Source organism: Hydrogenophaga sp. PAMC20947, from assembly GCF_004795855.1.
In the GTDB taxonomy this organism is placed as follows: Bacteria; Pseudomonadota; Gammaproteobacteria; order Burkholderiales; family Burkholderiaceae_C; genus Hydrogenophaga.
Map to the genome: position 1 here is coordinate 2,300,145 of NZ_CP039252.1, position 56,789 is coordinate 2,356,933.

At 61.8% G+C, this 56,789-nt stretch carries 53 protein-coding genes, 3 tRNA genes and 1 pseudogene (2 of these 57 cut by a window edge); 26 read left to right on the forward strand and 31 right to left on the reverse strand.

What is annotated here, in order from left to right:
* Together E5678_RS10285 and E5678_RS10290 are read left to right on the forward strand one after the other, a co-directional pair.
* Positions 1-838, forward strand: partial view of a metal ABC transporter substrate-binding protein gene (locus E5678_RS10285; RefSeq protein WP_136178440.1) — the 3' portion only. The gene continues 140 nt to the left of window position 1, outside the view; 838 of the gene's 978 nt are visible here — the last part of the coding sequence; its start codon lies beyond the left edge, outside the window; it ends in the stop codon at positions 836-838.
* 70 nt (positions 839-908) lie between these two features.
* Positions 909-1,802 (forward strand): EamA family transporter, encoded by an 894-nt coding sequence (locus E5678_RS10290; protein WP_136178441.1) that lies wholly within the window; start codon positions 909-911, stop codon positions 1,800-1,802.
* Positions 1,803-1,808: 6 nt separating this feature from the next.
* Here E5678_RS10290 and E5678_RS10295 read toward each other — a convergent pair whose 3' ends face one another.
* From E5678_RS10295 to E5678_RS10315, 5 genes are all read right to left on the reverse strand, one after another.
* Positions 1,809-2,120 (reverse strand): hypothetical protein, encoded by a 312-nt coding sequence (locus tag E5678_RS10295; protein WP_136178442.1) that lies wholly within the window; start codon positions 2,118-2,120, stop codon positions 1,809-1,811.
* Positions 2,121-2,262: 142 nt separating this feature from the next.
* Positions 2,263-2,694, reverse strand: a complete 432-nt coding sequence (locus E5678_RS10300; RefSeq protein ID WP_168708538.1) for a gamma-glutamylcyclotransferase family protein — start codon at positions 2,692-2,694, stop codon at positions 2,263-2,265.
* A gap of 1 nt (position 2,695) precedes the next feature.
* A complete protein-coding gene (locus tag E5678_RS10305; RefSeq protein WP_136178444.1) occupies positions 2,696-3,127 on the reverse strand; it encodes a GNAT family N-acetyltransferase in 432 nt (143 codons plus the stop codon).
* A 168-nt stretch (positions 3,128-3,295) separates the two neighbouring features.
* On the reverse strand, positions 3,296-3,844 hold the full coding sequence (gene msrA, locus E5678_RS10310) for a peptide-methionine (S)-S-oxide reductase MsrA (protein ID WP_136178445.1): 549 nt from the start codon (positions 3,842-3,844) through the stop codon (positions 3,296-3,298).
* Positions 3,841-4,764, reverse strand: coding sequence for a LysR family transcriptional regulator (locus E5678_RS10315; protein WP_136178446.1), 924 nt, complete (start codon positions 4,762-4,764; stop codon positions 3,841-3,843). Before E5678_RS10315 ends, msrA begins: the two co-directional genes overlap by 4 nt.
* A gap of 183 nt (positions 4,765-4,947) precedes the next feature.
* On the opposite strand from E5678_RS10315, the gene E5678_RS10320 reads away from it, so the two are divergent.
* Positions 4,948-6,138, forward strand: a complete 1,191-nt coding sequence (locus E5678_RS10320; protein WP_136178447.1) for an acyl-CoA dehydrogenase — start codon at positions 4,948-4,950, stop codon at positions 6,136-6,138.
* Between the two features lie 137 nt (positions 6,139-6,275).
* Here E5678_RS10320 and E5678_RS10325 read toward each other — a convergent pair whose 3' ends face one another.
* The 4 genes from E5678_RS10325 to E5678_RS10340 form a co-directional block, all read right to left on the reverse strand.
* Positions 6,276-6,665: a VOC family protein gene (locus E5678_RS10325; protein ID WP_136178448.1), complete on the reverse strand. Its 390-nt coding sequence runs from the start codon at positions 6,663-6,665 to the stop codon at positions 6,276-6,278.
* 320 nt (positions 6,666-6,985) lie between these two features.
* Positions 6,986-8,356, reverse strand: a complete 1,371-nt coding sequence (locus E5678_RS10330; protein WP_247596979.1) for an MFS transporter — start codon at positions 8,354-8,356, stop codon at positions 6,986-6,988.
* Positions 8,357-8,999: 643 nt separating this feature from the next.
* The gene (locus E5678_RS10335; RefSeq protein WP_136178449.1) at positions 9,000-9,353 is read right to left on the reverse strand and encodes a zinc ribbon domain-containing protein YjdM; all 354 of its coding nucleotides are present in this window, start codon (positions 9,351-9,353) and stop codon (positions 9,000-9,002) included.
* A 121-nt stretch (positions 9,354-9,474) separates the two neighbouring features.
* Complete coding sequence (locus E5678_RS10340) at positions 9,475-10,026, reverse strand: YdeI/OmpD-associated family protein (protein ID WP_136178450.1); 552 nt, start codon at positions 10,024-10,026, stop codon at positions 9,475-9,477.
* A 274-nt stretch (positions 10,027-10,300) separates the two neighbouring features.
* Here E5678_RS10340 and E5678_RS10345 point away from each other — a divergent pair, with 274 nt between their 5' ends.
* The 9 genes and pseudogenes from E5678_RS10345 (at position 10,301) to E5678_RS10385 (ending at position 22,648) form a co-directional block, all read left to right on the forward strand.
* Positions 10,301-11,788: a potassium/proton antiporter gene (locus tag E5678_RS10345; protein ID WP_247596980.1), complete on the forward strand. Its 1,488-nt coding sequence runs from the start codon at positions 10,301-10,303 to the stop codon at positions 11,786-11,788.
* A gap of 130 nt (positions 11,789-11,918) precedes the next feature.
* Entirely contained in the window at positions 11,919-12,602 is a 684-nt protein-coding gene (locus tag E5678_RS10350; protein ID WP_136178451.1) for a TetR/AcrR family transcriptional regulator, read from the forward strand.
* An 8-nt stretch (positions 12,603-12,610) separates the two neighbouring features.
* The gene (locus E5678_RS10355) at positions 12,611-13,789 is read left to right on the forward strand and encodes an efflux RND transporter periplasmic adaptor subunit (RefSeq protein ID WP_247596981.1); all 1,179 of its coding nucleotides are present in this window, start codon (positions 12,611-12,613) and stop codon (positions 13,787-13,789) included.
* Between the two features lie 26 nt (positions 13,790-13,815).
* A pseudogene (locus E5678_RS10360) lies at positions 13,816-17,093 on the forward strand (efflux RND transporter permease subunit).
* 42 nt (positions 17,094-17,135) lie between these two features.
* Positions 17,136-17,828 (forward strand): protein-L-isoaspartate O-methyltransferase, encoded by a 693-nt coding sequence (locus E5678_RS10365; RefSeq protein WP_136178453.1) that lies wholly within the window; start codon positions 17,136-17,138, stop codon positions 17,826-17,828.
* A gap of 36 nt (positions 17,829-17,864) precedes the next feature.
* On the forward strand, positions 17,865-18,212 hold the full coding sequence (locus tag E5678_RS10370) for a rhodanese-like domain-containing protein (RefSeq protein ID WP_136178454.1): 348 nt from the start codon (positions 17,865-17,867) through the stop codon (positions 18,210-18,212).
* A gap of 47 nt (positions 18,213-18,259) precedes the next feature.
* Positions 18,260-19,639, forward strand: coding sequence for a TolC family outer membrane protein (locus E5678_RS10375; RefSeq protein ID WP_136178455.1), 1,380 nt, complete (start codon positions 18,260-18,262; stop codon positions 19,637-19,639).
* Between the two features lie 98 nt (positions 19,640-19,737).
* Positions 19,738-20,481: a glycosyltransferase gene (locus E5678_RS10380; protein ID WP_210732023.1), complete on the forward strand. Its 744-nt coding sequence runs from the start codon at positions 19,738-19,740 to the stop codon at positions 20,479-20,481.
* A gap of 154 nt (positions 20,482-20,635) precedes the next feature.
* Entirely contained in the window at positions 20,636-22,648 is a 2,013-nt protein-coding gene (locus E5678_RS10385; RefSeq protein ID WP_136178457.1) for a 3-deoxy-D-manno-octulosonic acid kinase, read from the forward strand.
* Positions 22,649-22,661: 13 nt separating this feature from the next.
* Here the strand turns inward: E5678_RS10385 and E5678_RS10390 are convergent, their stop codons facing one another.
* Genes E5678_RS10390 through E5678_RS10400 form a run of 3 tightly spaced genes read right to left on the reverse strand, consistent with a single transcriptional unit; the run spans position 22,662 to position 26,288 of the window.
* Positions 22,662-23,477: a glycosyltransferase family 2 protein gene (locus tag E5678_RS10390; RefSeq protein ID WP_136178458.1), complete on the reverse strand. Its 816-nt coding sequence runs from the start codon at positions 23,475-23,477 to the stop codon at positions 22,662-22,664.
* On the reverse strand, positions 23,474-24,877 hold the full coding sequence (locus E5678_RS10395) for an O-antigen ligase family protein (RefSeq protein WP_136178459.1): 1,404 nt from the start codon (positions 24,875-24,877) through the stop codon (positions 23,474-23,476). Before E5678_RS10395 ends, E5678_RS10390 begins: the two co-directional genes overlap by 4 nt.
* Before the next feature lie 28 nt (positions 24,878-24,905).
* A complete protein-coding gene (locus tag E5678_RS10400) occupies positions 24,906-26,288 on the reverse strand; it encodes a phosphomannomutase/phosphoglucomutase (RefSeq protein WP_136178460.1) in 1,383 nt (460 codons plus the stop codon).
* Positions 26,289-26,405: 117 nt separating this feature from the next.
* Here E5678_RS10400 and E5678_RS10405 point away from each other — a divergent pair, with 117 nt between their 5' ends.
* The 3 genes from E5678_RS10405 to E5678_RS10415 all read left to right on the forward strand — a co-directional run bounded on the left by E5678_RS10405 (position 26,406) and on the right by E5678_RS10415 (position 29,505).
* Positions 26,406-27,959, forward strand: a complete 1,554-nt coding sequence (locus E5678_RS10405; protein ID WP_136178461.1) for an AlkA N-terminal domain-containing protein — start codon at positions 26,406-26,408, stop codon at positions 27,957-27,959.
* The gene (locus E5678_RS10410) at positions 27,956-28,462 is read left to right on the forward strand and encodes a methylated-DNA--[protein]-cysteine S-methyltransferase (protein WP_136178462.1); all 507 of its coding nucleotides are present in this window, start codon (positions 27,956-27,958) and stop codon (positions 28,460-28,462) included. The genes E5678_RS10405 and E5678_RS10410 overlap by 4 nt, the downstream gene beginning before the upstream one ends.
* A gap of 128 nt (positions 28,463-28,590) precedes the next feature.
* Positions 28,591-29,505: a DMT family transporter gene (locus E5678_RS10415; RefSeq protein WP_136178463.1), complete on the forward strand. Its 915-nt coding sequence runs from the start codon at positions 28,591-28,593 to the stop codon at positions 29,503-29,505.
* A 190-nt stretch (positions 29,506-29,695) separates the two neighbouring features.
* On the opposite strand, the gene E5678_RS10420 is transcribed toward E5678_RS10415, so the two are convergent.
* The 10 genes from E5678_RS10420 to pip form a co-directional block, all read right to left on the reverse strand.
* Positions 29,696-29,772 (reverse strand) — tRNA-Asp (locus E5678_RS10420).
* A gap of 56 nt (positions 29,773-29,828) precedes the next feature.
* Positions 29,829-29,904: transfer RNA gene (locus E5678_RS10425), tRNA-Glu, on the reverse strand.
* A 72-nt stretch (positions 29,905-29,976) separates the two neighbouring features.
* Positions 29,977-30,052 (reverse strand) — tRNA-Ala (locus E5678_RS10430).
* Positions 30,053-30,129: 77 nt separating this feature from the next.
* Positions 30,130-31,539 (reverse strand): glutamate--tRNA ligase, encoded by a 1,410-nt coding sequence (gene gltX, locus E5678_RS10435; RefSeq protein WP_136178464.1) that lies wholly within the window; start codon positions 31,537-31,539, stop codon positions 30,130-30,132.
* Between the two features lie 2 nt (positions 31,540-31,541).
* A complete protein-coding gene (locus tag E5678_RS10440; RefSeq protein ID WP_136178465.1) occupies positions 31,542-32,756 on the reverse strand; it encodes an O-succinylhomoserine sulfhydrylase in 1,215 nt (404 codons plus the stop codon).
* 17 nt (positions 32,757-32,773) lie between these two features.
* Entirely contained in the window at positions 32,774-34,279 is a 1,506-nt protein-coding gene (gene purF / locus E5678_RS10445) for an amidophosphoribosyltransferase (RefSeq protein WP_136178466.1), read from the reverse strand.
* Positions 34,280-34,319: 40 nt separating this feature from the next.
* Positions 34,320-34,814 carry a CvpA family protein gene (locus tag E5678_RS10450; protein ID WP_136178467.1) on the reverse strand — a complete coding sequence of 165 codons (495 nt, stop codon included), beginning with the start codon at positions 34,812-34,814 and terminating at the stop codon, positions 34,320-34,322.
* A gap of 25 nt (positions 34,815-34,839) precedes the next feature.
* On the reverse strand, positions 34,840-35,685 hold the full coding sequence (locus E5678_RS10455) for an SPOR domain-containing protein (protein WP_136178468.1): 846 nt from the start codon (positions 35,683-35,685) through the stop codon (positions 34,840-34,842).
* Positions 35,686-35,762: 77 nt separating this feature from the next.
* The gene (gene folC / locus E5678_RS10460) at positions 35,763-37,115 is read right to left on the reverse strand and encodes a bifunctional tetrahydrofolate synthase/dihydrofolate synthase (RefSeq protein WP_136178469.1); all 1,353 of its coding nucleotides are present in this window, start codon (positions 37,113-37,115) and stop codon (positions 35,763-35,765) included.
* Between the two features lie 108 nt (positions 37,116-37,223).
* On the reverse strand, positions 37,224-38,171 hold the full coding sequence (pip, locus tag E5678_RS10465) for a prolyl aminopeptidase (RefSeq protein WP_136178470.1): 948 nt from the start codon (positions 38,169-38,171) through the stop codon (positions 37,224-37,226).
* A gap of 46 nt (positions 38,172-38,217) precedes the next feature.
* Between pip and E5678_RS10470 the strand changes: the two genes are divergently transcribed.
* The 3 genes from E5678_RS10470 to argG all read left to right on the forward strand — a co-directional run bounded on the left by E5678_RS10470 (position 38,218) and on the right by argG (position 40,325).
* Complete coding sequence (locus E5678_RS10470) at positions 38,218-38,565, forward strand: ArsC family reductase (RefSeq protein WP_136178471.1); 348 nt, start codon at positions 38,218-38,220, stop codon at positions 38,563-38,565.
* A gap of 88 nt (positions 38,566-38,653) precedes the next feature.
* Positions 38,654-38,971 (forward strand): pyrimidine/purine nucleoside phosphorylase, encoded by a 318-nt coding sequence (locus tag E5678_RS10475; protein ID WP_136178472.1) that lies wholly within the window; start codon positions 38,654-38,656, stop codon positions 38,969-38,971.
* A gap of 10 nt (positions 38,972-38,981) precedes the next feature.
* Complete coding sequence (gene argG, locus E5678_RS10480; protein ID WP_136178473.1) at positions 38,982-40,325, forward strand: argininosuccinate synthase; 1,344 nt, start codon at positions 38,982-38,984, stop codon at positions 40,323-40,325.
* A 93-nt stretch (positions 40,326-40,418) separates the two neighbouring features.
* Here the strand turns inward: argG and E5678_RS10485 are convergent, their stop codons facing one another.
* The 3 genes from E5678_RS10485 to murB all read right to left on the reverse strand — a co-directional run bounded on the left by E5678_RS10485 (position 40,419) and on the right by murB (position 42,928).
* On the reverse strand, positions 40,419-40,742 hold the full coding sequence (locus E5678_RS10485; RefSeq protein ID WP_136178474.1) for a DUF4148 domain-containing protein: 324 nt from the start codon (positions 40,740-40,742) through the stop codon (positions 40,419-40,421).
* A 163-nt stretch (positions 40,743-40,905) separates the two neighbouring features.
* Positions 40,906-41,844, reverse strand: a complete 939-nt coding sequence (locus tag E5678_RS10490; RefSeq protein ID WP_136178475.1) for a Gfo/Idh/MocA family oxidoreductase — start codon at positions 41,842-41,844, stop codon at positions 40,906-40,908.
* A gap of 19 nt (positions 41,845-41,863) precedes the next feature.
* Complete coding sequence (murB, locus tag E5678_RS10495) at positions 41,864-42,928, reverse strand: UDP-N-acetylmuramate dehydrogenase (protein WP_136178476.1); 1,065 nt, start codon at positions 42,926-42,928, stop codon at positions 41,864-41,866.
* A 39-nt stretch (positions 42,929-42,967) separates the two neighbouring features.
* Between murB and E5678_RS10500 the strand changes: the two genes are divergently transcribed.
* Both E5678_RS10500 and E5678_RS10505 read left to right on the forward strand, forming a co-directional pair.
* Positions 42,968-43,453, forward strand: a complete 486-nt coding sequence (locus E5678_RS10500) for a YajQ family cyclic di-GMP-binding protein (RefSeq protein ID WP_136178477.1) — start codon at positions 42,968-42,970, stop codon at positions 43,451-43,453.
* A gap of 32 nt (positions 43,454-43,485) precedes the next feature.
* Positions 43,486-44,133 carry a TIGR02281 family clan AA aspartic protease gene (locus E5678_RS10505; RefSeq protein ID WP_136178478.1) on the forward strand — a complete coding sequence of 216 codons (648 nt, stop codon included), beginning with the start codon at positions 43,486-43,488 and terminating at the stop codon, positions 44,131-44,133.
* 43 nt (positions 44,134-44,176) lie between these two features.
* Here E5678_RS10505 and E5678_RS10510 read toward each other — a convergent pair whose 3' ends face one another.
* From E5678_RS10510 to E5678_RS10525, 4 genes are all read right to left on the reverse strand, one after another.
* Positions 44,177-44,533, reverse strand: a complete 357-nt coding sequence (locus E5678_RS10510) for a RidA family protein (protein WP_136178479.1) — start codon at positions 44,531-44,533, stop codon at positions 44,177-44,179.
* A complete protein-coding gene (gene plsY / locus E5678_RS10515) occupies positions 44,530-45,159 on the reverse strand; it encodes a glycerol-3-phosphate 1-O-acyltransferase PlsY (protein ID WP_136178480.1) in 630 nt (209 codons plus the stop codon). The genes E5678_RS10510 and plsY overlap by 4 nt, the downstream gene beginning before the upstream one ends.
* Positions 45,160-45,233: 74 nt before the next feature.
* Positions 45,234-45,725: an aminoacyl-tRNA deacylase gene (locus E5678_RS10520; RefSeq protein ID WP_136178481.1), complete on the reverse strand. Its 492-nt coding sequence runs from the start codon at positions 45,723-45,725 to the stop codon at positions 45,234-45,236.
* Positions 45,726-45,847: 122 nt separating this feature from the next.
* Positions 45,848-46,891, reverse strand: coding sequence for an aldo/keto reductase (locus E5678_RS10525; RefSeq protein ID WP_136178482.1), 1,044 nt, complete (start codon positions 46,889-46,891; stop codon positions 45,848-45,850).
* Positions 46,892-47,330: 439 nt separating this feature from the next.
* Between E5678_RS10525 and E5678_RS10530 the strand changes: the two genes are divergently transcribed.
* Complete coding sequence (locus E5678_RS10530; protein ID WP_168708539.1) at positions 47,331-47,924, forward strand: OmpA family protein; 594 nt, start codon at positions 47,331-47,333, stop codon at positions 47,922-47,924.
* 37 nt (positions 47,925-47,961) lie between these two features.
* On the opposite strand, the gene E5678_RS10535 is transcribed toward E5678_RS10530, so the two are convergent.
* On the reverse strand, positions 47,962-49,647 hold the full coding sequence (locus tag E5678_RS10535) for an AMP-binding protein (RefSeq protein ID WP_247597017.1): 1,686 nt from the start codon (positions 49,645-49,647) through the stop codon (positions 47,962-47,964).
* Between the two features lie 173 nt (positions 49,648-49,820).
* On the opposite strand from E5678_RS10535, the gene E5678_RS10540 reads away from it, so the two are divergent.
* Positions 49,821-50,753, forward strand: a complete 933-nt coding sequence (locus E5678_RS10540; RefSeq protein ID WP_136178485.1) for an alpha/beta hydrolase — start codon at positions 49,821-49,823, stop codon at positions 50,751-50,753.
* Positions 50,754-50,759: 6 nt separating this feature from the next.
* On the opposite strand, the gene E5678_RS10545 is transcribed toward E5678_RS10540, so the two are convergent.
* Positions 50,760-51,560 carry an alpha/beta fold hydrolase gene (locus tag E5678_RS10545; protein ID WP_168708540.1) on the reverse strand — a complete coding sequence of 267 codons (801 nt, stop codon included), beginning with the start codon at positions 51,558-51,560 and terminating at the stop codon, positions 50,760-50,762.
* 157 nt (positions 51,561-51,717) lie between these two features.
* Between E5678_RS10545 and E5678_RS10550 the strand changes: the two genes are divergently transcribed.
* The 4 genes from E5678_RS10550 to E5678_RS10565 form a co-directional block, all read left to right on the forward strand.
* Positions 51,718-52,254, forward strand: coding sequence for a hypothetical protein (locus E5678_RS10550; protein ID WP_136178487.1), 537 nt, complete (start codon positions 51,718-51,720; stop codon positions 52,252-52,254).
* 111 nt (positions 52,255-52,365) lie between these two features.
* A protein-coding gene (gene prfB / locus E5678_RS10555; RefSeq protein WP_136178488.1) for a peptide chain release factor 2 occupies positions 52,366-53,470 on the forward strand; the annotation gives its coding sequence in 2 pieces (ribosomal slippage) (positions 52,366-52,446 and positions 52,448-53,470; 1,104 coding nt in all).
* 71 nt (positions 53,471-53,541) lie between these two features.
* A complete protein-coding gene (pepN, locus tag E5678_RS10560) occupies positions 53,542-56,238 on the forward strand; it encodes an aminopeptidase N (protein WP_210732024.1) in 2,697 nt (898 codons plus the stop codon).
* A gap of 39 nt (positions 56,239-56,277) precedes the next feature.
* Positions 56,278-56,789, forward strand: partial view of a class 1 fructose-bisphosphatase gene (locus E5678_RS10565; protein ID WP_136178489.1) — the 5' portion only. 496 nt of this gene lie beyond the right edge of the window; the window shows 512 of its 1,008 coding nt (coding positions 1-512); its start codon is at positions 56,278-56,280; its stop codon lies off the right edge, out of view.

A 56,789-nucleotide genomic window follows, 5' to 3' on the forward strand; every position in this document is an offset into this window, starting at 1 on the left:
CGGCGACCTGGTCAGACAGGTCGGGGGAGAGCGTGTCGCGGTGGATGTGCTGGTGGGACCTGGCGCCGATGCCCATGTATTCCAGCCCACGCCCACCCAAGCCAAGTTGGTAGGGCAGGCCGACATCCTGTTTTCCAACGGCTTGGGCTTTGAAGGGTGGATGGAGCGCCTGCTCAACACCGCCAGCTACAAGGGCCGCCATGTGATCACCAGCCGGGGTATTGAACCCATCGAGGGAGACGACCATGACGAGCAAGAAGACCACGAGAAGGAGAAAAACGGCCACTCAGACCACGGCCATCACGAAGACGCTGACCCCCACGCCTGGCAAAGTGTGCCCAACGTGATGGTCTACGTGGGCAACATCGCCAAAGGCCTGTGTGAAGCCGACCCCGCCGGCTGCGAGCTGTACCAGCGCAATGCCCTGCGCTACCGGGCCGAACTCCAGGCACTGGACTCCGACATCCGCGCCCAGTGGAAGGCCATTCCCGTGGCGCAACGCAAGGTCATTACCTCGCACGACGCTTTTGGCTACTACGCCCAAGCCTACGGCGTGAAGTTTCTGGCGCCACAAGGCGTGAACACGGACAGCGAAGCGTCGGCCAAAGGTGTGGCCCAACTGGTCCGCCAGATCAAAAAGGAAAAGATCAAGGCCTTGTTTGTGGAAAGCATTTCCGACCCGCGGCTGATCGCACAGATCGGGCGAGAGACCGGTGTCAAACCTGCAGGTGAGCTATTTTCTGACTCGCTGTCTGCACCCGCCGGCGCAGCCCCGGACTACCTGAGCATGATGCGCCACAACACCGTGGCGCTGACAAAGGCCATTCCGGGCTATTGACCGTCCATGGGCGCTGCGGGGTGGCCATGGCTACACTGGCCACCCCACCCCGATCCACGCTGGAGCACGCTTGCCCTTCAACCACCTGCTCCTCGCCCTCGCTGTCGTGTTTGTCTGGGGCACCAATTTTGTGGTCATCCGCTGGGGGCTGGACGGTTTGCCGCCTTTCCTGTTTGCCACGCTGCGCTTCACCTTTTCAGCCCTGCCCTGGCTGCTCTTCATTCCGAGGCCCAAGGCCCCCTGGCACAAGATGGCGGCCTTCGGCATGTTGTTGGGCGTGGGCCAATTCGGCTTGCTCTTTCTGGCCATTCGCAGCGACATTTCACCCGGCCTGGCGTCGCTGGTGGTGCAGTTGCAGGTGTTTTTCACCATCGGCTTGTCGCTGTATTTCATGGGCGAGAAAGTGCGCGGTTACCAGATCACCGGCTTGCTGTTGGCCGTGGCTGGCCTGGGCGTGATCGGCGCGCACCTGAACGCCACCGTCACCCTGCTGGGCGTCGCCCTGGTGCTGATGGCCGGCTTTTTCTGGGCCTGCGCCAACCTGGTGGTGAAGTCCATCGGGCGCGTGAATATGCTGCATTTCGTGGTCTGGAGCAGCATCTTTGCTGTGCCACCGCTGTTTGCGCTGTCGTGGCTCTTTGAAGGTCCCCCAGCAAGCATGTGGCACCTGTTGCAGCAAGCCAGCGCCCTCACCTGGGCCAGCGTCGCCTGGCAGGCCGTGGGCAATTCGCTGTTTGGTTTCGGCGTCTGGAACTGGCTGCTCTCGCGCCACCCTGCCGCCGTCGTCACCCCCATGGCCCTGCTCGTGCCCGTGTTTGGCATGAGCGCTTCGGCTCTGGCTTTGGGCGAACCGATGCAACCATGGAAGCTGGGGGCGGGCGCTTTGGTCTTGGCCGGTCTGGCGGTGATTGTGTTGTGGCCAAGGCTCACCCGACCCCGTCGAGCCATCGTCGACGCACGCTAGAAAAGCCTACGCGTGTGAACGCTTGATCTTCCGGACGGCCGAAATGTCGCCGAGGAAAATGCGCAACGCGTCTTTCTCGGACGGCGAAAGATCGCTGCTGTCGAGCAGGTGGAGCTTGCCGATGATGATCTCCAGCGCTTCGGCCATGTGCCCAATCTGCTTGCCGTAGCTGCCGACCGTTTGCAAGGCTTCCTGCTCGATCGCCGCGTTTGAAGAGGCGCCCATGTTCACGTTGAACAGGTTGAACGACCAGTTGGGCAAGATCGGCTGGTTCAGGTTGGCCGGAGCCATTTGCAATGGCAGGAAGACGGTTTCCATGTTGGTCCTTTCATGGCGCATGAGCGCTTCTTGGCTGGAAAGAGAGGGTGTCGGCCATGGGCGCTGATGGCACCAAATCAACCCAAAATCGGGTGGCTTGAGTTGAAGCATTTTTCATGCCTCCCCCGACGCCTGGGCGCTATTACTGCTCCAGCCTGTAACCCACAGCCAGCTCCGGCGTGTATTCCGCAAAAGGCCCCTCGATGACGAGACACTCAACCATCTGGTGTTCTTCTTTCATGTAAACGTGGGCGCGCAACATGGCGCCGGCTTGATCGACAGGCTCCAACTCCAGCTCAACCCGCACATAGCCCGTGGGCAGGCCCACCTCTTCGAACACGTCCATGGCCTGCAAAGTGGCTGCATCTACCTCAAACACCTGGCCCGACACCTGAATGCCCTGCCCTGGGTTGTTCATGAGCCAGGGCGCTCTGTCTTCGTCGGACAGCTGGACGACGTAAAACGGAAATGGTTGCCGCGTTCGGTAGGTGCCCGCCACGCGGCGGCCAGGGTTGTACGGGAAATTGGGAAAGCCTTCTTTCAGGGTTCCGTAGACGAAAACGAGAGATTGCATGTCAGACATCTTCGACGTAACCGCGTTCGACCGCTTGCCCAGCGCTCTCGAAAATCGCCATCGCGGTCAACATGCGCCTGAACCCGAATTTTCGATAGAACGGCTCTTTGCCCGGCACAGCATAAAGAATGATCTTCTTGTGCCCCTCAGCAGAAGCCACCAACCGGTTGACAATCTCTTTGCCAAGGCCTGTGCCCTGAAACTGAGGCACTACCGCCACGTCGCAGAGGTAAGCGCAATCGACACCGTCGGCAAGAGCCCTTCCCGCACCAGCGATTCGATCGCCCTCCAGAGCGAAACAGCAAAAACGGCTATTGGTGAAAACCGTCTTTAGATCGATGGCGTTCTTGTTCCCGAGCGGCGCAGCTCTGTAGAGCGCCTCGAGCTCGCTCCAGTCAATGTCATCGAGCGTGTTTGACCAGGTTATTTCCAAGCATGCCTCCTCAGACTATCAAAACCAAACCTGAGCCAGGTCTCCGGTTCAATGCGCATTCCGTTCATCACGCCCACGTTAACCGCACAGGCATGAACAATGCACTTTTCGTTGGTTCAAGCAAGTTCAACCGTCCTTTTCAAGAGGCCTGAGAAATCACCAAGCCACTTACTTCGCCAACCGCGCAAACGTCTTGCGAAACTTCGCCACCTTGGGCGCGGCCACGGCCATGCAATAACCCTGGTTCGGGTTGCGCTCAAAGAAGTCCTGGTGGTACTCCTCGGCCGGAAAATAGTGGGCCAGCGGCAGCAACTCGGTCACGATGGGACTGCCAAAGGCGTCGTCTTTGGTGAGCTCGTCGATCAATGCCTGGGCGGTTTGCTGCTGCTCAGGGCTGGTGAAGTAGATGCCGCTGCGGTATTGCGTGCCGGTGTCGTTGCCCTGGCGGTTGAGCGTGGTGGCGTCGTGCACCACGAAGAAGATTTCCAGGATCTCGCGGGTGCTGATCTGGGCTGGGTCGTATTCGAGTTTCACCACCTCGTTGCAACCCGTGCGCCCGGTGCACACCATTTCGTAGCTGGGCGCGGTTTCCTGGCCGTTGCTGTAACCCGATTCGACATCGGTCACGCCTTTGACGTTTTTGTAAACGCTCTCGGTGCACCAGAAGCAGCCGCCGCCCAGAACGAGGGTTTGCGTGTTGTTGGTTGGATTGCTCATGGTTTTTCTCCTTTGGAAGTCAGGGCGCTATGGTGCACCGGTTTGGCCGCCCCTCGCACTGTGGCCAGAAATGCCCCCAGGGCAGACTGGTCGCGCTCGGTGCGCCACAGGCAATGCGTGTCGTAGGGCGAGAGCGGGCGCGCCAGGGGCACGAACGCCACGCCCGGCAAGCCCGCTTGCTGCAAAGCAGCCGGCACCAGGCCCACACCCAGCCCCTGCGCGATCACCGACACCACGCTGAGCCAATGGCGCAGCTCGTAACCCAGCACCGGCTCAAAACCCGCGTCGCCGCACGCCGAAAGAATGCGGTCGTGGTAATCGGGCGAAACAGCGCGCATCACGATGGCAAAGGGATCGCCGCGCAGACTCTCCAGCGTCAGAGACTTGCTTTTCGCCTGGGCATGGTTCACCGGCAAACAGGCCACAAACGGCTGGCTCGACACCAGAATCTGAGAAAAGCCAGCCGGTACCCGCGTGGTGTGCACAAAGCCCAGATCCAGCCGGTCGCGCACCAGATCGGCAAGCTGTTCGGCTGAGCTGAGTTCGCGCAACATCAGCCGCAAGCGGGGGTGGCCGGCTGCAAAGTTCCTCAGCATCTGCGGCAAGCCGCGGTACAGTACCGTGCCCGCAAAGCCGATTTGCAGCTGCCCGGCCAGACCCTGGCCCACATCGCGGGCCTCGCGCGCTGCCTGAGCCGCCTGCTCCAGCAGCGCCACCGCCTTGGGCAAGAAAGCCTCTCCCGCGGCAGTGAGGCTCACGCCTCGGCTGTTGCGTTCAAACAGCCGCGCGCCCACGGAAGCCTCCAGCTGCTGGATGTTGAGCGAAAGCGGCGGCTGCGTCATGGACATGCGCTGGGCAGCGCGGCCGAAGTGCAGCTCTTCGGCCAAGACCGTAAAACAACGCAGATGTCGGAATTCCATGGGGCTATCTAAAAAGCGGTAGAAGCAAAGGCGTTGGGCACGCCTCTGGTCGGTTGGGTACAGCGCCCTGCATCGATACAAATTTTATATTGATGAATCGGCAATCAATATTAGACAGCTATTCATCAAGCGCGGACAATCAACCTCAACCTTTCTTGATCACAACGCTCCGGAGACCTCACCATGGCCAGTTCATCCAAAGCCAGCTTCAGCTGGGAAGACCCTTTTCATCTCGCCTCCCAGCTCACCGACGACGAGCGCCAGGTGCAAGACGCGGCCCGCGCCTACTGCCAGGAAAAACTGCTGCCCCGGGTGACCGAGGCTTTCCGCCACGAGAAGACCGATGTGGCCATCTTTCGTGAGATGGGCGCGCTCGGCTTGCTCGGTCCCACCATTCCCGAGCAATACGGCGGCAGCGGCCTGAACTACGTTTGCTACGGGCTGGTGGCCCGCGAAGTGGAGCGCGTGGATTCGGGTTACCGCTCCATGATGAGCGTGCAAAGCTCGCTGGTCATGGTGCCGATCAACGAATTCGGCACCGAAGCGCAAAAGCAGAAGTACCTGCCCAAGCTCGCCACCGGCGAGTGGATCGGCTGCTTCGGTCTGACCGAGCCCAACCACGGCTCCGACCCCGGCTCCATGGTCACCCGCGCCAAGAAGGTCGATGGCGGCTACTCCTTGAGCGGCTCCAAGATGTGGATCACCAACAGCCCGATTGCGGATGTGTTCGTGGTCTGGGCCAAAGACGAAGGCGGCCAGATCCGCGGCTTCATTCTGGACAAAGGCGCCAAGGGCCTGAGCGCCCCGGCCATCCACAGCAAAGTGGGCCTGCGCGCGTCGATCACCGGCGAAATCGTGATGGACGAAGTGTTCTGCCCTGAAGAAAACGCCTTCCCCGACGTGCGCGGCCTCAAAGGCCCCTTCACCTGCCTCAACAGCGCGCGCTACGGCATCGCCTGGGGTGCGCTCGGCGCCGCCGAAGATTGCTACTTCCGCGCTCGTCAATACGTGATGGACCGCCAGCAGTTCGGCCGCCCCCTGGCCGCCAACCAGCTGATCCAGAAGAAGCTGGCCGACATGCTGACCGAAATCAGCCTCGGCCTGCAAGGCTGCCTGCGCCTGGGTCGCATGAAAGACGAAGGCACCGCCGCCGTCGAGATCACCAGCATCTTGAAGCGCAACAGCTGCGGCAAATCGCTGGACATCGCCCGCATGGCGCGCGACATGATGGGCGGCAACGGGATCAGCGACGAGTTCGGCGTGGCCCGCCATTTGGTGAACCTGGAAGTGGTCAACACCTACGAAGGCACGCACGATGTGCACGCGCTCATTCTCGGGCGCGCGATCACCGGGATTGCGGCGTTTTCGAACTGATCGCGTTTGCGATCACCAGCAAGAAGGGCTGCCATGGGCAGCCCTTCTTGCTTTGATGTTGCGGCGATGGGAGCAAAGGCCCAGGCGGCTCTTGCAACCGACCGACCGGCTGAATACTCGCGCAGGCGCCCAAGCTCTTAAGGTCGGTACAGCGCACACAGCTTGTTGCCGTCAGGATCGCGCACATAAGACAGGTACAGCGCACCCATGGCGCCATCGCGCAGACCAGGAGCGTCCTCAATCGAGGTGCCACCATGCGCCACAGCCACATCGTGAAACGACTTCACCTGCTCGGGCGAAGTGCACTTGAAACCAATGGTGCCGCCGTTGGCAGAGGTTGCCGACTCACCATTGATGGGCTCGCTGATGCAAAACGTTCCGCCATCGTGGCGGTAAAAGAGCCGGGTGTGGCCGCTGTTGGCCACGTTGCGCAGCGGCTCGCCCACACCGAGCACCCCCAGTGCCGCGTCATAGAACCGCTTCGAGCGCTCGATATCGTTGGCACCGATCATGATGTGATTGAACATGTTTTGTCTCCTGAGTTATTGGGTTCGTTCTCGCCCCACCGTTTAACGCCTTGCCAGTCGCCAGACTGGAGGGACGAGAGATCGCCGAAGATAACGTATTCCTCAAAGCCTGCGGCATCCGGTGGATATTGCGGAGCGTTCTGGGCGTCAAAGCTCTCCAAGCTCGCGTCGGCAACAGCGCGAAAAATTTGGCGAGGCGGCCACTTTTTCGCCCTCGAATGGGGGCCGAATATCTACCGGTGCATTTAGCCCGTCGAAACGCATAGGGAGGCAAATGGTCAGGACAAGTCAGCAACTGCCCCGATGCCTGACCCCACGCTTCATTTGGCCCACAAGCGACTGGCACTGAAAGCGGCAGCAAGGGCAGCGGTCGCTGCGCCAAGGCTCAGCGCCCAGCCCGCACCGCTGGTGCCGCCCAAGCTCAGACACAAGGCCACCATCGCTGCGCCGCCGGTTTGACCGGTGAGCCTCGACAAAGCCACCATGCCGCTGGCGCCGCCGGCGCGCTCGCCGGGCGCGCTGGACATGATGGCTCTCAAGTTGGGTGATTGAAACAGGCCAAACCCCAGGCCGCACACAGCCATGCGCAGCACAATGCCCGTCACCGACGCATCGGCCGGCATGAGCGCAAGGGAGACCATGCCCAGGCTCAAAATGGCCATGCCCACACCGCCCATGGTGGCTGGCGCGTAGCGGTCAGACCAGCGCCCTGCAAACGGGGCAATGCCCGCCACCACCACAGCCCAAGACGACATCAAAAACCCTGTTTGAATGGGGTCGCGGTGCAACACAGTTTCAAAGTAAAACGGCAGCGACACAAAAGCCAGCCCCTGGGTGGCAAACGAGCAAATCGATGTCAACACCGACAAGCTGAACAGGGGGCGCGCCAACAGATCCACAGGCAACATGGGCGCAGGGTGGCCAGATTGCCGCCGCAGCAGCGCCACTCCACACACCAAGCACACCGAAACGGCAGACAACACAAGGGCCAAAGACGCTCTTTGGCCGGCCAGGGAAATGGCCAATGTGAAGCCCGCAAAGGTAAGTCCGGCCAGCACCGCCATGGCGGGATCAAAGCGGTGGCTGGCGCTGTGCGCAGGGCTGTGCGGAATGGCTCTGCGGCCCAGCACCCAGCCCAGAATGCCCAGCGGCACATTGATGCCAAAAAGCCAGGGCCAAGAGACCACGGACAAAACCAACGACGCCACCGTGGGCCCCAAACTGAACCCGAGCCCCACCACAAAAGCATTCAAACCCACGCCACGACCCAGCTGGCCGGGCGCAAAAATCAACCGGACCAGCGCCAGATTCACGGCCATGATGCCGCCAGCGCCAACGCCTTGAACCACACGCGCCAGCGATAGTGCAGGCAATGAAGTTGACAGCGCGCAACCCAGTGAGCCCACCGTGAACACAACCAGACCCATCAAGAAAACCCGGCGCGGCCCCCAAAAGTCACCCAAGGCGGCAAAGGGCAACAAAACCGCCACCACCGCCAATTGGTAGGCATTGACCACCCAAACCGAGGCGGCAGCGCCAGCGCGCAAGTCGGCGCTGATGGCAGGCAAGGCGGTGTTGGCGATGGCGGTGTCCAGCGCACTCAGGAACACCGCCAAAAAGATGGCCAGCAACGCGGGCACCGCATTGGGGACCGCGTAGGGATGGTGGGGGTTGGGAGCGAGGTTCTTCAAGTGGGCGACTGTACAAGATGGGCCACTTCCACAGCGCAGGGCACCTGCGCATCGTGACACCTGTATGGCTCGCCCGGTGGTGCCCGCCATGGCCTGGCAAAAGGCCGCTCCATGAGTCGTGGAGAGCACGTCAGACATACCGTCATACAACGTCTCCGTTGCAGCGGAGCGTCAGCGACGGGAGCTTTGGGGATCAAGTCTTGCATTGAGGGCCACAGGAGGCGATGTGCAGGGTGTGGGTTCTTCAACTGTGGGCTTATGGGAGAACGCAAAACAAGCCGACTTCAAACTGCTGGACCGACCTCGGCTTCCTGCGCCTGTAGCAGCCCAATCATGTCAAAGCCTTGCGAAGCGATGGATTTCGGCAAGAGGCGAAACAGGCGCGGGCGAGGTCGATCAACATGGACTCATCGTCTTGCCACCCCTTCAGAACAGCACCACCCATCAGCGCCACGGCCATGGTCACCAGCAAGGCGATCCGTCAGCGTGTATTCCGCTTCCAGAGCCTGGGTTCCCCTCAGCCCAAGGGCGTTGAGCAAATGAAAGCCCCTGCGCCTTGCCCTGTGAAGGCTGCGGAACCGCGAGGCGATGGGCCATCGGGCATCGCGAAAAAAAGGTTGAATCAGCATGGCGCTGCAAAAGCTCAAGCCTTCTTCACGAACTCCGACTTCAACTGCATCGCGCCAAAACCAGCAATCTTGCAATCGATGTTGTGATCGCCTTCGACCAGGCGTATGCCTTTGACCTTGGTGCCCACCTTAGCGACCGAAGACGAGCCTTTGATCTTCAAGTCTTTGACCAGCACCACGGCATCGCCATCGGCCAGCAGCGCGCCGTGGGCATCTTTCACGATCAGCGCGGAGCTCTCCGGCGTCGCATCCCCTTCGACCGCGGCGGCGGGCGACCACTCGTGAGCGCATTCGGGACAAACCAGCATGGCGCCGTCTTCGTAGGTCAAGGTCGATTGGCACTGGGGGCAAGGAGGCAAATGGGTCATTGAAAGCTCATAAAACGCAGCAGTGTGCGGGTGATGCAGGAAACGGTTTCGGGAAGCTGTGTGCTACCCGCTCTGTACAAATGATAAGACCCTGTGTGATGCCCTCACTACGGCAGACCGCTCATTCTGCGGCCTTGGGCGCACTGAGCGCCTTGCTGTAGAAACCGGAGGGATCGAAGCAGCACACGCGACGCTTGCCGGAAGCCAGCATGTCACAGGCGCTTCCAACCCGATGCGCGCGGGTCTTGGCTTGTTTGGCGGACGTGATCCAGTGAACCCAGTCCAGGCGCGCGAGGGTCGTGGTGTCATCCCAGACGGCTCTGGCCTTGGGGGCAGCCAGGAGCGCTTCAAGCAGATCAGCGGGCGTCTCTGGTTCTGGTTCTTGCACGACAGGTGAAATCTCAAACGTGACCAGATCGCCCGCCTCAACGCTTGCAGCTTCAAGCAGGGCCTGATTGATGTGCAGCCAATGGCTCAATTGGCCATCGGGCTCCAGGGTTGCGAGGAAACCATGGCCGTTGAGCGTGCCCTCCACCGTCGTCCGCCCCCGCCTCGGAAGGATGGCACTCGCGCTCCTGGGCAAAACGACGAACGCCCATGGCGTGTCACTGCCGGATCGCTCGGGGCGAAGCAGTTGGGCTTTGAACTGCATCTTCGTGTTGATGGGTTTCATTGCGGAACGCTCCCCCAATGGCATCTCGGTAAAGCAGCCGGAAAACTGGGCGAGCGGAACGGGCTTCACAACAGGTAGGCGGATTTTTGCACAGACAAAGGCCTTTTCACTACCCCAGTTGGCACTTGCCCAGGAGCCCGGATGGTCAAGCTTCTGCAAAACCCACGGTTGACCGAACCGGGTGCCGTTCGCCTGTCGCTGGAATCCAGCGCTCGCGAAGGCGCTGCAGGGCCAAACGCCCTTTGCTATTTTTTTCTGATAGCGTCACCCCATCATGATGGCGCTCTCACTCGATTTCCTCACCCTGCCCTTGCTGGCCTCTGCTGCGCTGGTGTTCTTTAGCGTGCTCGCTGGCGTCTTCTCTGCGCGCGCCGGTTTTTCCTTTCTGCTGGTTTTTCTGATTGTTGGAACGCTGGCGGGTGTGGACGGCCCCGGGGGCCTGGTGTTCAACGATTTCAAGCTCAGTTTCTGGGTGGGCAACGTGGCGCTGGCGGTGATCTTGCTGGACGGCGGCTTGCGCACCGAGTTCAAAACCTTTCGAACGGGCCTGAAGCCGGCCCTCTGGCTCGCCACCCTGGGGGTGGTGGTGTGCACCGGCATCACGGCAGTGGCCGCGCACTTTTTGCTGGCGCTGAGCTGGCCGCTGTCGCTGTTGGTGGGAGCCATCGTGGGCTCCACCGATGCCGCCGCCGTGTTTTCCCTGCTGAAAACGTCAGGCGTGCAGCTCAACGAACGGGTGGCCGCCACGCTGGAAATCGAGTCGGGGATGAACGACCCGATGGCAGTGTTTCTCACATTGAGCCTCATCAGCATCGCCCTGGCGGCATCTGCCGCTCCCTTGGCCGGTCCGGATATCGACGGCGCCGCGCTGCTGATCGCCATGCTGCACCAGCTGGGTTGGGGTGCCGCGCTGGGGCTGTCCTGCGGCTTTGGTCTGGCATGGCTGCTGACGCGGCTCGGGCGCGGTCCCGACGGCGGCGGTGGCATCCGGGCTTTGCTGATCGTGTCGGGTGGACTGGCGGTGTACGCGGCCACCACTTGGCTTGGCGGCTCGGGATTTCTGGCGGTGTACGCCATGGGCCTGATAGCAGGCAACCGGGCCCGGCGCCAGGTGCGCCCCGCGCTCTCGGCCATGGATGGCTATGCCTGGCTGTCTCAAGCGAGCATGTTTTTGTTGCTGGGCCTGCTGGTCACGCCCAGCGAGCTGCTGCGCACGCTGTGGCCAGCGCTCGGGGTGTCCATGGTGCTGATGCTGGTGGCTCGGCCCATTTCGGTGTGGTTGTGTCTGGCGCCCATGCGGTTCTCACGCCAGGAAATGGCGTTTGTTTCATGGGTGGGACTGCGCGGCGCGGTGCCCATTGTGTTGGCCGTGTTCCCCGTGATGGCGGGTGTGGCCGGGGCGCACACATTTTTCAACGTGGCTTTCGTGGTTGTGATCACCTCGCTCCTGCTTCAGGGCTCCACCATTGCCTGGAGCGCACGCAAACTGGGTGTGGCCTTGCCCGACCTGGACGATACCGCCGAGGCGCGCGAGGTCTTTGGTGACTTCATGATTGCGGGCGACACGTCGTTGCTCGACTTGTGCAGCTTTTACGGCCTGCCGGTGCCCGCGGAATCGGATCAGAGTGCCGCCACCTGGTTGTGCGAAGAGCTGCAACGCCCGCCCGTGGTGGGCGACAGTGCCTCGCTGGGCGCGGCCGAGCTGAGCGTGCGCGCCATGGACGGGCAGCGCATCACACAGATCGGTATCAAACTGGGCTGAAAACGGCAACTGGTCGGGCACGGCCGCTGCACGGACGTTACCGTCTGGCGGTGCGCCCGCTCTCTGCGCCTGCTGGCGATTGACGTTGGTCCATCCACTGGCTTACATTACTGACCAGTCAGTCACTAACATGCCGCCATCTTCTTCCCCCACCAAGCGCGAACGGCGCAAAGAGGCGCGTCCAGGCGAATTGCTGGACGCGGCCCTGACCATTTTTGTCGAAAAAGGCTTCGCCGCCACCCGCGTCGAGGAAGTCGCGGCGCGCGCGGGTGTTTCCAAGGGCACCCTCTTCCTGTATTTCCCCAGCAAGGAAGAGCTGTTCAAGGCCGTGGTCCGGGAAACCATCTCGGGCCGCTTTGCCGAATGGGAGCAAGAGCTGGATGCGTTCGATGGCGACAGCGAGGCCTTGATCCGCTATTGCCTGCACGCCTGGTGGGAGCGCATTGGCATGACGCAGGCCTCGGGCATCACCAAGCTGGTCATGAGCGAGGCGGGTCTGTTCCCCGAAATCGCCTCGTTTTACCAACAAGAAGTGATAGGCCCAGCGCACGATCTGCTCAAACGGGTGCTCAAACGCGGCATGGACCGGGGCGAACTGCGCCAGCTGGATCTGGAATACGCCGTGTACAGCCTGATGTCACCCATGATTTTCCTGGTGACCTGGAAACACGCGATGGCACCCTGCACACCCCCCTCCCAGAAAATCGACCCCATCGGTTTTATCGACTGCCAGCTCGATCTCCTGCTGCGCGGCATGCTGTACCACCCCGACACGACACACCGCCCGGGCGCCCCTTCTTCCACCTGTTGCTGATGACCCCCATGCCCTCCTCCCGCTCTCCCTGGCTGAAATGGTTGTTGCTGGCCGCCCTGGTGGCCGCACTGGCGTTGGGCGTCGCACGCGCGCTGTACAAGCGAAAAACCCAGCAAGCCGCTGCCCAGACAGCCTCCCTGGCCCTGCAACAGGCAGCGATTTTCCAGCTCTCGGCCAACGATCTGGTCGTGGTGCAAAGCCTGGACATCGCCCAGGTCACGCCCATCTCCGGGTCGCTCAAAGCGGTGCAAACCGCCGTGGTCAAGGCCAAAGTGGCCGGCGAGATTACCGGTCTGAACAAGCGCGAGGGCGAAACGGTCACCGCAGGCGAGGTGCTGGCCCGCATTGACAGCACCGAAGCACAAGCCCGCGTCCGCCAGACCGAGCAGCAGGCCCAGGCTGCTCAGGCCCAGGTGGGCATTGCGCGCCGGGCTCAAGACAACAACCGGTCGCTGGTCAAACAAGGTTTTATCTCGGCCACTGCACTGGACACCTCCAGCGGGAACCTGGCGGTTGCCGAAGCCAACCACCAGGCAGCGCTGGCGGCATGGGAGATCGCGCGCAAATCGCTCGCCGACACCACGCTGAAAGCCCCCTTGTCGGGGCAAGTAGCCACACGGCTTGTGCAAAACGGCGAGCGCGTGGGTGTGGACGCTCGGGTCTACGAACTGGTCGATTTGTCGGCGTTCGAACTGGAGGCTGCCATCACACCCGCGCAGGCCGCAACGGTTCAGCCCGGGCAAAGTGCACAGCTCCAGATCGAAGGACTGCCTGCGCCGGTCGAAGCCCGCGTGAGCCGCATCAACCCGTCGGTACAGGCCGGCAGCCGCAGCGTGCTGGTGTATCTCAAACTACCGGCAGGTGCCGGGATGCGCCAAGGCCTGTTTGCCCAGGGAACCATCGTCACCGGCCAGCTCAAAGGCCCCGCCGTGCCCCTCTCGTCGGTGCGCAACGACAAGCCCCAGCCGTACCTTCAGGTGGTGAAAGACGGAAGGATCGCCCACATTCCAGTCAATCTCGAGCGCCAGGGCACGCTGGACAACGAACCCATGCTGCTCATCAATGCCAGCACAGCAAGCTTGGGCCTGGGCGATCAGGTGCTGCGTGTGCAGGCCGGCCTGATCCCCGCAGGCGAAGCGGTGCAGCTGCCCGGAGCAGCGGCGAGCAGCGCGGCTGCGTCCAACTGAACCCTTGAACAAGCGAACAGCCCGCCATGTGGTTCACCCAAGTCTCGTTGCGCAACCCCGTGTTTGCGACCATGGTGATGCTCGCACTCATGGTGCTGGGCGTATTTTCGTTCCAGCGCCTCAAGGTGGACCAGTTCCCCAACATCGATTTCCCGGTGGTGGTGATCACCACCGAATACCCCGGAGCCTCACCCGATATCGTGGAATCCGAGGTGACGAAAAAGGTTGAAGAAGCGGTCAATGCCATTGCTGGCGTCAACGCGCTGAGCTCGCGCAGCTACGAAGGCCAGTCGGTCGTCATCGTCGAGTTTCAGCTGAACATTGATGGCCGCAAGGGGGCCGAGGATGTGCGGGAGAAAATCGCCATCCTGAAGCCCGCCTTCCGAGATGAAGTGAACGAACCCCGTGTCCTGCGCTTCGATCCCGCCAGCCGCTCGATCTGGTCGGTCGCGGTGATTCCAGATACACCCAGAGACCCCACGCTCTCCCCTTCGTGTGATTCAAGCCCCCCCGACGAAGCCCGCGCTTGCCAGGAGCGGTCCAGCGCGGCGCGCAAAGGCCCCGCGCCATCGGCCGTGGAGCTCACCACCTGGGCCGAGCAAACGCTGAAGAAGCGGCTGGAAAACGTGCGCGGCGTGGGCTCTGTTTCGCTTGTGGGCGGCACCCGACGGGGCATCAACATCGACCTCGATTCGGCAGCGATGGAAGCACTGGGCATCACGGCCGACCAGATCGTTGCGGCTGTGCGCAGCGAAAACCAGGACCTCCCTGTGGGCACGCTCAAGAGCGGCGCACGCGAGCGCGTGGTACAGGTGCTGTCGCGGGTGAAGAACCCGCAAGACTTCGGCCGCATCATCGTGGCCCGCCGTGGCGGCAATGCGGTGCGCCTCGATCAGGTGGCGCGCATCAGCGATGCCACCGAAGAAGTGGAGAGCCTGGCGCTGTACAACGGCGAACGCACGCTGCTGCTGGCGGTGCAAAAGTCGCAAGACGAGAACACCATCGCGGTGACCGACGGCCTGAAGGCCGCGCTCAGCGCCATGAGCGCCGAGCTGCCCCCGGCGTGCGGCTGGAGCAGATCGCAGATGGCTCGCGGCCCATTCGCGTGTCGGTCGACAACGTGCGCCAAACCCTGATCGAAGGCGCCCTGCTCACCGTGCTGATCGTGTTTTTGTTCCTCAATTCTTGGCGATCCACGGTGATCACCGGGCTCACCCTGCCCATTGCGCTGATCGGCACCTTCTTTTTCATGAACCTGTTCGGGTTCACGATCAACATGATCACGCTCATGGCGCTCACGTTGTCGGTGGGCCTGCTCATCGACGACGCGATCGTGGTGCGCGAAAACATCGTGCGCCACGTGCAAATGGGCAAGACACCCTACAACGCAGCGATGGACGGCACCCAGGAAATTGGCCTGGCGGTGCTGGCGACGACCCTGTCCATCGTGGCGGTGTTCCTGCCCATCGGGTTCATGGGCGGCATCATTGGCAAGTTTTTCCACGAGTTCGGCATCACCATGGTGGCGGCGGTGCTGATCTCCATGTTTGTGAGCTTCACGCTGGACCCCATGCTGTCCAGCATCTGGCACGATCCCGAGATCGAGAAGCACGGCCACCATGCCGCGCCCGTCACGCTCTACGACAAGACCATTGGCCGTGTCACGGGCTGGTTTGACCGCATGCAGGACGACCTGACAGACACCTACCAAAGCGCGCTGCGCTGGTCGCTGAAGCACAAGCTGATCACCCTGTTGCTGGCGCTGGCCACCTTTGTGGGCAGCCTGATGTTGGTGCCGATTTTGGGCAGCGAGTTTGTGCCCAAGGCCGACTTTTCCGAAACCTATGTCGATTTCCACACGCCCGTGGGCTCCTCGCTGCAGGCTACAGAGGCCAAAACGCGAGAGGTCGAAGCGGTGTTGCGCGAGTTTCCCGAGGTGAAGTACACGCTGTCCACCATCAACACCGGCAACGCGCAGGGCACCATATACGCCAGCATGTATGTGCGCCTGGTCGATCGGAAGGAACGTTCGCTCAGCGTGGACGCCATGTCGGCCCAGCTGCGCAATCGCCTGCGCAAGGTGGCCGGCATCACGGTCACCCACGCGGGCTTGCGCGATGCGGTCGGTGGCCAGAAGCAGGTGGAGTTCTCGATCCAGGGCGACGATCTGGCCGAACTCGAGCGGCTGAGCATTGAAGTGCTGGACCGCATCCGCCCCATCGTGGGTCTGGTCGACCTGGACACCAGCCTCAAGGCCAACAAACCCACGGTGGATGTGGTGCTCAAGCGCGAAGTGGCCTCCGACGTGGGACTGGGCGTGAGCGCCATCGCCAATGGCCTGCGCACCCTGGTGGCCGGGCAGACGGTGGGCAACTGGCGCGCGCAGGATGGTGAGAACTACGATGTCAACGTGCGACTGGCCCCCGAGCAACGCACCCGCACCCAGGATCTGCTGGGTCTGCCCTTTGTGGTGGGCTCGGCCGCCGACGGTTCGGCCCGCGTGGTGCGGCTGTCTCAGGTGGCCGATGTGATCGAAGGCACCGGCCCCAACCAGATCAACCGGCGCAACCTCAACCGCGAGGTGGCGATCAATGCCAACGTTTATGGCCGCTCCGCCGGTGAGGTCTCGGCCGACATCCGCCAGGCGCTCGACGGCATGCGCTTTCCGCCCGGTTACCGCTACGAGTTCGGCGGCTCGGCCAAGAACATGCAGGAATCGTTCGCCTACGCGATCTCGGCGCTGGCCCTCGCCATCATCTTCATTTACATGATCCTCGCCAGCCAGTTCCAGAGCTTTTTGCAGCCACTGGCCCTGATGACTGCGCTGCCCCTCACCCTGATCGGCGTGGTGCTCACCCTCATGATGTTTGGCTCCACCCTGAGCATGTTTTCGGTGATTGGCATCGTGTTGCTGATGGGTCTGGTCACCAAAAACGCCATTCTGCTGGTCGATTTCGCCATCCGGGCAAGGCGAGGGATCGACGGCGAGGCGCCTTTGCCCCGCGAGGCCGCGCTCTTGCTTGCCGCCAAAGTTCGCTTGCGCCCCATCCTCATGACCACGCTGGCCATGGTGTTTGGCATGGTGCCGCTGGCTTTTGCCCTGACCGAAGGCTCGGAACAACGCGCGCCCATGGGCCAGGCCGTGATTGGCGGGGTGATCACCTCCTCGGTGCTCACACTGGTGGTGGTGCCTGTGATGTACTGCTACATGGATGATCTGGCCAACGCGATCCGGCGCCTTTTGAGGCTTTCGCCGGCCCCGGAAGCTGCGTCAGATCAAGAGCAGACCCCACGCGCTCAGTAAAATGGACCAAGATCGGTTAACATACCCCATGGAGTATAAAGAATGAGTTCCGCTACCGCCAACCTCGCCCAAGCCCGATTCAACATGATCGAACAGCAGATTCGCCCCTGGGAAGTGCTCGACGCCCAGGTGCTCGAATTGCTCAACACAGTCAAACGCGAAGACTTCGTGCCCGCGGCCCACAAAGCCTTGGCTTTCGCCGACATGGAGTTGCCGTTGACACAGCCTGCAGTGGACGGCCAAGCCATGCTCGCCCCCCGCGTTGAGGCCCGCCTGTTGCAAGACCTGGCCATCCAGCCCACCGACAAGGTGCTTGAAATCGGTGCCGGCAGCGGCTACATGGCGGCCTTGCTGGCCAGCCTGGCACAACGTGTGGTGTCTCTGGAGATCGAGGAAGGAATTGCCCGCCTGGCCCGAACCCACCTGCAACAAGCCGGCATCACCAACGCCGACGTGCGCGTGGCCGATGCCGCAGCAAACGGCTTTGCCGCCTGCGCCAACGAAGCCCCCTGGAATGTCATCCTGCTCAGCGGCTCAGTGGCCGAAGTGCCAGCGGCCCTGCTCAACCTGCTGGCGCCCGGTGGCCGACTTGCGGCCATCGTGGGTGACGAGCCCATGATGCGCGCGACTTTCATCACCCGCACGGGCGATGCCTCGTTCAGCACCACCCAGCCCTGGGACACCGTGACTCCCCGCCTGCGCAACATGCCAGAACCCTCGCGCTTCCGCTTTTGATGCGATGCAAACCCCTTCAACTGGAGCCCCCGCACCATGATGTCCATCCACCCCGGCCAGCTGGACCAATGGCTGGCTTCAGCAGAGCAAACTGCACCAGGGCAAAGCCCTGTGGTGCTGGACGTGCGCGAGCCCTGGGAGCTGCAAACCGCTTCCGTGTCGGCTCAGGGCTTTGAGCTGATCCCCATGCCCATGCGCAGCGTGCCTGCCCGCTACCTCGAGCTGGACCGCGACCGCCCGATTGCCTGCCTGTGCCACCACGGCGCCCGCAGTGCGCAGGTTGTGCATTTCCTGATGCAACAAGGATTCACCCAGACCGTGAACATCCACGGGGGTATCAACGCCTGGTCGCACGAACGCGACCCGGCGGTGCCGGTGTACTGATCCCAGGCACCACACGTCACCCCCCCCAAACGATCCAAGGAACGCCCATGAACGCCAACACCGCAACCCGCTCCGCCCTGCGGCCACGTGCCCTCCCATCGTTGAGCCTCAGGCCAGCGGTTGTGGCTGCGGCTGCGCTGCTGGCGCTGGGTACCTTGACCTCGGCACAGGCACAAAGCCTGGCCGACCTGTACACGGCTGCGCGGCAGAACGACACCAGCATTCAGGCCTCTCAAGCCCAGTTCGACGCTGCGCAGGCCAAGGGTGAACAAGCCAAGGCCGGCATGCGCCCACAGGCGGGACTCGCCGCTGGCGCCAACTGGGCCAATGTGGACACCAGCCTGTCCTCCAGCACCACCTCCGCCAACAACCAAAATATCGGCATTGTGGCAAGCCAGCCTCTGTACCGCCCGGTCAACCGCCTCACCGAAGAACAAGGGCAACTGGGTGTCGACATTGCCCGCGCGCAGCTTGACGCGGCCGAACAAGACCTGATCGTTCGCAGCGCCCAAGCCTACTTTGATGTGGTGGCAGCGCGGGACACGCTGAGCTTTGTGCAAACCCAGAAAAAGGCCGTGGCCGAACAGCTGGCCTCGGCGAAACGCAACTTCGAGGTCGGCACGACCACCATCACCGACACCCGTGAAGCTGAGGCACGCTTTGATCTGGTGGGGGCCCAGGAAATCGCGGCCAGCAATGATTTGCGCATCAAGAAATTGGCGCTGGACCAGCTCGTGGGCAAAACCAATGCCGATCCCAAGCCTCTGGCCAGCCAACTCACATTGCCCGACGTGCAGCCCGACAACGCAGAGGAGTGGGTGACCCGCAGCTTGCGGCAGCATCCCGTGGTGCGCCAACTCGACCAAAAATTCGGCATCGCAGAGTTGGAAGTCATGAAGGCCCAGGCGGGCCACAAGCCCACGGTGGATCTGGTGGGCCAATACCAGATCACCCACGCGCCCAGCAGCTACTACCCTGCCATCGGCGCCTTCCGCACCAACACCGCCAGCATCGGGGTGCAGCTCAACCTGCCCTTGTTTGCCGGCTATGCGATCCAGAACCGGGTCAAGGAAACCCTGGCGCTGGTCGAACAGAGCCGGGCCGAGCGCGAAACCGCGCTGCGCAGTCTGGTGCAGGGCGTTCGCACAGCGTTTTATGGTGTGCAGTCGGGGCAAAGCCAGGTGAAGGCCCTGGAAGCCGCAGAAGCGTCGAGCCAGAGTGCCCTTGATGCCAACCAGCTGGGTTACCAAGTGGGGGTGCGCATCAACATCGATGTGCTCAATGCCCAAAGCCAGCTGTTCCAGACCAAGCGCGACCTCGCCCAGGCGCGTTACAACGTGCTGGTGGGCCAATTGCGCCTGAAACAGGCCAGCGGCGTGCTCAAACCCGAAGACCTGCAACCCATCAACGCCTTGCTCGCACCCTGACCCAAGGTCCGGCCAAGGTCGTTGAGCTGCGCTAAACTGCGAGGCCGCACGGCGCGGGCATGTGGTCTCACGCCGCCGGTTTCCGAGAAGGGTCATTCATGCAAGAAGCGGTCAATGTGCTGTGCATCAAGTGGGGCAAGAAATACGGCCCCGACTACGTCAACAAACTGCACAACATGGTCGGGCGCCATTTGCACCGGCCGTTCCGTTTTGTCTGTCTGACCGACGACAGCGTCGGCATCGATCCGGCCATCGAAGTCAAGCCCATCCCCATGGTCGGCTTTGACGAATTCGACCAGCGCAAGCCTTGGACCTTCGGCCACGGCTGGCTCAAGCTCACCAGCTTTGCAGACCCGCTCTACGATCTGGGCGGACGCACCCTCTTTCTCGATCTGGACATCGTGATCGTCGACAGCCTGGATCCGTTCTTCGAGCGGGCCGGTGAGTTTGTGGTGATCAAAGAGTGGGACAAAAAGGATGAGACGGGCAATACCTCGTGCTACGTCTACACGATTGGCGCCCATGCCGACGCGCTCGAGCACCTGAAAAACGACTACCCCGCATCCGTCAGCGCGGTGCGCAACGAGCAGGAATTCATCACCCAGTTCCTGGCGCGCCAAGGCAAGCTCAGTTACTGGCCCGATGCCTGGTGCCGCAGCTTCAAGCGGCACTGCTTGCAGCGCGGCATCATGGGCTGGTTTAAACCTCCCACCATCCCCGAAGGCGCTCGCATCATCGCTTTCCATGGCAAGCCCAATCCGCCAGACGCCATTGCCGGCGTGAGCGGCAAGTGGTACCGGCGCGTCATGCCCACCCAGTGGGTCGCTGACCATTGGCGCTGAGCGCGCCTGGTTTGGAGTTGCAGGCTATCAGGCACGCAAAGCCGCGACTTTTCGCCCATGCCATCGGTGCAAATCTTCGCCATAGCTGGGCTTTGGCAGCGGTTTTCGCCTTGCCCTGAGCAAAAATCCGTCGATTTTATTTGTACCCTCAAGCATGCAACACCCCCTTGGCTGGACGCACCGTGGCTACCGAATACTGCTGCGGTGCCTGAGTCGACCAGCACTGGCCTGGCTCTGGTGGCGAGGCCGCAAAGACCCCGGCTACCGCGTGGGCCTGTCACAACGCCTGGGCCACATTGAGCCCAACCCTTCTTCCCAGCACGGCATTCTGATCCACGCCGCCTCTGTGGGAGAGGTCCAGGCTGCGGAAGCGCTCATCCGCGCATTGCAAACCGACTGGCCTGATCAAACGATCACCGTCACCACCCAGACGCCAACCGGCGCGCGCAAGCTCCGCGCGCTGTTTGGTGAATCGCTGCAGCACTTCTTCTTTCCGGTGGACACACCAGGCGCCACGGCGCGTTTCCTGAACCGCCTGCAGCCAAGCCTTGTGGTGCTGATCGAACGGGAGATCTGGCCCGAATGGATGCGGCAATGCCGGGAACGGGCCATTCCGGTGGCCCTGGTGAATGCGCGCCTGTCCGAGTCTTCTGCGGCCGGCTACCGCCGGTGGAGCGGTCTGATGCAACCCGTGTGGTCAGGCCTTGCCTTGGCCGCCGCTGCAGACGATGCCACTGCACAACGCCTGCAGGCCCTGGGCGTGCCGGCGGGTCGGCTGCTGGTCTCAGGCAACCTGAAATTCGATCAGCCCCTGCCCGACCCAACCACCCGGGGAGCCCCAAAGGCACAACCGCACCGCACCACTGTGGTGGCCGGCAGCACCCACGAGGGTGAAGACTCTGCGCTGCTCGACGCCTGGCCTGCCTTTTTGCGCCGGCATCCGGATGCGCTGCTGGTCCTGGTGCCACGCCACCCTGAGCGCTTTGAGTCCGTTGCCCACCAGATTGAGGCGCATGGCTTTGCCATGGCCAGACGCAGCCGGGGCGAGCAACCCGACAGCAGCACCAGCATCTGGCTGGGCGACACCATGGGCGAACTCGCAGGCTGGTATGGCATGGCCCACCTCTGCTTCATCGGCGGTACCCTGGTGCCGGTGGGCGGACACAACCCACTCGAAGCCATGGCGCTGGGCAAACCCGTGCTGTTTGGCCCCCACACCCACAACAACGAAGCGGTTTACGGCGCGGCCGAGCAGCTCGGCGTCGGGCTGCGCGTGGCATCTGCCGGCGAGCTGTTTCTAGCCGCCAGCCATTGGCTCGCAGAGCCCCATCGCCTGCAGCAGCTGGGCCAAGAAGCCCAAGCGTTTGTTCAGGGGCAGAGCGGCAGCAGCCAGACCACCGTGCGTGCCCTGCAAGCACTCTGGCACCCCTTGCAACCATCGATGCTGACCCCTGTCGTCGAAATCCGCAACGGGTCCACCACCGTCTGGCAAGACCCGCAATGGTTGTCGTCAGGCGACGACAACCATTTTGAGCCGCCGGTCACAGGGGCCACCGCGCTTGCCACCGGCAGCGGACGGGGACAAGCACAGCGCCTGCAGCTGCAAGGGCGCGACGTCGTGCTGAGGCATTACCGGCGCGGCGGCTTGATCGCCCGCTTCAACCCGGACCGCTACCGGCTGACCGCGGCACGAACCAGCCGCGCGATGCAGGAATTCGGCTTGCTGCGCTCCATGCGTGCGCAAGGGCTGCCGGTTCCCGCTCCGGTGTCCGCACGCCAGGTCGTTCGAGGCGGCCACTACACGGCCGACATCATCGTCGCCATGATCCCGGGGACCCGCAATGTGGTGCAGCGGCTGGTCAGCGGCGCGCTGACCGCTGAGGAATGGAGAGCCATTGGCCAGGCCATTCGCCAGCTGCACGACGCACAGATCTATCACTCCGACCTCAACGCCCACAACCTCCTGCTGGACGATGCAGGCAAGGCGTGGATCGTGGATTTCGACAAATGTAGGCCCCGTGGCGGCGAGGACTGGAAAGCGCTCAACCTTCAGCGCTTGCTGCGGTCGCTTCGCAAAGAGCTGTTGCGACATCCCAAGTTTCGGTGGGATCCTTCAGAATTCTCTGAGGTTCTGAAAGGGTACCGGTCCACCCAGATCAAGCCCTGAGTCGCAATTCAATTCACAGGTACTGATCCAGGCCAAGCGGCGAACGAACCCGCTTTTCGCTCTGTGTCTGAAGGCGGATCAATTGGTTCTTTTGCAACATGGCCGGCGTCACATACCCCCTGGCATGATCGAGGTGGACGCATACTGCCGAGTATCGAATGCGCTTTGGCTGGATACCAAAGTTGCACAGCCGATCTCCGAACTCGCAATCCTCACCACCATATTGCATACGCTCATCAAATCCATTGATGGCAAGCACATGCGCCTTGTGGCATGAGGCGTTGTGACCATTCCACGTCGGTTTTGCCGGGCTGATCAAATTCAGGAGATTGGCCCAGAACCCTTGCGCCATGAGTTTCCAGTTTTTGTGGGATTTTGGCACCCCGCGCTCCTCTAGCCATGCCGAGTCAAAAACGCGCTGCGACTGAACGTCTTCCTCGGTAATCGCCTCACTGACGCCCATCGGCAGCTTGAAATACCCACCCGACAAAAAGGAGTGAATGTTTGCGTGGCGCAAATGTTGCTCAATAAAATCTGCACGGGGAATGCAATCGCCATCTGTAAATATCAGATAATCGCCCGAGGAAGCCAAAATTGCCTTATTGAGGATTCTGCATTTCTGAAATCCATCATCTTCCTGCCAAACGTGACGAATCAGAATGGAAGAACTGGCTCTCACACGTTCAATCAGGTCAAGGGTCTCATGACTGGATCCATCATCAGCAATGACTATTTCAAAATTTGAGACCGTTTGATTTAGAAATCCCCACAAAACTTTCTCCAACCATTTGGGTGAGTTGTAGGTAGAAAAAATGACGGAAACTTTCATTTGGCAGAGGGTACCAAGCGCTCGTTCTGCGATTCCATCCTCCGCGCGGGGTCGCTCAGACTCAGGAGGAAAACGATCAGCAACGAAACCGTCAACATCACACTGTAATTGTTGGTCTGCGAGTTGGTATCAGTGAAGCTCATGACGATATGGGTGTAAGCAATACCACCCACTGAAAAAGCCGCCAGTGGAAACAATCGCCGCAGCTTCCATGCGAGCACGACAGCACCGACCATATAGCTGAGTGTACTCAACAATCCAAAAATTCCGTGATCGATCATCCCATTGACATATTCGCTATGCAAATGGGTTTGATCGAGAACAATGTGAGCATTGGCCTCTGCCCCCCAAGTTTGAATGAAGGCTATCCGCTGCTCTCGGCCAAATCCGATCCAAGGGCTCTCGGCGATCATGTTCTTGCTGCGTTGCCACATGTAAAGACGGGTACCAACAGAAGTGTCGATGGCGCTGGAGTCAACGGCTTCACGAGAGACCATCGCCTGCAGTTCAGAAACGCCCTGCGTCACCCGTTCGACAGGCACCTCAAGCACCTTGGGCAGAAAGATAGGAACGATTGCCAACATGCCAACCAGAACCAGTGCAGCGTATCTGCGCGATCGGGTGGCACCGATTGAACGCCACATACTGCCACCCAGCAAGACTACCCCACCAAAAAACACCCATGGCAAGGCCAGATAAGCCCCACGAGCACCAATCAGCAGAACTGCCAACACGTAAGCCACTGCGCCAACGCCGACCGCCCATTTTTGCCGCCCAGCAAGCAAATCGTCTTTGAGCATGGGCAATATTGCGCATGTCAGCATCACCAAACCACCCGACCAGTTGATGCGGTTGGAGGGCGTCTCAACATCATGATAAGCAAGTCTGTAGGCCACGATCAAAGCCACGCCGCTGGCAATTACAAGGGCAGAAATTAATTGTGATTTTTGCTCTGCGGAGATTCGAAAGCGGGCCAGTAAAGTTGGCATGGCAGCCGCGGCGAGCAGTATCCGAAAATCGAAATGCCGGGTCCACCACGGATCTCCCCAATACGTCATTCCAACAGCTTTGAATGCCATTGCGACAATACAAAAACGCAGCCACAGTTTGGACAAGGAAAGCAACGCAGCCTCATCCGTCCTCAGGGCGCTTGCTTTTGGAACAAAAAACAGACACCACACGGCGAAGCTCACCGTGAAAATCCAAATGGATCCTGCCACCTTGGTTGATCCCGGTGCAAAAGCCACAAGCGCCAGAAATAACGCCCAGATCCACCGCGGCGCGGTGCCAAGCGCCGCGGAATCGACTTGCTCACGCACCACAGGACGGCTCCACAGCAAAATCAAATCGCAGCACCGCACACCCATTCGGTGGGCATCGCGAAGGTAACGAATATTCAACGGGGCAATCAATCACACGGCTGGCTTGTCAGTGCACGCCAGCAGCGAGCACTGCGTCAGGCTTGCATTGTTTGAGCAGCGCCAACATAGTCTTTTCAATGCGAGTCAGCGCTTCTGGCGTTTGGCCTTCAAAGCGCAGCACCAGAACGGGTGTGGTGTTGGACGCACGGATGAGTCCAAAGCCATCGGGCCAGTCTACGCGAAGGCCGTCGATCGTGGACACGCTCGCAGGGGCTTCGAAACAGGCCCGGTCAACAATGGTCTTGACCAATGCATGAGGCTCACCTTCTGCGCAGGCCACGTTGAGCTCAGGTGTGCTGTAGCTGGTGGGCAAAGCGTCCAGAACGGCACTGGCGTCCACGCTGCGGCTCAGGATTTCCAGCATCCGGGCCCCTGCGTAGGTCCCGTCGTCAAAGCCAAACCAGCGCTCTTTGAAGAAGATATGGCCGCTCATCTCGCCCCCCAGCGGGCTGTCGAGCTCTTTCATGCGGGCCTTGATCAGGGAGTGACCGGTCTTGTAGATGTGCGCGACACCCCCGGCCGCCTCGATGGCCGGCGCCAGGCGTTGTGAGCACTTGACGTCGAAGACGATATCGCCTCCAGGCACACGGCTGAGCACATCCCGGGCAAAGAGGATCATCTGCCGGTCAGGGTAGATGTTGTTGCCCTGTTTGGTCACGATCCCCAGGCGATCGCCGTCGCCGTCAAATGCCAAACCCAGCTCGGCGTCGGTTTCCCGCAGGGTCCGAATCACATCGGCCAGATTTTCAGGTTTACTGGGGTCGGGATGGTGGTTGGGGAAATTGCCGTCCACCTCGCTGAAGAGCTCAATCACCTCGCAACCCAGGGCCCGAAAGATGGCGGGAGCCGAGGCACCAGCCACACCATTGCCGGAGTCGACGACGATCTTCATCGGGCGGCTCAGGCGAATATCGCCCACGATGCGCTCACGGTAGGCTGGGAGTACATCCACATGGCGCACGGTGCCACCGTCGGCGAACGGTGCCGTTTCCGCTTCCATGGTGTGTCGCAGCGCCTGGATATCGTCACCGTAGATGGCCCGCCCCGCAAGCACCATCTTGAAACCGTTGTAATCTTTGGGATTGTGGCTGCCTGTGACCTGGATGCCGCTGGTGCACAGTGTGTGCGCAGCAAAGTACAACATGGGGGTGGTTGACAAGCCGATATCGATCACTTCAACCCCCGCCGTCACCAGGCCGCGGATCAGGGCGGCCGCCAGCGTTGGGCCGCTGAGGCGGCCATCGCGGCCCACCGCCACCGAGCGTTCGCCCAGTGCCAACGCCCTGTGCCCAAAGGCCTGGCCCAGCGCCTCTGCAACCCCTTCGTCCAGGGTGTCGGGAACAATGCCCCTGATGTCGTATGCCTTGAAGATGGAAGCCGCGAGTCGCATGTTGTTGTGCACGGTTGACGTCAATCCCTCCATTGTAGGTGGCGGGACATCGGTTTCGATTTGGCACAGGTCCGAAAACGACCATATGAAAATCCGATGCCGGTCTAACATCCGACCATGCCCCGCTCAGAACCCACCATTGACGCCGACGCCTGCTACCGCGCTCTGTGCTCGCACGACGCCCGTTTTGACGGCCAGTTCTTCACCGCCGTCACGTCCACGGGCATTTATTGCCGCCCCGTGTGCCGGGTTCGCACACCACGCCGTGAAAATTGCCTGTTTTTCAGGCACGCGGCACAGGCCGAGCTGGCGGGCTTCCGCCCTTGCTTGCGGTGCCGTCCCGAGCTGGCACCGCTGGACCGGCATTGGTCTACCGAGGATGCGAGCCACATCCTGGTTCAACAAGCCACCCGCTGGCTGGACAATCCTCAGGAGTGGTTCAACCACGACGCCAACGGGCCCACGGCGTCCCGACTTGCGGCCTATCTGGGGGTCAGCGACCGGCACCTGCGCCGGGTTTTTGACGCTCATCTCGGTTTGTCGCCCCTACAATACCTGCTCACCCGCAAGCTGCTCGCCGCCAAACAGCTGCTGGCAGACACGCGGCTGCCCATTGCCGAGGTGGCGTTGGCCAGTGGTTTTGGCAGCCAGCGCCGCTTCAATGCAGCTTTTGTTGAACATTACGGCCTCAATCCCGGGCAGTTGCGCCGGCAACCCGAAGCCTTACAAAAGAAACGTGCCACGGCATCCAGGGCCATTTCTTTGGCCTGGCGCCCTCCACTAGACGCAGCAGCCTTGCTGGCCTTTTTTGCTCAACGGCAGATCAGCGGGGTCGAATGGGTGGACGCCGGCCCCGCCCTGACCTTGCGACGCACGCTGCAACTGCAGTCCCACGGCAGGTTGTGGAACGGCTGGCTGTCGATCGCCCTGGACACCGACGCGCACCGGGCCCAGCTGCATGTCAGCGAAAGCTTGATGGGCGTGCTCCCCTCGGTGATCTGGCGCGTGCGGGCCTTGCTCGACCTCGATGCCGACCCGGGCGCGATCAATGGCGCCTTGCATGCCCATTTCCCCCAAGGTGACGGCCTGCGTGTGCCTGGAGCCATCGATGGTTTCGAGCTAGCGGTGCGCGCCATTCTGGGGCAACAGATCACGGTCGCAGCTGCACGCACCCTGGCGCAAAGGCTCACCGAGCGCCTGGGCGAAGCAATCAACACCCCTTGGCCCGAGCTCAACCGTTTGTTCCCGACACCCGACATCATGGCCCTCACTCCCCCCAACGTGCTGGGCGAACTCGGTATCGTGCGCCAACGCCAGGTGGCCATCCAGGCCTTGGCACAGGCGGTGCTGGATGGTGTTGTCGACCTCACCCCTCACGCCGAACCCCAAGCGGCCATCGCAGCGCTCCAGGCCATACCCGGCATTGGGCCCTGGACGGCACAGTACATCGCCATGCGCGCCTTGCGCTGGCCAGACGCCTGGCTGGTGGGCGACGTGGCGTTGACCAAAGCACTGGGTCTGCCCGATCACCGTGGGCGGGAAGCCCAGCGCGAAGCCGAACAGCGCTCACAGAGCTGGCGCCCCTGGCGCAGCTACGCCGTCATCAGGGCCTGGGACCAACGATCCCCGCTCCCCGCCAAACTCGCCCACCCCATGGAGAACCTCACATGAAATGGCATTCCGACAATCGTTGGTCCACCATGGCCTCGCCTTTGGGGGAGATCCGCATCAGTGCAAGCAGGATCGGCCTGACCGCCATCTGGTTCCCCGATCAACGCCACCTGCCCGACCCGGCAGCGCTCCGCCACTGGCGCATAGACGATGCCCACCCGATGCTCAGTGAGGCCAAACGCCAGTTGTCAGCCTATTTTTCAGGCGAACGAATAACCTTCGATCTGCCCCTGGACCTGTCAACAGGCACCGTGTTTCAGCAATCGGTCTGGAACAGCCTGCTCACCATCCCCACCGGCTGCAGCCAGAGCTACCGCCAAGTCGCAATGCACATTGAGCGCCCCAAGGCGGTGCGGGCCGTGGGCGGTGCGGTCGGGCACAACCCCATCAGCATCGTGGTTCCTTGCCACCGAGTCCTCGGCACGGACGGTTCACTGACCGGCTACTCCGGCGGACTGGACCGCAAAACTGCATTGCTCAGGCTCGAAGGGCTTCTGCCCTGACCGCTCGCTGGCCCGTCCACCCTTGAAAGAGGCGCTGACATCAATGGGCTTCAAAAATGACATCAGTGCGCCCCGCCGGAACCGCGCCCAAACAGTCACACTGACACACTACGCCAAGACTGCCCAACATGTCCCCACCACTGATCGCTGAATTCTGTTTGCTGGCCGCGCTTTGGGGCGCTTCGTTTCTGTTCATGCACATGGGTGCCGCTGAGTTTGGCGCCATTCCCACGGCGGGCTTGCGCGTCGGACTTGCGGCGGTGTTCCTGCTACCGGTGTTTCTGGTCAAGGGCGTGTGGGCTGATTTCAAGCGCAGACCCCGGGAGATGCTCTTTGTGGGCGTGCTCAATTCGGCCCTGCCCTTTGCCCTGTTCACTTTCGCCGTGATGCACATCGCAACCGGTCTGACTGCGATCCTGAACGCCACGGTGCCCTTGTCGGGTGCGCTGGTGGCCTGGCTGTGGCTCAAAGACCGCCCGAATGGATCGCGCACCCTGGGTCTGTGCATCGGCTTCGCCGGGGTTGCCCTGCTGGTGCTCGGCAAGTCGGGCTTTACGACCGAAATAGCGAGGGCCACGCCTTCGAGCGGCATTACTTTGCTTGCCATGGGGGCCTGCTTGCTGGCGACACTGTGCTACGGCTTGGCTGCCAGCTACACCAAACGCTACCTGTCAGGCTCCCATCCGCTGGCCACCGCAGCCGGGAGCCAGATCGGCGCCAGCCTGTTGCTCATGCTGCCGACCCTGTGGCTGTGGCCAGAACAAGCCGTGAGCCGCAGCGCCTGGGCGGCGGTGGCCGCTGTGGCGCTGTTTTGCACCGCCATCGCCTACATCCTGTTTTTCCACATCATCGAGAAAGCTGGGCCGGCCAAAGCCCTGACCGTGACATTTCTGGTGCCGGTCTTTGCGCTGCTCTACGGCGTGCTGTTTCTCAATGAAGCCATCACGCCTTGGACCCTGGTGTGTGGCTGTGTAATTGTCTTGGGCACCTCGCTCTCAACCGGCTTCCTGCGTCTGCCTGTACGCTGGAAACCTGCCGCGTGATACGGCGGGAGCGGGTATCGCATACGGCGAGTCCCTGAAAGTTGAAGCTGGTGGTATTGACGGCTGGGGCGGTACGCCCCGGTTAACAAGCCCAAGCGAGGCAGCATCCGCCTGGATGGCAAATCGATGCGAGCGACCGCCAAAGAAAAAGCCGTCCAACTCAAACGAGCTGAACGGCTTTTCAAACGACTGGCGGAGTGGACGGGACTCGAACCCGCGACCCCCGGCGTGACAGGCCGGTATTCTAACCAACTGAACTACCACTCCGCAGTGGTGAAGCTTTTGCTTGATGCCTTACAGCTTCAAGCCAAGTGCCACAAACTTGGCGACCCTACGGGGATTCGAACCCCGGTACTCACCGTGAAAGGGTGATGTCCTAGGCCTCTAGACGATAGGGTCAAAACCTTGGAACTTACCGAATCTAGGATTCTAGCATCGCTTTCGCGCTGTTTCGAAACCCAGACTAAATTTTGGTGGAGGTAAGCGGGATCGAACCGCTGACCTCTTGCATGCCATGCAAGCGCTCTCCCAGCTGAGCTATACCCCCACAGGGTTTGCATCTTCTTTCTTCAAGTTTCGCAACTCTTAGAGTGAATCAGCAAGCCTCAAATTATAAGACATTATTCAACGGTTTTGCAGTCTGTCCAAAATAGTTTGTTTATTTTGCAGTTCCAGCACCGCGTCCAGCGAAGGGGTCTGTGCCGTGCCCATCACCAGCACCCGCACCGGCATGGCCAGCTGCGGCATCTTGATACCGTGTGCCGCAATGGTTTCCTTGATCGCCGCAGCGATACTGGCCTTGTCCCAGGCGATTGCGGCGAGCTTTTCGGCCAACGTGTCCAGCGCCGGACGAATGGCCTCGGTCACATGTTGTGCGCGCTCCGCCTCAGTGGGTACCACGTCCGCATAAAAGGCGGCAGCCCAGCCGGCCAGCGCCACGGTGGTGTCGCAACGGTCCTTGAACAAACCACAAATGCGCGGGAGGCGATCGTCTGCGGTGATGCCCTGCTTGCCCAGTTGCTCGGCCACCAGCAATGCCAGCGCGCTGTCGTCCATGGCTTTGAGGTGTTGCGCGTTGACCCAGCGCAGCTTGGCATCGTCAAACTGCGCTGCGCTGCGGCCCAGATGGTCCAGGTTGAACCACTCCAGAAACTGCTCACGGCTGAAAATCTCGTCGTCACCGTGACTCCAGCCCAGACGCGCCAGGTAGTTGACCATGGCGTCGGGCAGGTAGCCTTCGTCGCGGTACTGCGTCACGGGTTTGGCGCCATTGCGCTTGGACATCTTGGAAACGTGCTTCTCGCCCTGCTCGTCCACCGTTTCGGTCATCACGGTCGGCAGGTGGGCATACACCGGCGGCTCCTGGCCCAGAGCACGGAAGATGTTGATCTGGCGAGGCGTGTTGTTGACGTGGTCGTCGCCGCGCACCACATGGGTGATGGCCATGTCGATGTCGTCAACTACCACGCAGAAGTTGTAGGTGGGCGTGCCATCGGGGCGTGCGATCACCAGATCATCCAGCTCGTGATTGCTGATCTCGATGAGCCCTTTCACCTTGTCGTCCCAGGCCACCACCCCTTCCTGCGGGTTCTTGAAACGCAGCACAGGCTTCACGCCTTCGGGCACTGGCGGCAGCGTCTTGCCCGCTTCTGGCCGCCAGGTGCCGTCGTACCGGGGCTTCTCTTTGTTGGCCATCTGGCGCTCGCGCAACGCATCCAGCTCAACCATGCTCATGTAGCAGGGATACACATGACCCGCCGCCACCAGATCGGCCAGCACCACCTTGTAGCGGTCCATGCGCTGCATCTGATAGAACGGTCCTTCGTCGTGGTCCAGCCCCAGCCACTTCATGCCTTCGATGATCACATCCACGGCGGCCTGCGAGGAACGCTCAAGGTCGGTGTCTTCGATGCGCAGCACAAACACGCCGCCCGAAGCACGTGCAAAGGCCCAGGGATAGAGCGCTGAGCGGATGTTGCCCAGGTGGATGAAACCAGTGGGCGAAGGAGCGAAACGGGTGCGTACGGTGGTCATGATCAGAACGAAGTGAGGCCGCGGTCGAGGTCGGCGGTGATGTCTTGCAAATGCTCCAGGCCCACCGCCACGCGGATCAGGCCCTGGGTCACACCAGCAGCGCTGCGTTGCTCGGATGTGAGCCGGCCGTGTGAGGTGCTGGCCGGGTGGGCCACCAGCGTTTTGGTGTCGCCCAGGTTGGTGGACAACGACAGCACGCGCATGCTGTCGAGCACGTGGAAGGCACGCTGGCGCGCCTGCTCGTCACCTTGCGCCTGGACTTCAAACGACAACACCGCACCGCCCACGCCCGACTGCTGGGCCATGGCCAGCGCATGTTGCGGATGGCTGGCGAGTCCCGGGTAAAACACCCGTGCCACCGAGGGGTGGCTCTCCAGCCAATGCGCCAGGGCGAGTGCCCGCGCCGACTGCGCCTGCATGCGGATGTCCAGCGTTTCCAGGCCCTTGAGACACACCCAGGCGTTGAATGGCGCCAGGGTCATGCCCGCGCTTTTGAGGACAGGCAGGAAACTCTTGGTCACCAGCTCTTCGCTGGCGCACAGCGCCCCCGCCATCACACGGCCCTGGCCGTCGAGGTATTTGGTGCCCGAATGCATCACGATATCGGCGCCGAGCGCCATCGGGCGCTGCAGCGCTGGCGTGGCAAAGCAATTGTCCACGCACAGCAGCGCGCCCGCGTTGTGGGCGATATCGGCCAAGGCCCGGATGTCACACACTTCGGTGAGCGGATTCGTGGGTGTTTCGGCGAACAGCAACTTGGTGTTGGGCTTGATGGCCGCCTGCCAGGCGGCCGCATCGGCCTGGGGCAGGAAACTGCTCTCGACGCCAAACTTGGCGAGGTCGGAGCCGATCAGCTTGATCGTTGAGCCAAACATCGAGCGCGAGCACAGCACATGGTCACCCGCCTTGAGCAAGCCCATGCACATCATCAAGATGGCCGACATGCCAGAGGCGGTAGAGATGCAGGCCTCAGCCCCTTCCAGCGCAGCCAGTCGCTGCTCGAAACTGGCCACCGTTGGATTGCCATAGCGGCCATAGGTGAAGCCGTCTTCCTCCCCCGCAAAACGCCTCGCGGCGGCCTCGGCCGAAGGCTGAACATAGCCACTGGTCAGGAAAAGGGCTTCGGAATTTTCACCGTAAGCGGTGCGCTCGACCGCCGCGCGAACGGCCAGGGTGTCGCGGTGCAAGTCAGCGTATTCGGGTGGCAAAGATGGCATGTGCTCGGCAACCCAGATCAAGCGTTGAGAGAGTTCGGCAAGGCCAGGCGAGAGGTGTCTTCTTCACCCTCTTCCACCTGATCACGGCCCTGATTGAGGCGGAGAATGTCTTCGGCCGTGATATCACCGGTGACATAAACACCATCGAAGCACGACGCGTCAAAACCATCCAACTTCGGGTTGAGCGCCCCGATCACGTTCTTCATGGCGTCAACGTCCTGGTAAATCAAGGCGTCGCAGCCGATGCTCTCGCGGATCTCGTCGAGTGTGCGGTCGTGTGCGATCAGCTCTTGCGGTGTGGGCATGTCGATGCCGTAAACGTTGGGAAATCGCACCGGTGGGGCCGCGCTGGCAAGGTACACCTTGCGGGCGCCCGCGTCACGCGCCATCTGCACGATTTCCCGGCTCGTCGTGCCCCGCACGATGGAATCGTCCACCAGCAAAACGTTGCGGCCCTTGAATTCGCTGGCCACCACGTTGAGCTTCTGGCGCACCGATTTCTTGCGCACACCCTGACCCGGCATGATGAAGGTCCGTCCCACGTAGCGGTTTTTCACAAAACCTTCGCGGTAGGGCAAACCAAGAATCTGCGCCAGCTCCATGGCGCTCGGACGCGACGATTCCGGGATCGGAATCACCACGTCGATCTGATTGGGCGGCACGGTCGAGATCACGCGCTTGGCCAGTGTCTTGCCCAGATTGAGTCGGGCCTGGTACACCGAAATGCCGTCCATGACGGAGTCGGGGCGGGCCAGATAAACGTACTCAAAAATGCAGGGCTTGTGGCGGGTGGTCTCGGCGCATTGCTGAAACTGCATTTCGCCTTGCTCACTGATGAACACCGCCTCGCCCGGGGCCACATCGCGCAACAAATCAAAGCCATTGCCATCCAGGGTGACCGACTCGCTGGCCACCATCACACCCCCATCGCCGGATTTGCCCACACACAGAGGCCGAATGCCAAACGGGTCGCGAAATGCCAGCAGGCCATGGCCGGCGATCAAGGCGATCACGGCGTATGAGCCCTTGATGCGCTTGTGCACATTTTTCACCGCCGCGAAGACTTCGGCGGGCTTCAGCGTGATGCCACGCGAAATCTTCTCCAGCTCGTGCGCCAGAACGTTGAGCAACACCTCGGAATCGCTGTCGGTGTTGATGTGGCGGTGGTCGGTCAGAAACAGCTCTTGCTTCAGTTCCTGGGCATTGGTCAGGTTGCCGTTGTGCACCAGCACGATGCCAAACGGGGCATTGACGTAGAACGGCTGCGCCTCTTCTTCGCTGTACGCATTGCCCGCTGTGGGGTAACGCACCTGCCCCAGGCCTGCATTGCCCGGCAGTGCCCGCATGTTGCGGGTGCGAAACACATCTCGCACCATGCCTTTGGCCTTGTGCATGTAGAACTTGCGGTCTTGCTCGGTCACGATGCCGGCGGCGTCTTGCCCCCGGTGCTGCAACAGCAACAACGCGTCATAGATCAATTGATTGACCGGTGCCTGGCTCACCACGCCCACGATTCCACACATGTTGAGGTCCTTACGGATTAAAAAACGAAGATTCTTCGACTCAAGGCAGGTACTGGCCAATCGCCAAGGGCAACACCGGCTTGATGGCGCTCAGGCCTTGCGCGAGGCCCGCTGCAACAGGCGAGCCCACCCAAGCCGGATCGGTGCGAACGGGCGTCATGCTGACGACCGTGGCAACCGCCAGCAAAATCAGCACCCCCCGGGCGATTCCAAACACGGCGCCCAGCAGCCGGTCAACCGGGCGCAACCCCACCGAGGCCACCAGCTTTTTCACCAGCCACGACACCAAGCCTGCGGCAAACGCAACGCCCACAAATACCAAGGCAAACCCCGCAGCAAGTCGCAGCGCAGGGGCAAATTCATCCATGGGCAAAAGCTCGGCCACGGGGCTGGCATAGCGCTGGGCCGCGATAAAGGCCACCACCCATCCAGCCACCGATAACACTTCATACACCAGGCCACGCCACAACCCGAGCAGGATGGATAGAACCAACACCGCCACCAAGGCAATATCGACCCAATTCATGCCCACCATCCCGCGAGAACCCACCGACAACCCATCACAGCGACAGTATCCGGGCGGGCAAGCCCAAAGCCTTCACCTTGGCAGCGGCCCTGTCGGCCTCTGAGCGCGTGGAAAACGGCCCCACGCGCACGCGAATGAGCTTGCCGGCCGAGGTTTCAGCCACATGGGTGTAGGTCTTGAATCCGGCGCGCTCAAGCTTGAGGCGCGTGGCACGGGCGCTTTGGGCTTCCGCAAAAGCCCCCACCTGCACCACCAGTCGCTCCGCGCCTGCTGGTGCCTTGCTTTCCAGCAAGGACTTCGCCCGGGCGGACTCCGCCGCTGCGGCCTTGCTGGCGACAACTTTATCCTTGGCCTCTTTTTCTTTGGCAGCCACACGGGCTGCGTCTTTGGCGGCATTCTGCGCACTGTCGTCCTTCGCAGCAGCTGTTGTTGTGGCTGCGGGCGTCACATTGTCTGACTTGGGCGCAGCTTTGGCGTCTGTATCGGCTGAGGGCTTGCCCGCGGGCTCCATCACCTCTTCCCGGGCGCCCAGGCTTTCAGCAGCGGTCACGGTTGCCGAAGTGGCTGGCGCTACTCCACCCGCCTTCGAAGGCTCGGTTGAGGCGCTTTCCGAGGTGACCTCACCGGACGAAGCTGCCGCAGGCTCGCGCGGCTCGGTCAACGCTGGCGTCGTGCCACGGGCGGGAATTTCAATGGGTATGTCGCCTGCCACCGGTCTGGGCTCAGTGTCAAACAACATCGGAAACCCCAGCACACCCAGCAAAACCAGCACCGCAGCGCCGATCAGACGGTGCCGGGCGCGCCGCCTCACCACCTCAATGGATTGAGACGCGGGCGGTGCGGAGGAACTGCCTGAGGAGCCTGAACGGGATGTGATCATGCGAGGTTGAACCTGGTCGCCTACGGGGCCGGCGAATGTGCGCTACACGCCCATGGACAAAGGCGCGGGCAAGATCGTCAAACTGAGACGTGTTTTGCCGACAGACGGGGCACACCATCCTGCAAAACGCCACCCACGGTGTGGAACGAGCCAAAGACGACGATTCTATCAGCGGGGTCGGCAGCGGCCACCGCAGCCCTCAAGGCGTCCATGGGCGAACCGTAGCACCCGGCCACCCGCGAAACCCCTTGGGGCGCCGTGGCTGGATGCGCATCCAGCTGGGCCGCCAGCGCTTCGGCAGTGCTGGCCCGCTCCAGCGGCAAATTGGTCACATACCAACGGTCGATCAAAGGCGCAATGCGTTCCAGCATCAAAGGCAGGTCTTTGTCTGCCATGACGCCGAACACAGCATGTGTGGTCGGAAAAAAACCCATGGCATCGAGGTTTTCGGTCAGCGCGGCCACCGAATGCGGGTTGTGCGCCACATCGAGCACCAGCGAGGGAGCGCCCGGCACCATCTGGAAGCGTCCGGGCAATGCGACCATGGCGAGACCGTTGCGCACCGCTTGCGCCGTTACCGGCAAGCGCGGGCGCAAGGCCTCCAGGGCGCCCAGCACACCCGACGCGTTCACCAGCTGGTTCGCCCCCCGCAAAGCGGGGTAAGCCAGACCCGCATAGCGGCGCCCACCATGTGACGGGTGCATCGCCCAGCCCCACTGCTGCTGGTCGCCGGCGAAATGAAAGTCTTTGCCCAGGCGCCACAGGTTTGCACCCACTTCCATGGCGCGGTCCAGCACACTTTGCGGCGGCACTGGATCGCTCACGATCACTGGCCGTCCGGTGCGCATGATGCCGGCCTTTTCATAGCCAATGGATTCACGATCAAGCCCCAGCAAGGCCGTGTGGTCGAGCGCGATGCTGGTGATCACGGCGCAATCGGTGTCGATGATGTTCACCGCATCCAGGCGCCCACCCAGACCCACTTCCAGAATCGCTACATCGAGCTGGCTCTGAGACAACACACGCAGGATGGCGAGGGTGGTGAACTCAAAGTACGTGAGGCTGATTTCGGCCCCATCATCAGCGCCTGACGCGCCCCGCCCCAGCCGCGCGGCCTCCACTTCGGCGAAGGCTGGCAACAGGGACTCGCCCGCCACCATCTCGCCCGCGACGCGGCAGCGCTCTTCAAAAAGCACCAGATGCGGCGAGGTGTAGACACCCGTGCGGAAGCCCGCCTCGCCGTACACGGCCTCCAGCATGGCGCAAGTGGAGCCCTTGCCATTGGTCCCCGCCACTGTGATCACAGGGCAATTCATCACCAAGTGCATGCGCTGCGCCACGCGGTGCACGCGGTCCAGCCCCATGTCGATGGTCATGGGGTGCAGGCGCTCGCAGTGGGCGAGCCAGTCGGAGAGTGTGGAAGGTGTCATGGCGGGGAACATTGTCGCCGAAGGGTCGGACACCCACAGGGGCAAGTCCTTTTTAAACCCCGCCTGACCACGGCTCGCTGCGATCCAGCGCCACGTGAACCCAGACGGTCAGGCGGCAAACCGGTCGGTGGCCTCCAGCAGGTGCGTCAGAATTCCCGGCTCATTGAACGCATGGCCTGCATCGCCCACCAGATGAAACGCCGCCTGTGGCCAGGCCTTGTGCAGTGCCCAGGCCGTTTTGGCGGGGGTGCAGACGTCGTAACGCCCTTGGACGATCACGCCTGGAATACCCGCCAGCTTGACCGCATCGCGCAGCAATTGACCTTCGTCCATCCAGCCTTCGTGCACAAAATAGTGGTTTTCGATGCGGGCAAAGGCCAAGGCAAAAGCATCGCCAGCATGTTTTGCCGAGTTGGCCGCGTCGGGCAGCAATCGAATGGTTTGGCCTTCCCACAGGCTCCAGGCGCGTGCGCAGGCCAATTGTTCGGCGCGGTCTTCGCCCACCAGGCGTTGGCGGTAAGCCGCGATGAGATCACCCCGCTCAGCCTCGGGGATCGGTGCAACAAAACCTTCCCACAAATCAGGGAACAGCCATGACGCGCCTTCTTGGTAATACCAGCGGAGTTCCTCGCGGCGCAGGGTGAAAATACCGCGCACGATCAGAGCCGATACCCGTTCGGTGTGGGTTTGCGCGTAAGCGAGCGCCAACGTGCTGCCCCAGGAACCACCAAACACCAGCCATTGCTCCACGCCCAGCATCAACCGCAAGCGCTCGATATCGGCCACCAGATGCCAGGTGGTGTTGTTCTCCAGGGCGGCTGCGGGTCGGGAACGGCCACAGCCCCGCTGGTCGAACAGCAAGACGCAGTATCGCTCGGGATCGAACAGGCGCCGGTGTTCCGGCGAACACCCCGACCCAGGCCCACCGTGCAAAAAAACCGCGGGCTTGCCAGCAGGATTACCGCTCAGCTCCCAGTACACCTGATGGCCATCGCCGGTGTCGAGCAGACCGCTCTTAAAAGGCTCAATCGGGGGGTATAACTCACGCAAACTCATACTCGGAATCCATTGAAGTGGGCGGGCAACATGCCAGAATCTGCCCATGACCACACTCTACGGCATCCCCAACTGCGACACCGTCAAAAAGGCCCGCGCCTGGCTCAGCGAGCACGGCGTTGATTACACGTTTCACGACTTCAAAAAACAAGGTGTGCCCGCCGCCGAGCTGGTCCACTGGCTCGAAACGGTGGAATGGGAAACGCTGGTCAACCGCAAGGGCACGACCTGGCGCAAGCTGGAAGAGGCCGAGCGCACCGCTGTCATGGATGCGGGCAGCGCCCAAGTGCTCATGCTGGCCCAGGCCAGCGTGATCAAGCGCCCGGTGGTGCAATGGGATGATGGGGTTGTGACAGTGGGCTTTGATGTGAAGGCCTGGGGCGCCCGCCTTTAGCCTTTAGGCAACTCCGGGCAGCTCTCGATCGGCTCAGGCACTGAAGCACCCTAAAATGCTGGATTGACTGCCCTCTCCAGCCCATTACATGACCACTACCCACCTTGACGGCGTGTCCGTCTCGACGCAAGCGAGCGTCTACTTTGACGGCAAGTGCGTCAGCCACAGCCTCACCCTGCCCGACGGCACGAAAAAATCAGTAGGCGTGGTTTTGCCTGCGGTGCTCACGTTCGGTACGGCTGCGCCCGAAATCATGGAATGTGTGGGGGGCGGCTGTGAAGTCAAGCTGGCCGGCACCGAGGCCTGGGTTTCAGTGGGACCCGGCGAGCGCTTCAGCGTGGTCGGCAACTCCAGCTTTGACATCCGCGTGACCGACGCCTTCCATTACATCTGCCACTACGGGTAATTCAAACAACATGGCCACCATTCTTCAAAACCTGCCACTGAATCAAAAAGTCGGTATCGCCTTTTCTGGCGGTCTGGACACCTCTGCTGCACTGCTCTGGATGAAACAAAAGGGTGCGATCCCTTACGCCTACACCGCCAATCTCGGCCAGCCCGACGAGCCTGATTACGATGAAATCCCACGCAAAGCCAAGGAATACGGCGCCGAGCAAGCCCGCCTGATCGACTGCCGCTCGCAGCTCGCGGCCGAAGGCATTGCCGCCCTGCAGTGCGGTGCCTTCCACGTGACCACCGCTGGCGTGACCTACTTCAACACCACGCCGCTGGGCCGCGCTGTGACCGGCACCATGCTGGTCTCGGCCATGAAGGAAGACGATGTCAATATCTGGGGTGATGGCTCGACCTACAAGGGCAACGACATCGAGCGTTTCTACCGCTACGGCCTGCTGGCCAACCCCAGCCTGAAGATCTACAAGCCCTGGCTCGACCAGCTGTTCATCGATGAGCTGGGTGGCCGAAGCGAGATGAGCGCCTTCATGACGGCCAACGGTTTTGGCTACAAGATGAGTGCCGAAAAGGCCTACAGCACCGACAGCAACATGCTCGGCGCCACGCACGAAGCCAAAGATCTGGAGTTCCTGAACAGCGGCATGAGCATCGTCAACCCCATCATGGGTGTGGCGTTCTGGAAAGACGAGGTTGAGGTCAAGCGCGAAACCGTGACGGTGCGTTTTGAAGAGGGGCAGCCCGTTGCCCTCAATGGCGAGACTTTTGACAGCCTGGTCGATCTGATCCTCAAGGCCAATGAGATCGGTGGCCGCCACGGCCTGGGCATGAGCGACCAGATCGAGAACCGCATCATCGAAGCCAAGAGCCGCGGTATCTACGAAGCGCCTGGCCTGGCCATGCTCTACATCGCATACGAGCGGCTCGTGACGGGCATCCACAACGAAGACACGATCGAGCAATACCGCATGAACGGCCTGAAGCTGGGCCGCCTGCTGTACCAGGGCCGCTGGTTTGATCCACAAGCCCTGATGCTGCGCGAAACGGCTCAGCGCTGGGTGGCCCGCGCCATCACCGGCGAAGTGAGCATTGAGCTGCGGCGTGGCAACGACTACTCGATCATGAACACCGAGAGCCCCAACCTGACCTACGCGCCCGAGCGTTTGTCCATGGAAAAAGTGGAAGACGCGCCTTTCACGCCCGCCGACCGCATTGGTCAGCTCACCATGCGCAACCTCGATATCGTGGACACGCGGGCCAAGCTCGGCATTTACGCCAAGACCGGCCTGCTCTCGCTGGGAGAAGGCGCCGACATGTTGAAGCTGGACAACGACAGCAACAAATCCTGATCGATCCCGAGGAAAGCCTCAACTGACCCGATCCGAAAAATAATGGCCTGACAGGGCAAGCCTGTCAGGCCATTATTTCGTGGACGAAGCACTTCAGTTGCGGTAGATACCAGCGTTGGGACCCTGGACAAACCAGGCGCCGTCTTTGCCCAGTTCTGCGAGTTCCATGCGAACTTCGGCGCGGGTCAATCCGTTGGCGCCATTCATGGCACGCTTTTCTCGCCTGGAGCTGGACTCGCCGTACGCCAGCGTACCGGCGGCCTGTGCCTGGCGCAGCTCCGCAATCACTTCGGCACGCGTCTTGGATGCGCCTGAGGTGGATACGGTGTCGAAGCCATAAATTTGGCCGTTGCCCGGCATGGCCGAAGCGGCAAAAGCGGTGGTGGCGAGCAAGGTAGCGATAACAAACGATTTCATGGTGATTCCAATCTGAACAAGTTGACAAAAGACTTCCGGGTGCCTGGACTGGCATGGCCTGTTTGCGGCCCCCTTGATCTCAGTACGCCTTGATCAACCGATTGGATTCACCTTTTTTAATCAGTCGCATTTTTAGCCGTGATGAGGGTGCTTGTGCGGGTGCTCACAACCCGGCGCTGTGCCTCAGCCGCACGAGCGTTTGTGCCACCGCCCGACTCTCGCTGAGATCGGTCGCGGTGCCCTCCTGCGCGGTGGATGCAAACGCACGCACCATCTCAACGTACTGATTCACCGGCGCCAGTTCGTGGGCAGTGGCCTTGTCGCTGGTGCCGCCATCCATGCACTGGCGCACCGACACGCGCGCCGGGGCATTGAACGGCACGGCCAGCTCGGCCCAGCCCCGTTCACCCAACACACGCACGCCCTGGTGTGCCGCCGACTGGGTCGAAACGTAAAACTGCAGGCAGGCGTCACCACCCCAGCCGAGCTCGCCGTGGGCATGAACATCCGTTCCCCATTGCGCATGGTTGGTGGCGCGCAGGCGCACATGGTCCGGCTCGCGGCCGAACAGCCAGATGCCTGCGAACACCGCGTAGCACCCGATGTCCCAGAGCGCGCCGCCGCCAAGATCGGCCCGGTTGCGGATGTTGGCCGGATCGCGGTTGTCGTAGGAAAAGCCGATCTGCACCGAGCGCAATGCGCCCAGCGGCAGATCTCGCAGCATGTGCCATTGCGGGTGGTGACGCACCATGAATGCCTCTTGCATGTGGCGCTGAGACTGCTCTGCGGCAGCTTGCACTGCATCGACTTCCGCCACCGTCAGCGCCATTGGCTTTTCGCACAGCACGTGTTTGCGAGCCTCCAGCGCGCGCAACGTCCAAGGCACATGCAGGTGATTGGGCAGCGCGATGTAGACCGCGTCGACCTCGGAGTCGGCCAACACCGCCTCGTAGCTTCGCCAGCGCACGCCAGGCAAGCCGGGAATCTGCTCCGCTCCCGGTTCGCGGCTGCCAACCACCGCGATCTCATGTCCGGCCTCCAGAATCGCTGGTGCGAGTTGGGTGCGGGCAATCTTGCCCCACCCGAGAATGCCAAATTTCATTGTCAAACTCCGGAGGTGTTCAGAGCACCACGGGCTCCGGCTCCAGCATGATGCCAAAACGTTCGTACACACTGGTCTGAATCGCTTTGGCCAGCGTCATCACTTCGCCCCCCGTACACGGCTGCTTGGGTCCACCTTTGTTGACCAGCACCAACGCCTGTCTCTCGTAGACCGCTGCATTGCCCACGCTCTTGCCCTTCCAGCCACAGGCGTCGATCAGCCAGCCTGCGGCGAGCTTGATGCTGCCATCGGCCATGGGGTAGTGCACCACCTTGGGTTCGCGCGCAATGATGTCGGCACACTGCTCAAGGCTGACGGTGGGGTTTTTGAAGAAACTCCCCGCGTTGCCGATCACCGCAGGGTCGGGCAGCTTGGCACGGCGGATCGCCACCACCCAGTCAAAAACCTGCTGTGCGTCGGGTTGGCTGATGCCCGTCTCGGTCATCTTGCGCTCCAGATCCAGGTAGCCCAGCACCGGCTTCCAGGGCTTGGGCAACAGGAATCGAACACGGGTGATGATGGCCCGCCCAGCCAAGCCGAAGCTGCGCTTGTCGGAGGGCGCGTGTTTGAAGACCGAGTCGCGGTAGCCAAAGCCGCACTGGGCCGCATCGAGCGAGAAAGACTGGCCGGTGACCAGGTCCACCGCATCAAGTGAATGGAATCGGTCTTGAAGCTCCACACCATAGGCACCGATGTTCTGAACGGGCGAAGCCCCCACCGAACCCGGGATCAAAGCCATGTTTTCCAGGCCAGGCCAGCCCTGGGCCAAGGTCCAGGCGACAAAGGCATGCCAGTTTTCACCCGCGCCGGCCTCGATCAGCCAGCCCTTTTCGGTTTCTTCCACCAGCCGCTGCCCCGCGATCTCGACCTTCAAGATCAGGGTTTTGACATCCCCGGTGATCACCAGGTTGCTGCCGCCGCCCAGCACAAACACCGGGGCATCCGGCGAAGGTGGAACCCAGCCAGGCAGGGCCCTCCAGGCCGTGAGATCGTCCTCATGGCGAACGCGAATGAGGCTTTGTGCACGGGCAGCAATGCCAAAAGTGTTGAGTGGCTGCAGGGCCACGTTGTTCTCGACTAACATGACTGTATTGTCTCATTCACGTACTTCCGAAAGTCTCCCATGCCCTCTTTTGACACCGTTCTTGAAGCCGATCTTGTTGAAGTCAAAAATGCCGTGGACCAGGTAGCCCGGGAAGTCGGCACCCGTTTTGATTTCAAAGGCACCAGCGCCGCCATTGAATTGAAAGAAAAAGACATCACTTTGTTTGGTGATGCCGACTTTCAACTGCAGCAAGTCGAAGAAGTGCTGCGCAACAAGCTGGCCAAACGCAACGTCGATGTGCGCTTCCTGGACATGGGCAAGGTCGAGAAAATCGGTGGCGATAAAGTCAAGCAAGTGGTCACTGTCAAAAACGGCATCAGCAGCGAAGATGGCAAGAAGATCCAGCAGGCCATCAAGGGCGCCAAACTCAAAGTGCAAGGCGCCATTCAGGGTGACGCGGTGCGGGTAACAGGCGCCAAGCGCGACGACCTGCAAGCCGCTATGGCGCTCATACGCTCAGAGATGAAAGACCTGCCCCTGTCGTTCAACAACTTCAGAGACTGACCTCCCTCCTCCGCGCCCTGGAAAAACCCTTCATGCTCACGCGCTCTCTACTCTCCATCGCTCTGGTGTTTGCCGTGCAAGCGGCATCTGCGCAGTCGGTTGCGCTCTCGGGCGTCGCGGGAAGCAAAGCCTTGCTGGTGATCGACGGTTCGGCACCACGCTTCATGAGCCCGGGGCAGACACACATGGGCGTGACCCTGGTCGCCACGGAGAGCGAATCGGCGACGGTGGCCATCGACGGCCAGCGCCAGACCTTGCGTGTAGGTGGGGCACCTGTCAGCGTTGGCAGTCGAGGTGCTGCGGCCGGATCGGGTCAACGCATCGTCATGACCGCTGATTCACGGGGTCATTTCATGCCGCAGGGCCAGATCAATGGCAAATCGGTGCAGTTCATGGTGGACACCGGGGCCACCGGCATCGGTATCGGTGAGCCCGAAGCACGCCGCATCAACCTGAAATACGACCACGGCCAGAAGGTGCAGATCAACACCGCCAACGGTTCCGTCGTCGGCCACGTGATCCGGCTGGACACCGTGCGCATTGGCGAAGTGGTGGTTTACGACGTGCAAGCGGTGATCAGTCCACAGGCCATGCCCTATGTGCTGCTTGGCAACACCTTTCTCACCCGCTTCCAGATGCAACGCACCAATGACCAGATGACCCTGGAGAAGCGCTTCTAAGGCGAGGCCGGCCCCATGCGTTTGCCCGCTGGCTCATGTTCCATCACTTTTGCGCAGCGGTCACCACAATTTCGATGTGCCAGCCCGCATCGGCCAGAGGCGCCTGCACCGATGCCCGAGGCGGCGCGGTGCCCGGGACCACCCAGGCGTCCCAAATTTCGTTCATGGCGCCGATTTCACTGATATCGCTCAGGTAGATCTGGGCGCGCAGAATGCGCGACTTGTCGCTGCCCGCCTCGATCAAGCGTTGTTCCACCTGGGCCAGAACATCTTCCGTCTGCCCGCGAATGTCGGTGTCGCCGCGCTCGGGCACCATGCCCGCCAGGTACACCACACCATTAAAAATGGCGGCTTCGCTGTAACGCGCAGCCACCCCTTGTCGCACCAGTCCCTGTGTCATGATTTTTTCGTTCCCAGTTTGCTTTCTTTGCCTGCAATCAGGCGGTTGATGTTTTCGGTATGGCGCCAGACCAGCAGCAACCCCATCACGGCCAAGCTCAACACCAGCGCATTGGGCGCCTCCCAGGCCACGCCATCACCGAGCAGGAAAAAGAAGGGTGCAAAAACCGCCGCCACGATGGATGCCAGCGACGAATACCGAAAGAAAAAAGCGATGATGACCCAGGTGGCGAGGGCGGCCAGCCCCAGCCAGGGCTGGAAACCCACGATGACGCCCGCTGCTGTGGCCACCCCCTTGCCACCTTCAAAGCGGAAAAAGACCGGGTAGAGGTGGCCCAGGAATGCCGCCAGCCCCACCAATGCAACCGTGCCATCACCCAGCCCCCAGGCACCGCCCCACCCGGCAACGGCCACCACGGGCAGCCAGCCCTTCAAGGCGTCCAGCAACAGCGTGACCACTGCGGCGGCCTTGTTGCCCGAGCGCAGCACGTTGGTCGCACCAGGGTTCTTGCTGCCGTAGGTGCGCGGATCGTTCAGCCCCATACCGCGGCTCACCAGAACGGCAAACGACAGCGAGCCGATCAGGTAGGCGATCACGGTGGCCAACACAGGGTACACAGCTTCCAAGTTCAACTCCTCAGTGAAATCCGATCCGGCTGATTCCACACGCATCTCGCGCGCATGGAGCCGGCACAACCGTCCTATTCTGCCAGCGCGCAGCTGACTGGCTTGGCGCCCAGCGGGCCTGCGAGCACCGCAGGTGCCAGACCCACCAGGTAACCACGCCGCCCACCGTTGATCCAGATGGTCGGCAAGTCCAGCACCGAGGCCTCCACCCAGATCGGCATCTCGCGCTTGAGCCCAAACGGCGATGTGCCGCCCACCAAATAGCCGCTGTGCCGGTTCGCCACCTCGGGTTTGCAGGGTTCAACCGATTTGACCCCGATCTGGCGCGCCAGGTTTTTGGTGGACACCGTGCGGTTGCCGTGCATCAACACCGCCAGCGGCTTGGCAGCTTCGTCTTGCATGATCAGGGTTTTGACCACGGCATACGGGGCCAGCCCGAGCACCTGGGCACTGTGCTGCGCGCCGCCATGCTCCAGGTATTCATAAGGATGCTCGGTGAACACCACGCCGTTCGCCTTCAACCAGGCTGTGGCCTGCGTCTCACTCACATGATTTTTCTTGGCCATAAAGAGTTAAAAACTGCGAGGCGAAGGGCCTGATACAGGGCGCCGCGAAACGCGGCTGTACCAGGCTGCCAGCGCTGCCCCTTTGAGGGGGTAGCGCGCAGCGTGGCAGGGGTGAGCCAACGTCATTGAGCCGGATCCCGCACTTCCCAACGCAACTTGTCGATTTCACCCAGCAACTCGGTCGACAGTTTGGTGCCCCAGGCGTCCAGACACTGATCGAGCTGAGCCACCGAAGTCACGCCAATGATGGTGCTGGCCACGCGCCAGTTGGTATAGCAAAACGCCAGCGCCATCTGGGTGGGCGACAAACCGAATTCTCGTGCCAGTGCGTTGTAGCGCCGTGCGGTCGCCAGCGATTCAGGGCGGCCCCAGCGCTGCTTGCGCACCGATTCGTACAGGGCCATGCGCCCCGCGTCGCCAACCAGCCCCGTGGTGTCGTATTTGCCCGTGAGCAGGCCAAAACCCAACGGGGAATAGGCCAGCAACGACACGCCCAGACGATGGCAGGTCTCGTCCAGACCGTTCTCGTAGCTGCGGTTGATCAGGCAATAGGGGTTCTGAACAGTTTCCACACGTGGCAGGCCATGTTGCTCCGCCAGACGCACAAACTCGTGGACACCGTACGGCGTTTCGTTGGACAACCCGACCGCGCGAACCTTGCCGGCCTTCACCAGCTCAGCCAGTGCCTCCAGCTGCTCGTGAATTGACAGGCAAGGCTTGTCTCGCGTCGGGTCGAAATACAAAGCCCCAAAAGCCGGCAGGTTGCGGGCAGGCCAGTGAATCTGGTAGAGGTCGATCACGTCGGTCTGCAGGCGGCGAAGGCTTTCGTTACACGCATCGATGATGCCGGCCTTGGTGACCTCGCCTCGAACCCAGGGCATGCCGCGTGCGGGCCCGGCTACCTTGGTCGCCAGCAGCAGTTTTTCTCGCGCGCCAGGGTGCTGCGCGAACCAGTTACCGATGATGGTTTCCGTGGCACCGCAGGTCTCGGCTTTGGCCGGTACCGCGTACATCTCGGCGGTATCGATGAAATTGACGCCACGCTCCAGCGAGCGATCCAGGATGGCGTGTGCGTCGGCCTCATTCACTTGCTCACCAAAGGTCATCGTGCCCAGGCAGATCGGGGTGACGTGCAGCGCAGAGGCGCCCAGTTGAACGGTCTTCATGCAGATCGCTTTCATTCAAGAATGCAGACGGGTGGAAAGCCAGGCGCTCCAAGGCCTGGCACAGTCATCAGTTTAGACCCCGAACCTTGGAACCGGGGTCGCATCCAGCTCGGCATTGAACTGCGGTTCGCAGGTTGACGTCCGGGCCAAGCCCGAAGGGCTCCCGCAGCGCAAGGCCGTTTCTTTGCCAACCCACGCCCAAAAATGAACCCTTAAGAATGCATGAAATGGGCCATAAATTCCAAAAAAATACTCAAAAGTTCTATTCACACTCAACCAACTCATGCATCATCGACCGGACATGCCCTCCCGGGGAGGCGCCCCAGACGGGCCAACCCAGGATAAAAACATGGAGGCCCCTTGCTGGACTGACGGCAGGGATGGTGCGTTGGGGTTCAGTCGATCTGTTCGCCGCGTGGTTTATTTGAAGGAACAGATCATGGGTTCAACCCGAATTTTTCATGGCGCCCTGAAGGGCGGCCTAGCACTGGCTTGTGTTTGGCTGACGGCCTGCACCGCCCCGCTGATGGGGACTCCGGAGACACCGGCTCAGGCCAGTGCGGCAGACACTCCCGCCTCGGCAGCGACGGCAGATACGATGTCGGCTGGCATGCGCAGCCAGCTCACTGAATTGCGCAAGGACCTCACGGAAGCGGGAGTCACGGTGGGGGAAACACCCGAAGGCCGCATCAAACTGAACATTCCCTCCGACATTTCCTTCGGATTGGGTCAATCCACGGTCAGCCCGTCGTTTGCCCAGGTGCTCGATGTGTTCGCTGAGAGCCTCAACAGGCACCCCAAAACAGCCATCGAAATCGTGGGCCACACCGACAGTTCGGGCACCGATGCGATCAACCTGCCCCTGTCGAAACAGCGAGCCGATGGCACGCGAGACTACCTGGTCGGGCGCCAGGTGGCCGCCGAGCGTTTCAGCACCCAGGGCTGGGGCCCCGACCAACCCATTGCCGACAACACGACCGCAGACGGGCGTGCGATGAACCGGCGTGTGGAAGTGTTCGTGGCCGATCTCTGAACCTGGAGGGCTTCGGCCCACATTCCCCTGGTTCGCTTCAGGCCTTGGCCGCCAGCGCTGCCTCCCGGTAGCGCGCTTCTTCCTGAAGCCTCAAAACGCGCCGCTGCACCTTGCCCGTGGTGGTCATGGGCAGTGCATCGACGTATTCGATCTCTTTGGGGTATTCGTAAGGGGCCAGCTTGCCTTTGACATGCGCCTGCAGTGCCACGGTGAGCGCCTGCTCAAAGTTGCCCGGATCCGCCCCGTGGCCGGGCAGTCGCGCCAGGTATTCTTGCGCCAGCACCACATAGGCCTTCACCACTGCGCCCCGCTCCGCATCGGGTTTGGGGACCACAGCTGCATTCGCCACAGCCGGGTGCTTCACCAGACAATTTTCGATCTCGCTGGGTCCGATGCGGTAGCCCGCGGCCTTGAACACGTCATCCGCCCGCCCCTGGTACCAGAGATAGCCATCGGCATCGCGGATGGCCATATCGCCTGTACGGCACCAGCTGTTGGCGGGGTCACCCGTGTATTTGCTGCGGGTTGCAGCTTCGTTTTTCCAGTACCCCAGGAAAAAAATAGGGTCGGCATCCCCGTGGCGGTCCAGCCGGTGCACCGCTACATCACCTGGCACACCCGAGGCGCACTCGTTGCCTTCGTCATCGATCACCGCCACCCGATGACCCGGGTAGCCCTTGCCCATGGACCCCGGTCGCGCCGGGTACAAGCGCGCGCAATTGCCCACGATGTAGTTGATTTCGGTTTGCCCGAACATTTCGTTGACCGTCACCCCCAGTTGCTGCTCGCAGTAGGCAAACACCGCGTCGCCCACTGCCTCGCCCGCGCTCATGATGGCCTGTAACCGCAGTTGGTGCTGCTGCCGGGGCTCGGGCACGGCTTTCATCATGGCCTTGAGCGCGGTGGGGAAGAGGAAGGTGTGGGTCACGCCATGGCGCTCCATCAACCCATACGCCACCTGAGGGCTGAAGCGGCCGTTGAACGCCACGATGGACCGGCCGAAATACAAGGTGGGCAACAAGGCGTCCATCAGCCCCCCTGTCCAGGCCCAGTCGGCCGGCGACCAGAAAACAGCTTCGGAAGGCTTCTTGACATCGAAGGGATCAAAACCGAACCAGTTCTGGCTGCACACAAAACCCGTGAGGTTGCCGATCAATGCCCGGTGGGGAATCAACGCGCCTTTGGGGTTGCCGGTGGTGCCGCTGGTATAGATCAGCACAGCTGGCTCCTCCGCCAGCGTGCGCACAGGCTCAAATTCACTGGGCTCCTGGGCCAGCACCGCAGCCCAATCCAGCGCCGAGGCCCCAGATTGCCGGGCGCCCACGCCAATCACCGCGTGCAGTACCGGGCACTCGCCGCTCACAGATTGCACAGCGGCCAGCGTGCTGCCGTCGCACAAAGCCACCTGGGCCTCGCTGTCGTGCAGACGAAACGCCAGCGCCTCGGGGCCGAACAGCTGCGACAAAGGCATGCCCACGGCCCCCATCTGCAACACCGCCATGTAGGCCACAGCCGTCTCGAAACGCTGGGGCATCACGATGGCCACCCGATCGCCGCGCCGCACGCCCAGGGCATGCAGGGCATGTGAGAGGCGGTTGGCCTGCTGCTGCAGTTCGCGGTAACTGTGTAAGCGGTCTGGGCGATCCGAGCCCGTGGCAATCACAGCCACGCGGTCGGCCGTTGAAACATCCTCGGCCCAGCGGCGGGAACAGGCCTCGGCCATGTTGAAATGCTCGGGGACCGACCAGCCAAAACCGGCATGCAGCGCCTCGTATGTGTCAGCCTTGCTCCCTGCCCCGTGGGCCGGCCGTCGGAGGCCGCCCCGCTGGCTGCCCTTGTCTCTGCCATGACTCTTCTGCATCGCCGGTCTCCAAAGGTGTCTTTATGATGGCTTGAATGTACCAAGCCCAGAAGCCCTTCCGTAGCTCGTTTATCCCCGTGCGGGACCACCGATACCATGTGCTGCAATGGGGCGAGCCCCAGCCAGGGCAGGTGCCGCTGGTGCTGGTCCACGGCTGGATGGATGTAGCCGCTTCGTGGCAATTCATGGTGGATGCCCTGGCCGAACAACGCTGGATCATCGCCCCCGACTGGCGGGGATTCGGGCAAAGTTGCCGCCTGGACGAGATCGACCCAAGCTCCACATCCCATGTCGACGGCTACTGGTTCCCCGATTACATGGCCGACCTGGATGTGCTGCTCGATCATTGGGTGGGCGACCAACCCGTGGACTTGGTGGGCCACAGCATGGGCGGCAACGTGGCCATGATGTACAGCGGTGTGCGGCCTCAGCGCATCCACCGCTTGGTGAATCTTGAGGGTTTTGGCCTGGCGGCCACCCGGCCCGCGCAAGCGCCCGATCGCTATGCCAAATGGATGGACGAGGTCAAGGCGTTGCGCCAGGGCGAAAAGGCGCTCAAAGACTACGACTCGGCAGAGGGTGTGGCCAAACGCCTGATGAAAACCAACCCGAGGCTGGCCGTGGGCAAGGCCGAATGGCTGGCCCGGCAGTGGGCCGCACCCGATGCCAATGGCCGCTGGGCCATTCAGGGGCACCCCGCCCACAAAATCTCCAATGCCAACCTGTACCAGGTTGAAGAGGCCCTGGCTATTTACCGCCGCATCACGGCGCCGGTGTTGAGCGTGACAGCGAGCGACGACAGCCTCTCACAATGGTGGAAAGGGCAGTTCACGCTGGCCGAATACCAGGAGCGCCTCAAGAATATCGAGGACGTCCGCTCCGCCGTGATTGACGATGCCGGACACATGCTCCACCACGACCAGCCTCAGGCCCTGGCCACGCTGATTGAGCGCTTTCTGGCCGCTTGACGGCGATCAAGGCGCCAGGCAAGCCGCCTTGATATCGACCCAGGTCTGGTCGTAACGACCGGTCGGGTCGGTGTGCAGGTTGCTGTGTTCCAGCGGCCACTCAGCCCAGTGCTTGGGCTCCGGCGCGTGATTGAACAAACGCCGGCCCAACCGCATGGGTATCACTTTGTCGAATTCCCCGTGCAAAAACCACACCGGCGTTGGAATATCGCCAATGTGGTCTATCGCCCGCATTTTTTCTCTCCCCAGCGCCACCAGCCAGCGGCCGGGCCACCCGGCCGCTTCATAGGCCACATCCGAAAAGCTGGTGAGGGCACTCTCCAACACCACCCCGCAAACCACATTTTCGCCTTGAGACTTGAGCTTGGCGGCGAGTTTGATGGCCACGGCAGATCCCATGGAGTGGCCGTAAATCACCCAGCGCACAGGCCGAGGCGGTGACCCTGTCGAAGTGGAAGTTTCATCCCGAAGAGCTTGCCAGACGGCCATGGCGTCTTCGTCGATTGAGGCTTCACTGGGCAGCACCACGCTGGAAATACCCCAGCCACGGTAGTCGGGCAGGAACACGTCCAGACCGGCCCTGTGCATGGCCGCGGTTTTGGGCAGATTTCGAAAGGCGTGCCTGAACGTGCCGTGCAAGTACAGGACCCGAACCGGGCTGACCTCACCCGGGCTGGCCAGCACGCTCAACACCGCCACTTGCTGATGGCCGGGCGGAACCACGACCGAGAAGGACGTCACATCTGGTCGCTCGGCCAGCAAGCGCTCCCAGGCCTGGGCACCCTGAACAGGCGTAGGTCTGTACACTTTCGTTCGGCTCCACTGGTCGTACCCCGCGCAGCCGCTCAGCAGGCTGAGCCACACCAGGCCCAAAATCCAGGCGGCCGAACGCGACCGGGAAACCGGACCTGATGGCTGCAACAGCAAGTGCAACGACTTCAACAAATATCCAAAGAGCATCCGCATGGCATCGCATCGTAGGGCATGGGCCCGCTCCATCACCGCTGCGGCCCTGCTGAGCGGGCTGTCCGCAGCCGCGATGGCCGACGACAGCCTCTGCCCCGGGTTGGCCCAGGCCCTGCAAGCGCCACCTGGATCCGGTGATCGCGAAGTATTTTTTTCGAACTACACCCGGCACTGGTCACCTTCAGAGGCGCACCACCGGGTTCATGCCGTGAGCCTCCGGCAAGGCCTTGTGGACCGCAACTTCTGCGGCATGAGCCTGTTCACCAATTCATTTGGGCAGCCATCGCTCTACGTTTTCGTGGGAAAGACCTTCCCCGACATCGTCCCGTCCATTCCGAAGCTGTTTGCTTCGGTCAGCGCTGGCTTGCTTTACGGCTATACCTACCCCTACGAGAACAAGGTACCCCTCAATTTCCACGGTTTCTCTCCGGCTGTGGTGCCCACGCTGGGATACCAGCTCACGCCCGACATCGCCCTGGAGACCCAGTGGCTGGGCTTCGCTGCGGTGATGGTGGGCGCCAGCTGGCGGTACTGACCTCGCTGGGGGCACCGCTGCACCCGATGCTTCTGTCGGTCAGTTGTCCCCGCGCGCCAGTGCATGAGAAAATGGGCGATCTTTGCATCACCGAACACCAGAAAGCACCCCATGGAAGCCGAACGCACCAACACCATCCGCAATTCACTCACCGACCTGACCGCAAGGGTCGGCGAGTTACGGAGGTATCTTTGACTACGATGCCAAAGCATCCAAGTTAAAGGAAGTTGAGTCCGCGCTACAAGACCCCACGGTCTGGAACGATCCCAAGCGCGCGCAAGATCTGGGCCGCGAGAAAAAATCGCTGGAAGACGTGGTGGTGGTGCTCGACCGCCTCAGCGTTGAGCTCACAGACAACAGCGAGCTGTTCGAAATGTCCGAGGCCGACGGCGACGAAGCCGGGCTGATCACCATCGAGGGCGAAACCGCCAAGGTGTCGGCTGAAGTCGAGAAGCTCGAATTCCGGCGCATGTTCAACAACCCGGCCGATCCGTTGAACTGTTTCCTGGACATCCAGGCCGGCGCGGGCGGCACCGAGGCTTGCGACTGGGCGAGCATGTTGCTGCGCCAGTACCTGCGCTATGCCGAGCGCAAAGGCTTCAAGACAACGATCGAAGACGAATCCGCTGGCGACACCGTGGGCATCAAGGGCGCCACCATCAAGATCGAAGGCGACTACGCGTTTGGCCTGCTGCGCACCGAAACTGGCGTGCACCGGCTGGTGCGCAAGAGCCCTTTCGACTCATCGGGCGGCCGTCACACCTCGTTCGCCTCGGTGTTTGTGTACCCCGAAGTCGACGACTCTATCGAGATCAACATCAACCCCTCTGATGTGCGCACCGATACCTACCGCGCCTCGGGCGCCGGTGGTCAGCACATCAACAAGACCGACTCGGCCGTGCGCCTGACCCACATTCCCACGGGCATTGTGGTGCAGTGTCAGGACGGTCGAAGCCAACACGGCAACCGGGATGTGGCGTGGAAGCGTTTGCGCTCGCGCCTGTACGACCACGAGTTGCGCAAACAGCAGGAAGAGCAGCAAAAGCTGGAAGACACCAAAACGGACGTGGGCTGGGGTCACCAGATTCGCTCGTATGTGCTGGACAACAGCCGCATCAAGGATTTGCGCACCAACGTGGAAATCTCTGCGACACAAAAAGTGCTGGACGGCGACCTGGACGCCTTCATCGAAGCTTCGCTGAAACAAGGGGTCTGATCCCCATCGCACTGGTCGTATGTACCCTTTTGGGGCGGCCAGCGCGATCCGACATTTGAAATGGAATCCGCATGAGTTCACTGCGTGAAGGCAATCCCACCGTGGTCCGTCGTGAAGACTACACACCACCTGCCTACTGGATCGATACCGTCGACCTGAGCTTCGACCTGGATCCCGTCAAGACACGGGTGCTCAACAAGATGAGCCTGCGCCGCAACGGCGATGTGCCTGCGCAGCCCTTGCGACTCGCCGGAGAAGACCTGAATCTGGCCCGCGTGCTGGTCAACGGCGCTGGGTGTTCGTTCAAGATGGACGGCGAGACCTTGGTGCTGGAAAACCTGCCGGAGGGTGATGAGCCCTTCAATCTGGAGATCTTCACCACCTGCGCGCCCGAGAAAAACACCCAGCTCATGGGTTTGTATGTGAGCGAGGGCACGTTTTTCACGCAGTGCGAAGCCGAAGGCTTCCGCCGCATCACCTATTTCCTCGACCGCCCCGATGTGATGGCGAGCTACACCGTGACGCTGCGGGCCGACAAGGCCAAGTTCCCGGTGCTGTTGTCCAACGGCAATCTGGTGGAAGAAGGCAATCTGCCCGACGGGCGCCATTTCGCCAAGTGGGTCGACCCCCACAAAAAGCCCTGTTACCTGTTTGCCCTCGTTGCAGGACAGCTGGTGTCGCGCAACCAGCGCATCCTCACCCGCTCGGGCAAAGAACACTTGCTGCAGATCTATGTGCGCCCCGGTGATCTGGAGAAAACCGAGCACGCCATGAACGCGCTGATCCACAGCGTGATCTGGGACGAAGTGCGCTTTGGTTTGCCGCTCGATCTGGAGCGCTTCATGATCGTGGCCACCAGCGACTTCAACATGGGCGCGATGGAGAACAAGGGCCTCAACATCTTCAACACCAAATACGTGTTGGCCAGCCCCGCCACCGCCACCGACGTGGACTTCTCCAACATCGAGTCGGTCGTTGGGCACGAATACTTCCACAACTGGACCGGCAACCGCGTCACCTGCCGCGACTGGTTCCAGCTCTCGCTGAAAGAAGGTCTCACGGTGTTCCGTGACCAGGAATTCAGCATGGACATGTGCGCTGAACCCTCAGCACGCGCCGTCAAGCGCATCGAAGACGTGCGGGTGTTGCGCACGGCGCAGTTTCCCGAAGACGCCGGTCCCATGGCGCACTCGGTGCGGCCCGACACCTATGTCGAAATCAACAATTTCTACACCGTCACCATCTATGAAAAAGGCGCCGAGGTCATCCGCATGGTGCAGACCCTGGTCGGTCGCGACGGGTTCGCCCAGGGCCTGAAGCTCTACTTCGAGCGCCACGATGGCCAGGCCGTTACCTGTGACGACTTCATCCAGGCCATGGCCGATGCCAACCCCAAAACCGAGCTGGCCAAACAGCTGACCCAGTTCAAACGCTGGTACAGCCAGGCCGGCACGCCCGTGGTCAAAGCCAAAGGGGTTTACGACGCTGCCCAGCGCCAGTACACGCTGGAACTCAGCCAGACCTGCGCCCCCACGACCGGCCAGGACCACAAAGAACCCTTTGTGATCCCGGTCGCGCTCGGCCTGTTGGACGCTTCGGGCGCTGCCATCCGCTTGCAGCGCGCCAGCGACGGCGCCGACCTGGGCCTCAACCACACCTTTGTGCTCAGCGAAACCAGCGAGACGGTGACATTTGACAATGTCGACGCCGAGCCGGTGCCGTCCATCTTGCGCGGATTCTCCGCACCAGTGGTGCTCGATATCGACCTCACAGACGCTCAGTTGCTGGCCTTGCTTGCCCATGACAGCGATGCCTTCAACCGATGGGAAGCGGGCCAGCGCCTCGCCTTGCGGCTGGCGCTGGCCGCTGTGCGCGCTGACGGCCCGGCCATCTCCGAGCCACTCGATGCGGCTTACCTGGAAGCCATGCGCAGTGTGCTGCGCCATGCGGATCTGGACGCGGCCTTCAAGGAACTCGTGCTCACCTTGCCCAGCGAGACCTACATCGCCGAGCAGCTGGACGTGGTCGATCCGCAGCGCATCCACGCGGTGCGGGAAACCATGCGCAAACAGCTGGCACTGGCGCTGCAAAGCGACTGGGCATGGGCGTTCGACCACCACCAGGACAGCGGCGCTTACCAGCCCGACGCCACCAGCGCAGGCCGACGCGCCCTCACCGGCCTGTCGCTCAACATGTTGTGCCTCGCAGCGGACCCGGACGGCAATCCCGTGTGGCCCGGCAAAGCCTTGCAGCGCTTCAAAGACGCCAGCAACATGACCGACCGCTTCAACGCCCTGCAGGCGCTGGTGAGCAGCGGCCAGCCGCTCGCTCAGGACGCCTTGGCCCGCTTCCATGCCCTCTTCAAAGGCGACGCCTTGGTGATCGACAAGTGGTTTGCCCTGCAGGCCGGTGCACCAGACCGCAACGGACACATCCTGCCCGCCGTGCGCCAGCTCATGAAGCATGCCGATTTCCAGATGAAGAACCCGAACCGCGCGCGCAGTGTGATCTTCAGTTACTGCAACGCCAACCCAGCCGCGTTCCACCGCGCCGATGCCGCAGGCTATGTGTTCTGGAGCGAACGCGTGATGGAACTCGACGCCTTCAACCCGCAGGTGGCCGCGCGCCTGGCACGCGCACTGGACCGCTGGAAAAAGCTGGCCGAGCCTTACCGCAGCGCCGCCCGTGAATCCATCGCCCGTGTCGCCGCCAAGCCCAACCTCAGCAACGACGTGCGTGAAGTGATCACGCGCGCCCTGGCCGACTGAGTCGGCTCGCTCACTGCATCATCTACACACAGGATTCCCATGGGAAAAAAAATCTCTCTATCCCGGTACCTCGTTGAACAGCAACGGGTCGACGGCCACATCCCCGGCGACCTCCGCTTGCTGCTTGAGGTGGTGGCCCGCGCTTCCAAAAGCATCGCACAGGCCGTCAACAAAGGCGAACTGGGCGATGTCATGGGGTCTGCCACCACAGAAAACGTGCAAGGCGAGATGCAGAAAAAGCTCGACATCATCGCCAACGAGGTGCTGATCGAAGCCAATGAATGGGGTGGCCACCTGGCCGCCATGGCCAGCGAAGAGATGGAAGGCATCTACGTGGTGCCCAACCGTTACCCCCAGGGCGAATACCTGCTGCTGTTTGATCCCCTCGATGGCTCTTCCAACATCGATGTGAACGTCAGCATCGGCATGATTTTCAGCGTGCTGAAAAAGCCCGAAGGCGCACGCGGTGTGACCGAAGGCGACTTCTTGCAGCAAGGCTGCAAGCAAGTGGCTGCTGGCTACTGCGTGTTCGGCCCGCAGACCACCCTGGT

Excerpts from the sequence above, each read along its gene's own strand:
- E5678_RS10550 (WP_136178487.1), top strand. The coding sequence starts at position 51,718 with ATGGCATCGCATCGTAGGGCATGGGCCCGCTCCATCACCGCTGCGGCC.
- E5678_RS10470 (WP_136178471.1), top strand. The coding sequence starts at position 38,218 with ATGACCACACTCTACGGCATCCCCAACTGCGACACCGTCAAAAAGGCC.
- E5678_RS10450 (WP_136178467.1), bottom strand. The coding sequence starts at position 34,814 with ATGGTGGGCATGAATTGGGTCGATATTGCCTTGGTGGCGGTGTTGGTT.
- E5678_RS10405 (WP_136178461.1), top strand. The coding sequence starts at position 26,406 with ATGCCCCGCTCAGAACCCACCATTGACGCCGACGCCTGCTACCGCGCT.
- E5678_RS10380 (WP_210732023.1), top strand. The coding sequence starts at position 19,738 with ATGCAAGAAGCGGTCAATGTGCTGTGCATCAAGTGGGGCAAGAAATAC.
- pepN (WP_210732024.1), top strand. The coding sequence starts at position 53,542 with ATGAGTTCACTGCGTGAAGGCAATCCCACCGTGGTCCGTCGTGAAGAC.
- E5678_RS10440 (WP_136178465.1), bottom strand. The coding sequence starts at position 32,756 with ATGCCATCTTTGCCACCCGAATACGCTGACTTGCACCGCGACACCCTG.
- folC (WP_136178469.1), bottom strand. The coding sequence starts at position 37,115 with ATGACACCTTCCACACTCTCCGACTGGCTCGCCCACTGCGAGCGCCTG.
- E5678_RS10345 (WP_247596980.1), top strand. The coding sequence starts at position 10,301 with ATGATGGCGCTCTCACTCGATTTCCTCACCCTGCCCTTGCTGGCCTCT.
- E5678_RS10505 (WP_136178478.1), top strand. The coding sequence starts at position 43,486 with ATGCTCACGCGCTCTCTACTCTCCATCGCTCTGGTGTTTGCCGTGCAA.
- purF (WP_136178466.1), bottom strand. The coding sequence starts at position 34,279 with ATGTGTGGAATCGTGGGCGTGGTGAGCCAGGCACCGGTCAATCAATTG.
- E5678_RS10370 (WP_136178454.1), top strand. The coding sequence starts at position 17,865 with ATGATGTCCATCCACCCCGGCCAGCTGGACCAATGGCTGGCTTCAGCA.
- E5678_RS10400 (WP_136178460.1), bottom strand. The coding sequence starts at position 26,288 with ATGCGACTCGCGGCTTCCATCTTCAAGGCATACGACATCAGGGGCATT.
- E5678_RS10540 (WP_136178485.1), top strand. The coding sequence starts at position 49,821 with ATGTACCAAGCCCAGAAGCCCTTCCGTAGCTCGTTTATCCCCGTGCGG.
- E5678_RS10335 (WP_136178449.1), bottom strand. The coding sequence starts at position 9,353 with ATGACCCATTTGCCTCCTTGCCCCCAGTGCCAATCGACCTTGACCTAC.
- E5678_RS10535 (WP_247597017.1), bottom strand. The coding sequence starts at position 49,647 with ATGGCCGAGGCCTGTTCCCGCCGCTGGGCCGAGGATGTTTCAACGGCC.
- E5678_RS10530 (WP_168708539.1), top strand. The coding sequence starts at position 47,331 with ATGGGTTCAACCCGAATTTTTCATGGCGCCCTGAAGGGCGGCCTAGCA.
- E5678_RS10320 (WP_136178447.1), top strand. The coding sequence starts at position 4,948 with ATGGCCAGTTCATCCAAAGCCAGCTTCAGCTGGGAAGACCCTTTTCAT.
- E5678_RS10475 (WP_136178472.1), top strand. The coding sequence starts at position 38,654 with ATGACCACTACCCACCTTGACGGCGTGTCCGTCTCGACGCAAGCGAGC.
- E5678_RS10300 (WP_168708538.1), bottom strand. The coding sequence starts at position 2,694 with ATGCAATCTCTCGTTTTCGTCTACGGAACCCTGAAAGAAGGCTTTCCC.
- msrA (WP_136178445.1), bottom strand. The coding sequence starts at position 3,844 with ATGAGCAATCCAACCAACAACACGCAAACCCTCGTTCTGGGCGGCGGC.
- argG (WP_136178473.1), top strand. The coding sequence starts at position 38,982 with ATGGCCACCATTCTTCAAAACCTGCCACTGAATCAAAAAGTCGGTATC.
- E5678_RS10410 (WP_136178462.1), top strand. The coding sequence starts at position 27,956 with ATGAAATGGCATTCCGACAATCGTTGGTCCACCATGGCCTCGCCTTTG.
- E5678_RS10295 (WP_136178442.1), bottom strand. The coding sequence starts at position 2,120 with ATGGAAACCGTCTTCCTGCCATTGCAAATGGCTCCGGCCAACCTGAAC.
- E5678_RS10315 (WP_136178446.1), bottom strand. The coding sequence starts at position 4,764 with ATGGAATTCCGACATCTGCGTTGTTTTACGGTCTTGGCCGAAGAGCTG.
- E5678_RS10355 (WP_247596981.1), top strand. The coding sequence starts at position 12,611 with ATGCCCTCCTCCCGCTCTCCCTGGCTGAAATGGTTGTTGCTGGCCGCC.
- E5678_RS10415 (WP_136178463.1), top strand. The coding sequence starts at position 28,591 with ATGTCCCCACCACTGATCGCTGAATTCTGTTTGCTGGCCGCGCTTTGG.
- E5678_RS10375 (WP_136178455.1), top strand. The coding sequence starts at position 18,260 with ATGAACGCCAACACCGCAACCCGCTCCGCCCTGCGGCCACGTGCCCTC.
- pip (WP_136178470.1), bottom strand. The coding sequence starts at position 38,171 with ATGAGTTTGCGTGAGTTATACCCCCCGATTGAGCCTTTTAAGAGCGGT.
- E5678_RS10500 (WP_136178477.1), top strand. The coding sequence starts at position 42,968 with ATGCCCTCTTTTGACACCGTTCTTGAAGCCGATCTTGTTGAAGTCAAA.
- E5678_RS10325 (WP_136178448.1), bottom strand. The coding sequence starts at position 6,665 with ATGTTCAATCACATCATGATCGGTGCCAACGATATCGAGCGCTCGAAG.
- E5678_RS10455 (WP_136178468.1), bottom strand. The coding sequence starts at position 35,685 with ATGATCACATCCCGTTCAGGCTCCTCAGGCAGTTCCTCCGCACCGCCC.
- E5678_RS10350 (WP_136178451.1), top strand. The coding sequence starts at position 11,919 with ATGCCGCCATCTTCTTCCCCCACCAAGCGCGAACGGCGCAAAGAGGCG.
- E5678_RS10510 (WP_136178479.1), bottom strand. The coding sequence starts at position 44,533 with ATGACACAGGGACTGGTGCGACAAGGGGTGGCTGCGCGTTACAGCGAA.
- murB (WP_136178476.1), bottom strand. The coding sequence starts at position 42,928 with ATGTTAGTCGAGAACAACGTGGCCCTGCAGCCACTCAACACTTTTGGC.
- E5678_RS10485 (WP_136178474.1), bottom strand. The coding sequence starts at position 40,742 with ATGAAATCGTTTGTTATCGCTACCTTGCTCGCCACCACCGCTTTTGCC.
- E5678_RS10490 (WP_136178475.1), bottom strand. The coding sequence starts at position 41,844 with ATGAAATTTGGCATTCTCGGGTGGGGCAAGATTGCCCGCACCCAACTC.
- E5678_RS10520 (WP_136178481.1), bottom strand. The coding sequence starts at position 45,725 with ATGGCCAAGAAAAATCATGTGAGTGAGACGCAGGCCACAGCCTGGTTG.
- E5678_RS10390 (WP_136178458.1), bottom strand. The coding sequence starts at position 23,477 with ATGAAAGTTTCCGTCATTTTTTCTACCTACAACTCACCCAAATGGTTG.
- gltX (WP_136178464.1), bottom strand. The coding sequence starts at position 31,539 with ATGACCACCGTACGCACCCGTTTCGCTCCTTCGCCCACTGGTTTCATC.
- E5678_RS10365 (WP_136178453.1), top strand. The coding sequence starts at position 17,136 with ATGAGTTCCGCTACCGCCAACCTCGCCCAAGCCCGATTCAACATGATC.
- E5678_RS10525 (WP_136178482.1), bottom strand. The coding sequence starts at position 46,891 with ATGAAGACCGTTCAACTGGGCGCCTCTGCGCTGCACGTCACCCCGATC.
- E5678_RS10340 (WP_136178450.1), bottom strand. The coding sequence starts at position 10,026 with ATGAAACCCATCAACACGAAGATGCAGTTCAAAGCCCAACTGCTTCGC.
- E5678_RS10385 (WP_136178457.1), top strand. The coding sequence starts at position 20,636 with ATGCAACACCCCCTTGGCTGGACGCACCGTGGCTACCGAATACTGCTG.